The sequence below is a fragment of the Salipiger sp. ABF4_146 genome, assembly GCF_056161345.1.
The window spans coordinates 1-55,072 of record NZ_JBSWYX010000020.1; the positions used below are offsets into that span (position 1 = coordinate 1).

Sequence of the window (55,072 nt, forward strand, 5' to 3'; positions counted from 1 at the left end):
ACCCTGATTGCTTGGCCATGATCCCCTCCACCCGTTACGGACAGTGAATCACGATGATCATCAATCAGCCAGTGGTTTCCGGAGGTGTCCAGGTGGTGCGTATTTCTTAAGAGAAGAAGCGCAGGACGCGCCAAACGCCCCTCTTTCTTCTCTTTGGAAATACGCCGGGGAGCGCGAGGGGCAGCGCCCCTCGCCTCGGGTGCGTGGCCGCGCCTCAGCGCTCCTTGACGTAGGGCTCACCCCCGGCGCGCGGCGGGATCGCCTTGCCCACGAAGCCCGCGAGGATCACCACGGTCAGAATGTAGGGCAGCGCGTCCATCACCTGCACCGGGATCACGATGCCGCCGAGGTCGATGTTCTGGTAGCGCAGCGCCACCGCCTGCAGCAGCCCGAAGAGCAGGCAGGCATAGAGCGCGTACCACGGCCGCCACTTGGCGAAGATCAGCGCCGCCAGCGCGATATAGCCGCGCCCGGCGGTCATCTCGCGCACGAAGCCGGCTTGCAGGCCGGTGGCGAGATAGGCGCCCGCGAGACCGGTGAGCAGCCCGCAGATGGCGATCGCCGCATAGCGCAGCGCCACCACCGAGACACCGGCTGTGTCCACCGCCTCGGGCGCCTCGCCCACCGCCCGCAGGCGCAGGCCAAAGCGGGTCCGAAAGAGCACCCACCACGTCAGCGGCACCATCAGGAAGGCGACATAGACCAAGATCGAATGGCCCGAGATCAGCTCGTAGTAGAGCGGCCCGATGAAAGGCACGCCTTGCAGCGCCTCGGCGAAGGGCAGCGTGATGCTCTCGAACCGGCCACCGCCCATCAGCGACGGCGTGCGCCCACCCTGGCTGAACCAGTCCTGCGCGATCAGCACCGTCAGGCCCGAGGCGAGGAAGTTGATCGCCACGCCGGAGATCAGCTGATTGCCGCGGAAGGTGATCGACGCGAAGCCGTGGATGAAGGACATGAGCATCGAGGCCGCAATCCCCGCCAAAAGCCCCAGCCAGACCGAACCGGTGATCGCCGCGATGGCCGCCGAGAGGAAGGCCGAGGCGAGCATCTTGCCTTCAAGCCCGATGTCGACGATCCCCGAGCGTTCCGAAAACAGACCCGCGAGACAGGCAAGCAGCAGCGGGGTGGCAAGACGCACGGTGGAATCGAGCACCTGCAGAAGCGTCGCGTAATCCATCACGAGGACCTCCGGCGCATGGACATGAAGAGCTTTTCGAGCGGCAGGCGCACCATATTGTCGAGCGCCCCGGTGAACAGGATCACCAGCGCCTGAATAACGGTGATGAGCTCACGCGGGATGTTCGTCCAGAGCGCCAGTTCCGCCCCGCCCTGATAGAGAAAGCCGAAGAGCAGCGCCGCGAGGAACACGCCCACCGGATGCGACCGGCCCATCAGCGCCACGGCGATGCCGATGAAGCCCGCGCCCTCGGTGGCGTTGAGCACCAGCCGTTCGGCCTCGCCCATTGTGGTGTTGAGCGCCATCATCCCCGCCAGCCCGCCAGAAATCAGCATGGCGACCACGGTGATGCGCACCGGCGAGATACCGGCATAGCGCGCGGCGCTTTCGGACTGGCCGAAGGCACGGATCTCATAGCCCAGCTTGGTGCGCCACGTGAGGTACCAAAACGCGATGCAGGCGAGCACGGCGATGAAGAAGGTCACATTCGCCGGCGAGCCACGGAAGAGCGGGTTCTCCGCCGTGGCGAACATGTCTTGGAAGGTTGGCAGATGGGTGGCCGCGGGGAAGGTGCCGGTGGCCGGCTCCATGGCCCCGACCGGGCGCAGCAGGTTCACCAGCACGTAGTTCAGCAACGCCGCGGCGATGAAGTTGAACATGATCGTGGTGATCACGATGTGGCTGCCCCGCTTGGCCTGCAGCCACGCCGGAATGAACGCCCATGCCGCGCCGAAGGCCGCCGCCGCCAGCGTCGCCACCAGCAGCGCCACGGACCAGTGCGGGAAAGGAATATAGAGACACGCCAGCGCCACACCGAGCCCTCCGATCATCGCCTGCCCCTCGCCGCCGATGTTGAACATCTTGGCGTGGAACGCGATGGCGACACAGAGGCCGGTGAAGATGAAGTTCGTAGTGTAATAGAGCGTGTAACCCCAGCCGGAGCTGCGCATCAACGCGCCGTCGACCATCAGCTTGAAGGCCTCGATCGGGTTCTCGCCGATGGCGAGGATCACCCCGGCCGACAGGATCGCCGCCAGCAGGATCGAGATCAGGGGCACGAGCACCGCATCGGCCCAGGCGGGCATCTTATCCATTCGGGACCTCGTTCTTGGTCGCCACGGGCGCGCCCTGCGGGCGCTGCTGCCTCCGGCGGGCGTATTTGGGGAACAATGAAGCGCCGCGATCAGTCATGCTGCTTCGCCTCTCGCGCTTCTTTCTCGTGCAGCGAGGCGTCCACCGCGTCGATGACCCGGCCTTCGGGCTTTTCGGTGACCCCGGCCATCAGCAGGCCAAGCTCGGTCTGGTCGGTCTCGTTCGGCATCCGCTCGCCCATGATCTGCCCGTCGAACATCACCGCGATGCGGTCCGACAGCGAGAAGATCTCGTCAAGCTCCACCGAGACCAGAAGGATCGCCTTGCCCTTGTCGCGCAGGCGGACGATCTCTTGGTGGATGAACTCGATGGCGCCGATGTCGACGCCGCGGGTGGGCTGGCCGATCAGCAGCACCTCTGGGTCGCGCTCGATCTCGCGCGCCAGCACGATCTTCTGCTGGTTGCCGCCCGAGAAGTTCCGCGCCGCCAGTGCCGGATTTGGCGGGCGCACGTCGTAACGGGTCATCTTGTCCTGCGCCTCCTCGCGGATCAGCGCGTTGTTCATAAGCATGCCCGACTGGTAATGCGGATCGCGGTGGTAGCCGAAGACGGTGTTCTCCCACGCCGTGTAGGCCATGATCAGCCCTTCGTGCTGGCGATCCTCGGGGACGTGGCCGATGCCCGCAGCGCGGCGGGCACTGCCGTCAGCGCCGGCGCCCGAGAGTGGGAGCTTTTGGCCGTGCATGATCACCGTGCCGCTGCCCTCGGCGGAACCGCCCAGCACCGACAACAGCTCGGACTGGCCGTTGCCGGCGACCCCAGCGATGCCCAGCACCTCGCCCGCACGCAACTGCAGCGACACGCCCTTGAGCCGCTCGACCCCGGAGCTGTCGACATGGCGCAGGTTCTGTACGTCAAGCAGCACTTCGCCGGGCTGTGCCGGCACCTTGTCGACGCGCAGCAGAACCTTGCGCCCGACCATCAGCTCAGCCAGGTGTTCGGGGGAGGTCTCGGCGGTTTGCACTGTGGCAGTCATCTCGCCGCGGCGCATCACCGACACCGTGTCGGTGATCTCCATGATCTCGCGCAGCTTGTGGGTGATCAGGATGACGGTCTTTCCCTCGGCGCGCAGGTGGTCGAGGATGCGGAACAGGTGATCGGCCTCGGCCGGGGTCAGCACCCCGGTGGGCTCGTCGAGAATGAGGATATCCGCCTGACGATAGAGCGCCTTGAGGATTTCCACGCGCTGCTGGTGGCCGACCGAGAGGTTCTCGACCAACTCGTCAGGGTCGACTGAAAGCTCGTATTCCTCGGCCAACTGCTTCAGCACGCCCCGCGCCCGCGCCAGCGAGGGGCGCAGCATTGGGCCATCTTCGGCGCCTAGGATGACGTTTTCCAGAACCGTGAAGTTCTGCACCAGCTTGAAGTGCTGGAATACCATGCCGATGCCTGCCGAGATCGCGGCCTGACTGTCGGTGATGTCTTTCTTCTGGCCGTTCACACAGATCTCGCCCGCATCGGCCCGGTAAAAGCCGTAGAGGATCGACATCAGGGTGGATTTGCCGGCGCCATTCTCGCCGATGATGCCGTGGATCGTGCCGGGCATCACGCGGATCGAGATGTCCTTGTTGGCCTGAACGGGTCCGAAGGCCTTGGAGATGCCCTTCAGCTCGATGGCGGGGATGTCGTTCATGCAGAGCCTCACGGCATTGGAGAGTACGGCCCGGCCTCCTGTAAACGAGGAACCGGGCCACACGAAAGCAAAAAACCGGGACACGCCAGCAGGCGTGCCCCCGATCGTCAAGACCTGATCAGAAGTTCAGCGCCGGGCAGCTGTCATCCGCCGAGTAGTCGTGCACTTCGATCTCGCCGGCCACGATCTGCTCGCGCGCGGCATCCACCGCCGCTTTCATCTCTTCGGAGACCAGCTCGGCATTGTTTTCGTCCAGCGCATAGCCGACGCCGTTCTCGGCGAGGCCCAGCACCTTCACGCCGGTTTCCAGATCGGTGCCCTCGGTCATCGCCTCGGCCACGGCCACATCGACGCGCTTGAGCATCGAGGTCAGAACCTGACCCGGGTGCAGGTAGTTCTGGTTGCTGTCGACGCCGACCGAGAGGATGCCCTCGTCCGCCGCGGTCTGCAGCACGCCGATGCCGGTGCCGCCCGCGGCGGCGAAGATCACGTCAGCACCTTGGCTGATCTGCGCCTTGGTCAGTTCCGAGCCTTTCACCGGATCATTCCATGCGGCGGGCGTGGTGCCGGTCATGTTGGAGATCACGGTGATGTCATCGCTGACCGACTTGGCGCCCTGCGCGTAACCGCAGGCGAACTTGCGGATCAGCGGGATGTCCATGCCGCCGACAAAACCGACGGTGCCCGATTCCGACGCCATCGCCGCCAGCATGCCGACGAGATACGAGCCTTCGTGCTCGGAGAACAGGATCGACAGCACGTTCGGGTGGGTTTCGGGATCGACGAAACCGTCGATGGTGACGAACTTGGTGTCCGGATAGTCAGGCGCGACCGCGGCGATCGGCGAGGACATCGAGAAGCCAGTGGTCACCACCGGGTTGAACCCGGCCTCGGCAAAGCGGCGCAGGGCCTGCTCGCGCTGTGCCTCGGACTGCAGTTCGATATCCCGATAGGAGCCGCCGGTCTCTTCGGCCCACATCTCGGCGCCGTTGTAGGCGGCCTCGTTGAAGGATTTGTCGAACTTGCCGCCGAGGTCGTAGATCAGCGCCGGATCCGCCAGCGCGGCGCCTGCGGTCAGGGCCAGAGTCGCGGCGGTGCCGAGAATGGATTTCATGAGGGTCATAGGGTGCTCCCGGGTCTGGACGGGCGGGGTCTGTTTCGCGTGCCCCGCGCTTTGGACTGCACTGTGGCAGATCATGCCCGATAATGCGTTGCCCCAGCGGCGGGTCAACAGGTTTTTGCAAGTCCGCGCACAGGCTTGGCTGCCTGTCACCCCTGACCCCGGGTAAGCGCCCGGCTCATGAGCAGCGCGTCATCGCGGCCACCACCCGGACGCTGGTAATAGGCCTTGCGCCGACCGGTCACCTCATAGCCGCAGGCTTCGTAAAACCCCCGGGCCCCTAGATTTTCCGACGCCACTTCGAGGAAGACATGGGTCACGCCGCGGGCGGCCGCCTGCGCTTCGAAGTCGGCAAGAACAGCACGCCCCGCCCCTTTGCGCTGCTGCACCGGGTCCGTAGCGAGTGCGAGAATTTCGGCCTCGTCCAGCACCACACGGCCCAGCACAAACGCCCCCTGCCCGCAGACCAGCAGGCTCGAGGGCTGATCAAGCGTGCCGGCAAAGGCGGCCTCGCTCCATGGCTCCATATGGGTGTAGGCGCGGGCCGAGAGCGCGGCCAGTTCGGCGGCGGTCAGCGCCATGGTTCAGTCCAGCAGACGCGGCGCCGCGTCGCGCGACGGCGCGGCATCGGCGGCACGTATATAGAGCGGCGCGGGACGGCGGCCCGGCTCCTTCTGCGCTGCGACCCGGGCGATAAGGATCGCCAGTTCGCGGGGCTCGGGCGGCAGCACCGCCTCGGTGTCTTCGGCCAGCGCCAAAGCCGGGCTTTCCCAGTTGCGCTGCACGTAGATCTGGCCGCGCGGCGCGGGCACACCGGCCAGCACATCGGGCCGATCGTGGTGGATCGCCTCGAACGTGCTGACGCCAATGGCGGGTGCATCCAGCCCCAATGCCAGACCGCGCGCGGTCGAGACCGCAATGCGGATCCCGGTGAAGTTGCCCGGCCCGATGCCCACCGCGACAAGGTCAAGATCAGCCCAAGCGACGCCGCCTTCGGCGAGCACCTCTTCGAGCAGCGGCATCAGGCGTTCAGCCTGACCGCGGCCCATCTCTTCGGCCTTCGCGGCCAGCACCTCGTCGCCACGCAGCAAAGCGGCCGCGCAATGCGCGGCCGATGTGTCGAAGGAAAGGATCAGCTGATCTGGCATGGATCGGTCCGGATCGCTCAGACGGCGACCGGGCGCACCTCGGTCACTTCGGGGATGTAGTGACGCAGCAGGTTCTCGATGCCCATCTTCAGCGTCAGGGTCGACGACGGGCAGCCTGCGCAAGCGCCCTGCATGTGCAGGTAGACCACGCCACGATCGAAACCGTGGAACGTGATGTCGCCGCCGTCCTGCGCCACGGCCGGGCGCACGCGGCTGTCGAGCAGTTCTTTGATCTGGCCGACAATCTCGGCATCCTCGCCTTCAAAGGCCTTGTGCCCCGAAGCCTGCGCCTCGCCAGCCACGACCGGCTCGCCGGACTGGAAATGCTCCATGATCGCGCCCAGAACGGCGGGTTTCACATGGTCCCAATCGGCCGCCTCGTCCTTGGTGACGGTGACGAAGTCATTGCCAAAGAACACACCGGTGACGCCAGCGACGGAGAACAGCCGCTTGGCCAGTGGCGAGGTTTCGGCGCCCTCGGGCGTCGGGAAATCTGCGGTGCCTGCGTCCAGCACGGTCTGGCCCGGCAGGAACTTCAGCGTCGCGGGGTTCGGAGTGGATTCGGTCTGGATGAACATCTGCGATAGTCCTTTTTGCGGGCTGGCACCTATATGCGCCTCCGCTGGCGAGACGTCAAGTTTTGGAACCGTTCTAAATTCGTCCGCAAGTCTCATCCGCAAGCGCCCAAGCGCGGCAATGCGACACTTGGCAGCGGTGACGTCCAAACTGGCCCGATCCTCCAAGCCGCCGCGAGGCAGGACGGAGCCGGTGTGCACCGCACGTGCCGCCGACGGCGATACTGTCCGGCAGCAGATCAGCGGCGACAATCCCGACAGCGCCGGCCTTTTCCCGAACCGCCCGAACGCTGGCCGCCTTGATCTGGTGCCCACTGCGACAGCGCGCAACTCGGCAGCCGCCGCCGCATCGACCTCGATACTGCCCCCTATAGCAGTGGCGACGCGGTGTGTCTCGACCGGGTCACAGGCCGACAGTCGCCCTCAGGTGATCGCCTCAAGACGCTCTTTGGACATGTCGCCGGGCACGATGGTCAGCGGGATTGGCAGGCTGCCCGAACTGCGGGTCATCTGGTTGACCAGCGGCCCCGGCCCCTTTTTGTCGGCAGCGGCGCCAAGCACCAGCACCCCGATCGCCGGGTCTTCCTCGACCTGCGCCAGTATCTCGGTCACCGGATCGCCCTCGCGGATCATAAGTTCAGGGTCGACACCCTGCCGGTCGCGCATCCACTTGGCAAAGACTTCGAAATGCGCCTCGATCCGCTCGCGCGCCTCGGCGCGCATGATGTCGCCCACGCCGATCCAATGGTTGAATTCATCGGGCGGAATCACCGACAGGATCGACACGCCCCCCTTGGTCTTCGCCGCGCGCATCGCGGCGAAACGCATGGCATTGAGACATTCGCGGCTGTCATCCAGCACGACGAGGAACTTGCGCATTGGGCTCTCCTTCGCGGCGATCATGGCGCAGGGGAAAGGCGCAGGCAATGTCGATTTCTCATCGCTCCACCCGCGCCGCCAGCCCGCGCGCCGCGGGCCGCATCAGCCGCGCCCCAAGCCAGCCCCCCAGCGCCGAGAGCGCCTGCGCAAACGCCAGCCACACCAGCAGACCGGCGGCGATGGCCTGATCGGAAACCCGCACCAGCGCGCGGAAGGCGCGGGATTTGCCCAGCACGTCCATCATCCCGCGCGTCTCGCTGCCCGCCACATCCGACACCCGCGCCAGCCTTGCCGCGTCCTCCGCATTGTCCACGTGGCGCAGAAGCAGCACACCGTCGGTCATCGACGTGTTGCCGACCACCCGGCTCACATCCCCCGCCAGTGCCTCCGCCCGCGCCAGCCGGGCGGTATCGGCGGCGGTGTCGCTGCCGCTGGCAAGCCGCCGCAGCATTGCCGGATCAGCCAGCCGTGCCAGCTCATCAAGGAAAGACGGCGTCAGCGTGCGCAGCCGCCGCCCCATACGCAGCGCCGTGGCCCCCGCCTTGACCGAGGCAGAGGTGCCGCCGGTGACCACCAGCGCCCCGGTGGCTGCCAGCCCCACCGTTGCCAGCGTCACCTCCACTTCGTCCACGTCACTGCCGCTGAGCCAATCCCCGCCCGCCCGGCGCAGCGCGTTGAGATCGCCAAGCGGTGTCAACTCCAGCGGAATGCCGCAATAGGCCAGCATCTGCAGCGACGGGCAGTTGGCGATATCCGCGGCGCAGGTGCCGCAGGTGGCGACCTTGCCCCAGACGCTGTCCTTGGCCGCGCGCAACTCGTCGATTTGCCGCATCTGCGCCGCGCCCGGCTGCCGTCCGACACGCGCCGCCAAGGGCAACAGCATGTCGATCCGGTCGAGGTCCTGCGCCTCCAGCGCCGCGCCGACCTCTTGTTCGAGCCGCTCCGGACTCAGAGTGCGCGCCAGAGCAGCATCCAGCGCCTGCCGCGCCTCGGCGGTGCTGGCCTGCAGGAACGGCCGCGCGAAGGGGTTCACCGACAGCGTCCAGACCATCAGCACGAGGCTAGCCAGCAACGGCAGAGCGCGGATCCCCCGTGCGAGCCCGCGCCCGTTGCGGCGCGGCTTTGGCCGCGATCCCGAACGCGGCGCGTTCCCGGGCAAAGTGCGGCTGGGGCCGGTCTCTTCGGCATAGCGCCGCTCTGCCCGCAGCACCGGGCGCTGCGGCTGTTTGGGGCGTGTCGCGACGACCGGCGGTTCGCGACGCAAGGCTCAGCCTTCGCTGAGCGCCCAGTCCCAGTAAAGCTCGCGCACGCGGCGCGTCACGGGACCGATCTGGTAGCTGGTCTCTTCGAAGCCGGACACCGGGGTGACCTTCTGCAAGTTCCCCGACAGGAACACCTCGTCGGCGGCCTCGAAATCCTCGAAGCTCAGCACCGCCTCGTGCACGTATATGCCGTCGGCGCGCATGTTCTCGATATGTCGCGCGCGGGTGATGCCCGACAGGAACGTGCCATTGGCGATCGGGGTAAAGACCTCGCCGTCGCGAACCATGAAGGCGTTGGCCGTGGCGCTCTCGGCGACATTGCCCAGCGCATCGGCAACCAGCGCGTTGTCGAACCCGCGCGAGCGCGCCTCGACCAGCATGCGCGCGTTGTTGGGATAGAGGCACCCGGCCTTGGCGTTGCAGACCGAGCTTTCCAGCACCGGGCGGCGGAAGCGGGTGCGACCCAGACGCGCCGCGGCGGTCTCCGGCGCCATGGGGATCTCTTCGAGCGAGATGGCAAAGGCCGTGCCTTCGGCTCCCGGCACGATGGCCGTGGCGTCGCCCTGCGTCGCCCAGTACATTGGCCGGATGTAGATGGCGGCTTCCTTGGGATAGGCCGACAGCCCTTCCCAAACGATCTGCACCATGTCTTCGGTGCTGATCATCGGGGTCAGCATCAGCGCCTTGGCCGAGCGATTGACCCGCGCGCAATGGGCGTAGAGGTCGGGCGCGATGCCGTTCACATAGCGCGCGCCATCAAAGACGGAACTGCCGAGCCAAGCCGCGTGATCGGCGGCGCGCATGATCATCGCGTCTCCGTCATGCCAGGTGCCCTGGAAATAGGTGCGGATGTTCTTGCCCGTTGCCATCTTCGTGTCTCCTGCGAAAGTTGCGCGGACCCTAAGCCCGCTCCGCCGCCGCGTCCAGACCGCCCCGCCGCGCCCTCACGGAAGAGCGAGCGGCGCCCCGCCCCGGCCCTTTCATCTTTCCACAAATACTCGACACCACACGCCCCAAGGCGCACCAAGCCCCTTTCATTGTTCCGCATATACGCAGCCCCGCGCGACAGACGCCCCGGCGCCGGGGCGCGTCAGCCCAGCGTCACGTCAAGGAACATCATCAGGATCAAACCAAAGAGCAGCCCCGTGGTCGCCCTCTTCTGATGGCCGTTGCGGTGCGTTTCGGGGACAATCTCGTGGCTGATGATGTAGAGCATCGCCCCTGCCGCGAAGGTCAGGCCCCACGGCAGCAGAACCGAACTGACCGAAACCGCGACGACCCCCAGCAGCGCCCCCACCGGCTCCACCGCTCCGGTCAGCGCGGTGTAGAGCAGCGCCTTGCTACGCGAATAGCCCAAACCCACCAGCGCGACAGCCACGGCCAGCCCCTCAGGCATGTCCTGCAGCGAAATGCCAGTCATGACGGAAAAGCCATTGGTGCGATCAACACCATAGGCGACGCCGATCGACAGGCCTTCGGGGAAGTTGTGAATCGAGATCGCCAGCACGAACAGCCAGATCCGCGCGAAGGTCGCCTGATCCGCCCCGCCCTCGGGGCCGGTCTTGAAATGCTCGTGCGGGATGGCGTGGTTCAGCCACGCGACAAAGCCCGAGCCGAAGGCGATACCAAAGGCCGCGATGGCCGCAGCGATCCAGACCGAGCCGGTCTGTTCCTGCGCCACATCGATGCCGGGGATGATCAGCGAGAAATAAGAGGCCGAAAGCATCACCCCGGCGGCAAAGCCCAGCATCATGTCCGAGGTCGCCTGCGTCATCTTGCGCCCAATCAGCGCCGGGATCGCACCTGCGGTGGTGGCGATGGCCGCGATCATGCCGCCGCCAACGCCCCAGAAAATATCCTGCATGATGCCTCCGATCTGCGTTCGCGCGCACTAAACGTGCTCTGTGCGGCAGATACAAGCACACGTCATTGCGCAAAGATCCCGAAAGCGGTAAGGAAACCTGACCACATAGCGGAGGAAAGCGGCCCATGCCGGTGATCACAGAGATCGAGGACCTCAAACGCATCTATCGGCGCCGGGTGCCGAAGATGTTCTACGACTATTGCGAGTCGGGCAGCTGGACAGAGCAGACCTTCCGCGAGAACAGCTCCGACTTTGACGATCTCTATCTGCGCCAGCGCGTCGCCATCGACATGACCGGGCGCAGCACCGCGACGCAAATGATCGGGCAGGACGTGGCGATGCCGGTGGCGCTGGCCCCGGTGGGCATGACCGGGATGCAGAACGCCGACGGCGAGATCAAAGCCGCCCGAGCCGCCGAGAAATTCGGCGTGCCCTATTGCCTGTCGACCATGTCGATCTGTTCGATCGAGGATGTGGCGGAAAACACCTCCAAGCCGTTCTGGATGCAGGTCTACACGCTCAAGGACGACGACTACATGAAGCGGCTTTTCGACCGGGCCAAGGACGCCAAGTGTTCGGCGGCGGTGATCACGGTCGACCTGCAGATGCTGGGCCAGCGCCACAAGGACCTGAAGAACGGCCTCTCCGCCCCGCCCAAGCTGACCCCGAAGTCGATCGCCAACATGGCCACCAAGGTGCCGTGGGGGCTGGAGATGCTGCAGACCAAGCGGCGCTTCTTCGGCAATATTGTCGGCCATGCCAAGGGGGTGACCGACCCGTCTTCGCTGACAACATGGACGGCACAAAGCTTCGATCAGGCCCTCGACTGGGACCGCATCCGCGAATTCCGCAAGATGTGGGACGGCCCGCTCATCATCAAGGGCATCATCGACCCGCGCGACGCGCTCGAGGCCTGCAACGTCGGCGCCGATGCCATCGTGGTGTCGAACCACGGCGGACGGCAGCTTGACGGTGCGCTCAGCTCGATCCGCGCGCTGGCGCCGATCATGGACGCGGTCGGCGACAAGATCGAGGTGCATCTCGACAGCGGCGTGCGCTCGGGGCAGGACGTGCTCAAGGCCGTCGCCATGGGCGCCAAGGGCTGCTGGATCGGTCGCGCCTACATCTACGGGCTCGGCGCCATGGGCGAGGCGGGCGTGACCCGCGCGCTCGAGGTGATCCACAAAGAGTTCGACGTGTCGATGGCGCTTTGCGGGCGCACCGACGTCAACACCGTGGATCGCGATATCCTGATGATCCCCAAGGGATTCTCCGGCGACTGGGAGGTTTGAGCCGGGACCGGTGGTGGCGCGGCGCCCTTAGCGCCGCGCCATCAAGGGCAGCAGCACCAGCGGCACCGCCATGAGCAATAGCGCCACTGCGCCGAAAGAGGCGCGCAGGCCAAAGGCCTCGGACAGCCCGCCCATAAGCGGCGGCCCGAGGAAGAACCCCGAATAGCCGATCACCGTGGCGCGACTGATCGCCCACGCCCGCGCCTGCGGCGCCAGACGGCCGCCCAGCCAGGCATAGGCCATGGGCGCCAGCACCGAGACACCGAAGCCCAGCACTGCAAAGCCGGTCCAGCCGACCAAGGCGGTCGGGGCCAGCGCGGCGACCACCGCGCCAAAGGCCGCCAGCGTCGCGCCAGCGCCCAGCACGCCTGCGCCGTTGAGCCGGCCAATCATCCCCTGCCCTGCAAGGCGCCCCGCGCCCATGGTCAGGCCCAGTAGCGTCGGGGCCAGCGCGCCGCCCACGGCGCCCGCGCCAAGGTTGCGCTCAAGATGCAGCGCCGACCATGCCTCGGTGGCCTGTTCGGCCAGAAAGCCGAGGCAGATCACCACGCCCGCCAGTATGACGATCGCCCACGGCAGCGGACCGCGCTTTTCGCCCCCGGCTTCAGCGTTTTCATGGTCGACCGCCTGCGCCCCGCCGCGCGCCACCAGCGCCAAGGCAAAAGTCACCGCCGCCGCGCCAAAGAAGATGCCCCAGACCGGCACGCCCGCGCTTCGGGCGATCCCGGTCATCAGCGCGGCGCAGGCGTAGATCAGAGAATAGCTGCCGTGGGCGAGGTTCATCAGCGGCCTGCCCGACCGCGCCTCGAGGTGCGAAAGATGCGCGTTCATCGCCACGTCGACCATGCCCGCACCTGCCGCGCAGCACAGCATGATCGCGCCGAACTGCACGCCCGACGTGGCCAGTCCCGGCATCGCAAAGCCGCACCCCAGAAGCGCGACGAACACCGGCATCGCCCATCTGCGCAGACGATGCTCGGCCCAGGGCGCCAGCCACATCGCGGCGATCGCACCGCAGGTCGAGATCAGCATCGCCGTGGCAAAGCCGCCGTCGCCTAGCCCGGTCTGCGCCATCACCACCGGCACGCTGCCGGCGAACACGCCCCAACACACGCCGATCGCGGCAAAACCTGCCAGCGGCGCCCGTATCATGCGAAGATCGCTCAAAATATTCATCGTGCCTCCGTTCGCGCCAGCCGTCGCATGCCGCGGCGCCAAGGTCCAGACACCGGCGCGCAATGCGACCTGCGCGCCTATGCAGGCCGATTAGGCCTTGCCCGATGCGGGAATCCGGTCTAAGGGGCTGCGTTCATCGCGGGGTGACAGCCTTGGAGGCACCCCCTTTTACATATGGAGATACAAAATGGCTGGTGAGATTCCTGATCTCGAAGCCCTGGAACGGTCGGGGACGGGCAAGGGCGCCGCTCGGCAGGCCCGCCGCGACGGCATGGTTCCGGGGATTGTTTTTGGTGGCGAAGCAGACCCGCTTCCGATCCAGATCCCGTTCAACACGCTGCTCAAGCGCCTGAAAGCAGGCCGCTTCAAGTCGACCCTGTTCAACCTCAAGGTTGACGGCCACGACGACGTCCGCGTGATCTGCCGCGACGTTCAGCGCGATGTGGTGAAGGACCTTCCGACCCACTTCGACCTGATGCGCCTGCGCCGCACCTCGCGGATCAACCTCTTCATCCACGTTGATTTCATCAACGAAGAGGAAGCACCGGGCCTGAAGCGCGGCGGCGTTCTGACCATCGTGCGTCAGGAAGTCGAACTGAACGTTCTCGCCGGCGATATCCCGGACCACATCACCGTGGACCTGGCAGGCAAGCAGATCGGTGATGTCATCCACATCAACGACGTCGTGCTGCCGGAAGGCGCAAAGCCGACCATCGACCGTAACTTCGTGATCGCCAACCTCTCCGCACCGCGCGGTCTGGTTGAAGCCGAAGCCGAAGAAGGTGAAGAGGAAGCCGCAGCAGAGGAATAATCCTCGCGCAGCTTTGCTGAAAAGACGGCCCCGCCACTTGGCGGGGCCGTTTTCGTTTTGGCGGGCAGCGGCTTATTCCAGCACCTGCACCGCAGAGAAAATCTCAAGCTCCGGTCCGCCGCGATACATACCTTCGCGGCTCTTGGCGCCCTTATGCGCCATGCGGAAGGCCTCGCTCTTGGTCCAGGCGGTAAAGCTCTCCTCGTCCTCCCACACGGTGTGCGAGGCGTAGAGGATATGATCCTCGCGCTCCGGCCCCTTCAGCAGCGCGAAACTGCGGAACCCCGGCACGGACTTGAGCTGGCTGTCACGCTGCGCCCAGACCTCTTCGAACTCGGCCGCGCGCTCGGGCACGACCTTGAAGCGGTTCATCGTGAGATACATGGTTTCTCTTTCTTTGCTGTGCTATCGCCATCCCTGTCCTATCTAGGGGGCGAGGCAACCAATTCGGAGACGAGACGTGCAGATTTTCGTGGGCTTGGGCAATCCCGGCAGCAAATACGCGAAGACGCGGCACAATATCGGCTTCATGGCCGTCGAGCGGATCGCCGAAGAACACGGTTTTTCGCCATGGCGCGCGCGGTTTCAGGGCGAGGTTTCCGAAGGCCGGCTCGGCACCGAAAAGGTGCTTCTGCTGAAACCGCAAACCTTCATGAACCTCTCGGGCCAGTCGGTCGGCGAGGCGATGCGGTTCTTCAAGCTCGACGCGGATGACGTCACGGTGTTCCATGATGAACTTGACCTCGCGCCGGGCAAATGCCGGGTGAAGACCGGCGGCGGCCACGCCGGGCACAACGGGCTGCGCTCGATCCACCAGCACATCGGCGAGGCCTATCACCGTATCCGTCTCGGCATCGGCCACCCCGGCCGCAAGGAAGCGGTCGCGGGCTATGTGCTGCATGACTTCGCCAAGGCCGAAGAGGCTTGGCTGGATGACCTGATGCGCGGCATCTCGGATGGCGCCAAGGCGCTGGCGGAGGGCGACAAGCCCGGCTTCCAGAACGCGGTGGCGCTGCGCGTCGCCCCGCCGCGCTCGTCGAAAGGCACTGGCAAGCCCGCCGCGGAGGACGCCGCTGCAAAGGCGGCCCCTGCCGCAAAACCGCAAAAGGCCGCCGAGCCCGAAGCAAAAGATGACCGCAACCCGCTGCAGAAGCTCGCGGACAAGTTCCGCTGAGCCACCCCGCCCCTGCTCTGTTCACCTGCCTTGTTCGCATGCGGCGGTCTGCTAGGCTTGCCGGTATGAGTTCTCGGTAACGGAGGGACGAATATGCAGAAAGACAAGGCGGTCAACGTTCTGGGCGAACTGCTGCACCCTTGTTCGGTCGACCCGATGACCGGCTATTTCCGCGACGGTCATTGCAACACCTGCGAGGAAGATTCGGGCAGCCACACGGTCTGCGCGGTGATGACCGCCGAATTCCTGGCCTATTCGAAATACGTCGGCAACGACCTGTCGACACCGCGCCCCGGCCTGCGCTTTCCCGGCCTGAAGCCCGGCGATCAATGGTGCCTCTGCGCCTTGCGCTTTCTGCAGGCTCATGACGAAGGCTGCGCACCGAAAGTGCAGCTCGACTCCACGCACCAGCGCGCTCTGGAGGTGGTGTCTCTGGACATCCTCGAACAGCACAAGGCCGACTGATCGCATCAGCGACACCGCGCCGCACAGTTCGCACATCCCGCCTCCCCCGGCGCCGGCCCAAGGAGTGCGCGATGCACCAAGATGACCCCACCGGTGCCGAGTTGAGCCAGCCCTTACGGCTGCCCTGCGGCGCGCGGCTGAAGAACAGACTGATCAAGGCGGCGATGTCCGACAGCCTCGGTGACGGCGCAGGCAACGTCACCGCAACGCAAATCCGGCTCTATGAGCGGTGGGCGGAAGGCGGCACGGCTCTGAGCCTGATCGGAGAGGTGCAATCCAGCCCGCATTTCCCGGAAAAGCCCGGCAATCTCGTTCTCGTCCCCGAGGCGGATCTGGCCGGGCTGCGCCGCCTTGCGCAGCGCGGCACGGTGACGGACACCCACCTGTGGCCGCAACTCGGACATGCCGGTGCCCTTTCGCATGGCCCGATCAGCCAGCCCAAGGGGCCGTCGCCGCTGAACATCGAGGGTCTTCGGTGCGGCGGTATGACGCCGGATGACATCGCGCATCTGCCCGGCATCTATGCAAGGGCCGCCGCCATGGCCAAATCGTCGGGTTTCACCGGCGTGCAGATCCATGCGGGCCACGGGTTCCTGTTCAGCCAGTTCCTGTCGCCGCTGTTCAATCATCGCACCGATGGCTACGGCGGCGATATTGCCGGACGCTTCCGGATCATCGGCGAAACCCTCGACGCGGTTCGGCAGGCGGTGGGCGACAGTTTCCCTGTGGCCATCAAGATCAACGCGACGGACAAGCTGGTCGGCGGGCTCGGCGAAGCCGAGGCTCTGGACGTCGTGCGCCTGCTGGATCGCCTGCCGGTCGATCTGATCGATGTCAGCGGCGGCACCTATTTCCCGGGCGCGGCCTCCAGCTCGGATGGCACCGCGGCCTCCGGACCCTATTTCATCGAGTTCGCAAGGCGCGCCAAGGGCTGCACCGACATCCCGATCATGCTTACCGGAGGCGTTAGGACCAGAGCGCAGGCCGCCGAGGCGCTCCGCACGGGGGCCGCCGACGTGATCGGCCTCGCCCGCGCGATGGTTCTCGACCCATCGCTGCCGGCCTGCTGGTTGGCGGGAGACGGCGCCGACCCACAGTTCCCGAGGTTCGCCGACGCGCCGTCCGGCGGCGTCACCGCGTGGTATTCGATGCGGCTCACCGCCCTCGGAGAGGACACCGAGACCGCCTTCGACATGACCGCCGCAGAGGCGTTGCGGGTCTACGAGGTGCGGGACGCCGACCGCTGCGAAAGCTGGCGCGCGCGCTTCGCGTGATCCGTCCGCCCGATCCCGCCCGCCTTACCAGCAATGAAAATGGCCGCCCCCTAGGGACGGCCCTGCGCAATCGAAATTGCGCGGATCAGCTGATATCAACGCCAAGATGCTTGGCGACAGCGAAGATGTCCTTGTCGCCCCGACCGCACATGTTCATGACGATGATATGGTCCTTGGGCAGTTCGGGCGCGATCTTCATCACATGTGCAAGCGCATGGCTCGGCTCCAGCGCCGGAATGATCCCCTCGGCCGAGCAGGACAGCTGGAACGCCTCCAGCGCTTCCTTGTCGGTGATCGCCACGTATTCGGCCCGGCCGGTGTCGTGCAGCCATGCATGCTCCGGCCCGATGCCCGGATAATCCAGACCCGCCGAGATCGAGAAGCCCTCGAGAATCTGCCCATCGTCGTCCTGCAGCAGATACGTCCGATTGCCGTGCAGCACACCCGGACGCCCGCCGGTGAGCGAGGCGCAATGCTCCATCTTCTCGTCGACGCCCTTGCCGCCGGCCTCAACGCCGATGATCTTCACATCCTTGTCGTCGAGGAACGGGTAGAACAGGCCCATGGCGTTCGACCCGCCGCCGATGGCGGCGATGATCGTGTCGGGCAGACGGCCTTCGGCCTCCATGATCTGCTCTTTGGTTTCCTTGCCGATGATCGACTGGAAATCGCGGACCATCGCCGGGTACGGGTGCGGCCCCGCCACCGTGCCGATGCAGTAGAAGGTGTCGCGCACGTTGGTCACCCAGTCGCGCAGGGCATCGTTCATCGCGTCCTTTAGCGTGCCGCGGCCCGAGGTGACGGGCACCACTTCGGCGCCCAGCAGGCGCATGCGGAAGACGTTGGGCTGCTGGCGCTCGACATCGTGCGCGCCCATGTAGACCACGCACTTCAGGCCGAACTTGGCGCAGACCGTCGCCGTCGCCACGCCGTGCTGGCCGGCGCCGGTTTCGGCGATGATGCGGGTCTTGCCCATACGCTTGGCGAGGATGATCTGGCCCAGCACGTTGTTGATCTTATGTGCGCCGGTGTGGTTCAGCTCGTCGCGCTTGAAATACACCTTGGCGCCGCCAAGCTGCTCGGACAGGCGCTCGGCATGATAAAGCGGCGAGGGGCGACCGACGTAGTGCTTCCACAGAAAGTCCATCTCGTCCCAGAAGCTCTGGTCGGTCTTGGCACGCTCATACTGCTCCTCAAGCTCAAGGATGAGCGGCATGAGCGTCTCGGACACGAAACGCCCGCCGTAGATGCCGAAGCGGCCCTTCTCGTCGGGGCCTGTCATGAAGGAATTGACAAGATCTTCCATAGCGCGTCTCCCGCTGAATTTCCCCCTTCTCTAAAGCATGCCCCAAGGCAAAGGCCAGAGCAGACGCGCCGCAGGTGAAATTTCCCGAAGATTCCCGGCGCACGCCCCCGCCCCGGTCGCTTCTTCTCTTTCCAAATACGCACGGCGCAACGGCGCAACCAGCGCAACACCGACCGCATCCGCAGTCCCTCGCCAAAACGAAAAGACCCGCCGCGGTTTCCCGCGACCGGCCCCGGATACACATCGCGAAGGTCTCAGCCCTTGGCCGCGACACCGTAGATTTGCGCGATGCGCTCGACGGCGGCTTCGGGCGCCAGCTCTTCGCTCTCGCCGGTGCGGCGCGAGGTCAGTTCGACCACGCCGTTCTTCAGCCCGCGCGGGCCGACGGTGATGCGCCACGGCAACCCGATCAGGTCCATGGTGGCGAACTTGGCACCGGCGCGCTCGGAGCGGTCATCGTAGAGCGGCTCCAGCCCCAGCGCGGTCAGCGATTTATAGAGCGCTTCGCAGGCGCCGTCGGCTTCCTCGTCGCCCTGCTTGAGGTTGACGATGCCGCAGTGGAACGGCGTCACACCTTCGGGCCAGATGATGCCTTTGTCGTCATGGCTCGCTTCGATGATCGCGCCCAGCAGGCGCGACACGCCGATGCCGTGGCTGCCCATGTGCACCGGCACTTGGTTGCCGTCCTTGTCGGCCACCGTGGCGCCCATCGGCTCGGAGTATTTGGTGCCGAAGTAGAAGATCTGTCCGACCTCAATGCCGCGTGCGGTGCGGCGGCGCTCTTCGGGAACCTCGGCGAAGACGGCCTCATCGTGGGTCTCGTCGGTGCGGGCGTAGCGCGATGTGAACTCTTCGAGCACGGCCTGACACTGTTCAACCGAATCGTAATCGATCTCGCGGTCGCCGAACTTCAGTTCGGTGATCTGGCTGTCGTAGAACACCTCCGACTCGCCCGTTTCGGCCAGCACCAGGAACTCGTGGGTGTCATCGCCGCCGATCGGGCCGCTGTCAGCGCGCATGGGAATGGCCTGCAGGCCCATGCGCTCGTAGGTGCGCAGGTAGCTGACGAGGTGCCGGTTGTAGGCGTGCAGCGCGTCTTCCTTGGTCAGATCGAAATTGTAGCCGTCTTTCATATAGAACTCACGGCCCCGCATCACGCCAAACCGCGGGCGTATCTCGTCGCGGAACTTCCACTGGATCTGGTAGAGCGTCAGCGGCAGGTCCTTGTAGCTGCCAACGTGGCTGCGGAAGATGTCGGTGATCAGTTCTTCGGCGGTGGGCGTGAACAGCATGTCGCGGTCGTGCCGGTCGCGGATGCGCAGCATCTCGGGGCCGTAGGCGTCGTAGCGGCCCGACTCCTGCCACAGGTCGGACGACTGGATCGTCGGCATCAGCATCGGAATATGGCCCGCGCGCTTTTGCTCCTCGTGGATGATGTCCTCGATCTTGCGCAGCACCTTGAAGCCCAGCGGCAGCCACGAATAGATGCCGGCGCTCGATTGCTTGATCATGCCGGCGCGCAGCATGTAGCGGTGCGAGACGATCTGCGCCTCGGAGGGCGTTTCTTTCAGAACGGGCAGGAAATAACGGCTCAGACGCATGCGGGCCTCCCGGAGATTGGCGTTTCGCCCGGGTTAGGCGAAGGGCGCGCCAAGGGCAAGAGGTCTGCGCATGCGCGGGCTTGCCGCTAGAGCGGGGCGGAATGCGCGGGATCGGTGAGCATCAGGAAAAGCGGCAAAAACAGAAACACCCAGACAAACAGAAAACGCAGCATCGCCGCTCCTTAGAAAACAGAAATGAAAATAGTCGTAAAAATCCGATGACACGCAGCCTGCACCGGATTGCGTGAACAGACCAGCGCGAAGTTCCGCCCCGCCCCCATACACTTGAAAAGGCGCAGCAGAGCGGCGATGAAGGGCGCACGGCAGAGAAAAGGATTCCCATGGCGCTCCCCGTACGTGATCAGATGAAGTACTGGGGCGTCGCGGCCATCATCTTTGCCGTCGTGCTGTGGTATCTGGGCAATGTCCTGCTGCCGTTCATTCTTGGCGGCGCCATCGCCTATTTCCTCGACCCGTTGGCCGATCGGCTCGAACGAATGGGCCTCAGCCGTGCCATGGCGACCATGGTGATCACCCTAGCCGCGATCCTGATCTTCGTCATTCTCGCGCTTGCGGTGATCCCGACGCTGGTGCGGCAGGCGGGCGACCTGATCGAGACCGCGCCGCAACTGTTCCGCGACCTGCGCGATTTTCTGGGCACGCATTTTCCGTCTCTGGTGGTCGAGGGCAGCCCGATGCGCGAGGCGTTGGCCTCGATCGGCCAGACCGTGCAGGAGCGCGGCGCCGAGTTGCTGAACACCGCGCTTAGCTCGGCCATGTCGGTGATCAACATTCTGATGCTCTTCGTCATCGTGCCGGTGGTCGCGGTCTACCTGCTGCTCGACTGGGACCGCATGGTGGCCCGCATCGACGAACTTTTGCCGCGCGACCACGCGCCGACGGTCCGCAAGATCGCCAGCCAGATCGACGCCACGCTCGCCGGATTCGTCCGCGGCATGGGCTCGGTCTGTCTGATCCTTGGTTGCTACTATGCCGTCTCGCTGGCGCTGGTGGGGCTGAACTTCGGGCTTGTCGTCGGGGTGATCGCCGGGTTGCTGACTTTCATCCCCTATGTCGGAGCGATCATTGGCGGCGCGCTGGCGATCGGCCTCGCGCTGTTCCAGTTCTGGGGCGAATGGTACTGGATCGCCGCGGTCGCGGGCATCTTCTTCCTCGGCCAGTTCCTTGAAGGCAATTTCCTGACGCCGAAACTGGTGGGCAGTTCGATCGGGCTGCACCCGGTGTGGCTGATCCTCGCACTGTCGGTCTTTGGCACGCTCTTCGGCTTTGTCGGCATGCTGGTCGCGGTGCCGCTGGCCGCCGCGCTGGGAGTGATCATGCGCTTCGTGATCGACCAGTACAAGGACAGCCGCCTGTATCGCGGCCTCGAGCAGGACCGCGACGCCCCATGACCCTGCCGCAGCAGTTGCCGCTGCCCCTGCCGGTCCGCGCCGCGCTGGGGCGCGAGGATTATTTCGTCTCGGGGTCCAATGCGCTCGCGGTGACGCTGCTCGACGGCTGGCACACCTGGCCCGCAGGCAAGCTGATCCTCGTCGGACCAGCGGGGGCGGGCAAGACCCACCTCGCCCACGTCTGGGCGGCCGAATGCGGCGCGACGATCCTGCCCGCTGCGGTACTGCCGCACGTCGATATTCCCGATCTCGCCGAGGGCCCGGTCTGCATCGAAGACGTGCCGCAGATCGCCGGAGACCGGCCCGCCGAGGAAGCGCTGTTCCACCTGCACAACCTTGCGCTGTCGCAACACCAGCCGCTGCTCTTGACCGCGCAGAGCGCGCCGAAACATTGGCACCTGTCGCTGCCCGACCTGCGCTCGCGGATGGAGGGCACGCAGACCGCCACCCTGCCCGAGCCCGACGACGCGCTGCTGGCCGCCGTGCTGGCCAAACTGCTGGCCGACCGCCACTGCGTTCCCGCGCCCGACGTGATACCCTATCTGCTGCGCCACATGCGCCGCAGCTTCGGCATGGCCCAGAAAGTGGCGGCGGCGCTGGACGCAGGGGCCCTTGGCCGGCCCAAGGGCATCACCCGCACGTTGGCGCGCGAAATCCTGCTAGCCGCCGATCCTCGCGCCTGAGAACCGGGGCCGCCGCAGCGCAGCGCTTGCGAAGCCCCCCGCCCTCAGGCATCCTTCCGCTTTCATCAAGTTGTTGCAATTCGTGACGCATATGCCCCCCATGACCATAGCCGATTTCCTCACCGCCCCGATCTCCCAGCCGCAGGAGTTCCCCGAGACCGACCTCTCGGGCCCCGGCCGCTATTTCAACCGCGAGCTCAGCTGGCTCGGCTTCAACTGGCGCGTGCTGGAAGAGGCGGAGAACACCAAGGTTCCGCTGCTGGAACGGCTGCGCTTCCTGTCGATCTCGGCCACCAACCTCGACGAGTTCTACACCGTGCGCGTCGCGGGCCTGCGCGAGCTGGCGCATGCCGGCAACACCACCCCCGCCGCCGACGGGCTGAGCCCGGCCGAGCAGCTGGTGCTGATCGACGAGGATGCGCGACGGCTGATGGCGCATCAGCAGCGGGTTCTGGGCGAGCTTGAAAAAGAGCTCGACGCGGCGGGCATCGACATCGTGCCCCGCGACGCGCTGCAGCCCGAGGATCTGGAGCATCTCAACACCCAGTTTCTCGAGCAGGTGTTTCCGGTGCTCTCGCCGCTGGCGATCGACCCGGCGCACCCGTTCCCCTTCATCGCCAATATGGGGTACTGCCTTGCGCTCGAACTGGAGCGCAAGCGCGACCGCCGCACCCGGCAGGCGCTGCTGCCGATCCCGCATCAGATCGACCGCTTCATCGCCCTGCCCGCCCCCGAGGGGCACAACCGCTTCATTTACCTCGAAGACGTGCTGCTGCTGCACATCGAAAGCCTGTTCCCCGGCTACCGGGTGAAGGACCACTTCGGCTTCCGCGTGCTGCGCGACAGCGACATCGAGGTCGAGGAAGAGGCCGAGGATCTGGTGCGCGAGTTCGAAGTTGCACTGAAACGCCGCCGCCGCGGCGAGGTTGTCCGCCTGACCGTCAGCGCCGGCGCGCCGAAGCAGCTGCGCAGCATCGTCATGCGCGAGCTTTTCGTGCAGGAAGACGATGTGATCGAGCTCGACGGGATGATCGGCATGGCCGACCTCAAGGAACTGGTGCTCGACTCCCGTCCCGATCTGCTGTGGCCCAGCTTCACCCCGCGCGTGCCAGAGCGGGTGCAGGACCACGAAGGCAACATGTTCGAAGCGATCAAGCAAAAGGACATGCTGCTGCACCACCCCTACGAGACCTTCGACATGGTGGTGCGCTTTCTGCATCAGGCCGCGATGGACCCGGACGTGGTGGCGATCAAGCAGACGCTTTATCGCACCTCGCGCAACTCGCCGATTGTCGAGGCGCTCTGCGAAGCGGCCGAGGACGGCAAGTCGGTCACCGCGCTGGTCGAGCTGAAGGCGCGCTTCGACGAGGCCGCCAACATCCGCCAGTCGCGGCGGCTGGAACGCTCGGGCGCGCATGTGGTTTACGGCTTCCTCGACTGGAAGACCCACGCCAAGATCTCTTCGGTGGTGCGCCGCGAGGGCGACAAGCTGGTCACCTACACCCACTGGGGTACCGGCAACTATCACCCGATCACCGCGAAGATTTACACCGACCTGTCGTTCTTCACCTGCGACGCCGAGCTTGGCCGCGATGCCTCGAAGATCTTCAACTACCTGTCGGGCTACGCCATGCCCGAGGGGCTGGAAAACCTCGTCATCTCGCCGCACACGCTGAAGCCGCGGATGCTCGATCTGATCGAGGCGGAGGCCGAGCACGCCCGTCAGGGCCGCCCGGCGCAGATCTGGCTGAAGATGAACTCGCTGATCGAGCCGGACATGATCGACGCGCTCTACGCCGCCAGCCAAGCCGGGGTGAAGATCGACTGCGTGATCCGTGGCATCTGCGGCCTGCGCCCCGGCATCAAGGGCCTGTCCGACAACATCCGGGTGAAAAGCATCGTCGGGCGTTTCCTAGAACACTCGCGCATCGCCTGTTTCGGCAATGGCCACGGGCTGCCGCACAGCAAGGCGCGGGTGCTGATCTCTTCGGCGGACTGGATGGGGCGCAACCTCAACCGCCGGATCGAGACCGGGGTGGAGATCCACAACCCCACGGTGAAGGCGCAGATCGTCAGTCAGATCATGGCGGCAAACCTTGCTGACACGGCGCAAAGCTGGGTGATGGAGCCCTCCGGCAAGTTCACCCGCCACGCGGTGCCCGAAGGCGAGTTCTCGTTCAATTGCCACCGCTTCTTCATGGAGAACCCCTCGCTCTCGGGCCGCGGCTCGGCCGGCGCGAAGGATGTGCCAAAGCTGACCCACGCCGGCGACTGACGGCCTGCGTGGTCGTCGGGCGTATTTGTTGAACAATGAAGGAGTGGGCCGCCCTGGTCCCTTCTTCTCTTTAAAAATACGCACAAAACAGACCACAAGGGGCTGCCAGGCCGGTACTTTCGGGGCGATCGCGGCCGCCAACGTTAACCCCCTTTTGCGCCTCGGCCTCCCCGTGCTAGATGGAAGCGCGAGAGCAATGCCGGAGGAGCAGATGGACGGTAAGGGCGACTCCAGCCAAAACGACGCGGGCCTTTTCGGCCAGCCGCTCTTTGACGATCCCCGCGCCCGGCGCCTGTCGCGGGTCGGCGTGGTCGACATCGGGTCGAACTCGGTGCGTCTCGTGGTCTTTGACGGCGCGGCCCGCAGCCCTGCCTATTTCTACAACGAAAAGATCATGTGCGGGCTGGGCGCAGGCATGTCGGAAACCGGGCGGCTCAACCCCGAAGGCAAGTCCCGCGCGCTGGCCGCGCTGCAACGATTTCAGACGCTGGCCCACGGCATGGAGCTTCCGCCGCTCACCGCCGTTGCCACCGCCGCCATGCGCGATGCCGAGGACGGCCCGGCCTTTCGCGCCGAGATCGAACAGGCGACCGGCCTCAAGATTTGGGTGATCGACGGCGATGAGGAAGCCCGGCTCTCGGCGCAGGGCGTGTTGCTGGGCTGGCCCGGCGCCGACGGTCTGGTCAGCGACATCGGCGGCTCGTCCATGGAGCTCGCCGAGGTCCGCGGCGGGCATATCGGCAAGCGCGCCACGTCGGCGCTGGGTCCGCTGAAGTTCAAGGACCTCAAGGGCGGCAAGAAGGCGCGCGAGAAGTATATCTCCAAGGCGATCGGCGAGCTGGCCGAGCGCATGAGCCCGGCGCCCGCCCCATTGTTTCTGGTCGGCGGCTCGTGGCGGGCGATCGCCCGGATCGACATGGAGCGCCTTGGCTATCCGCTACATGTGCTGCACGAGTACCGGATGACCGTCGACAGCGCGCGCGAGACGCTGAAATTCATCGAAAGCGCCGATCTCGACGCGCTGCGCAGTGCCTGCGGCATCTCGTCGGCACGGATGAGCCTTGTGCCCTATGCCGCCGAAGTGCTTGAAGAGCTTCTGAAGGTCTTCAAACCCACCGGCATCGCCATCTCCAGCTACGGCATCCGCGAGGGGCTGCTTTACGAGCAGATGCCGCAGATGCTGCGCGACCGCGATCCGCTGATCGAAGCCTGCCGGTTTTCCGAGGCAAAGGACGCGCGCCTGCCGGGCTTTGGCAAGAAACTCTACCGCTTCGTGCTGCCGCTCTTTCCAGATGCCAGCGAGGCCGATCTGCGCATCGTCAAGGCCGCCTGCCTGCTGCACGACGTAAGCTGGCGCGCGCACCCCGATTATCGCGCCGAGACCTGCTTCGACAACGCCACACGCGCCAACCTTGGCGGGCTCGATCACCCCGAGCGGGTGTTTCTCGGCCTCGCGCTGCTGCACCGCTACCGCAACAAGCGCGAAGGCACCCGGTTCGAGGATTTCTATACGCTGCTCGACAAGCAGCGCACGCAGCGCGCCGAGATCCTTGGCAAGGCGATGCGCTTTGGCTCGATGCTATGGATGTCAGACGTCACCCGCGAAGACGGGGCGCAGTTCCACTGGGACCCCGAGGAGCGGCGGCTGCGCCTGTGCCTGACCACCGAGGCCTCGCCGCTTTACGGCGAGGTGGCAGAGGCGCGTCTGAACTCTCTGGCGAAATCGTTGTCGGCCAAGTCGGTGCGGCTTGAGATCGACGGCGAAGAGACCCGCGACCTGCTCTGACGCGGCGCGTCCGCCCCCGCCCGCCTCAGAGTTCGATATCGCCGCCGGGGCCGGGTTCGGGCAGATCCGGCGCATCTTCTGGCATGTCGCCCGGCGCGTCCTCGGGATCGAGCTTCTCGCGGCGGCGGATCAGTATGTCCCCATTGGGCAGCATTTCGGGCGCCTCGTAGAGCGTCCAATCCTCTACCTTGTCCGACAGCTCGGCCACGGCCGGGCCCATCTCGTCGACAAAGCTCTGCAGCGCTGGCCCCATGCGTTCGGCCAGCCGCCTGAGATCCTGCACCGTGGGATCGATCTCGTCACGCAGGCCGCGCAGGAACATGTCGGCGCCGCGCTCCATCAGGCTGCGGCCCTCATCGGGCGCGTCATCGCTGAACAGCGGTTCGGTCTCGGGCTGCGCCTCGTCCTGCGCCAGCACTTGGGTTGCGAGAGGCACCAAAGAGGCACCGGCGAGGCAGGCCGCGAGGGCGAGGGGAAACAAGCGTCTCATGATCGGCAATATAGGGCGGCAGACCGAGTCGCGGTAGAGAAACTCCGTCCTGCCAGTCAGATGGCCAGATCCAGCGTGACCGGGAAGTGATCCGAAGCGGTCAGCAAAGCGCTGCACAGGTCCGGTGCTGCCCAGCAGCGTGCATCCTCGAACGGGTGCCAAATCCGCCATTCCTGCGCCACCTCGCGCAGATCGCTGGAGACCATGATGTAATCGAGAAGCGCCTGCAGATAGCGCTTCTCGGGCTCGATGTAGAACCGTGCGGTGGTCGGCTGCGGCGTCAGCCGCCCGCGCAGCGCCTCGCTGGCGTGCGGGTCGTACAGCGCGCCCTCGCCTTCTCCGAGGATGACCTCGACGGAACTCTTGCCGAAGACATGCTCGTATTCATCAATGCCGGGACCGTCGTTGAGATCGCCCAGCACGATCACGCTCTGGCCCCCTGCCAGCAGCCGATCCACCCGGCGGCGCAGCCAGATCGCCTGCGCCAGTTGCTTGCGGCGGTTCGACAGACCCGCGCGCCGGATCGCCGCTTCGCCCTGCACCCCGTGCGGGGCCTTGGATTTCAGATGCGTGCCGATCAGGCGCAGGCTGCGCCCGCCGGGCAGCAGCAGATCGACCTCGAGCGGCGGCTTGGAAAACACCACGTCAGCCGGGCCCGATCCATCGCCGAGATCGACGCGCAACTCGGTGTCAAAGCGCGGCGCATCGGTGCTTTCGCCCGGCACGTGGCGCGCGGTCAGCACATCGGGATCGTAAAGCAGCGCAATCTCTTGCTGGGTGTCGTTGACGAAGCCCACCAGCACCTCGCGCGTGCGCAGATCGAACGCTTCGGCGAAACTGTGCAGCGCGCGCCGCGTGTCGCGCCGGATGCCGGTGTCGGGCGCTTCGATGATCATCACCGCATCAGCGTCCATCGCGGTGAACACCATGCCAAGCGCCTCGGCCTGCTGCGCGCGGGTGATGTCCCGCCGCCCAGACCAATGATCGTCGACCAAAAGCTCTCCGCGCTTGCTGAACAGATCGTCAAACCACTCCACATTGTAGGTGGCCAGCCGCATCGGCTCAGACCTGTTCGCGGGCCGAGATCTCTTCCCACGCGTGGTTGATGTCGATCAGGCGTTTCTCCGACAGTTTGATCGCCTCTTCGGGCAGGCCACGGGCGCACATCACGTCGGGATGGCTTTCGCGCACCAGCTTGCGCCATTGCTTGCGGATGTCGGCCATCGGCGTGTCCGGGCTAACCCCCAGCACGCTGAACGGATCGGGGGCGCAATCGGGCACAAAGCGCGCCCGTAGGGCGCGGAAGGCATGGTCCGGAATGCCGAAGATTTCGGCCACCCGTTCGAGAAACGCGTTCTCGGCGGTGTGATAGTCGCCATCGGCCAGCGCGATATAGAACAGCCCCTCCATCAGATCGGAAAGCTGCTGCGCGTTGTCCTCGAACATGCGGCGGATGCGGCGGGCGTATTCCTCGTAGCCCGCGACGTCCTGCCGGGCGAGGTTGAACACCCGGGCCGCGGCGGCCTCATCCTCGGGGGCGATGGTAAAGACCTCGCGGAAGGCGGCCACCTCGTTGCGCGTGACCTGCCCATCGGCCTTGGCCATCTTCGCCGAAAGCGCGATGACGGCGATGGTAAAGGCAACGCTGCGCTCTGGCGGCTGGCGCAGCTTTTCGAAGACAGCAGTCAGCCCCTCGCCCTTGGCAAGGGCGGCGAGGGCTTCGGAGATGCGCGACCAGATCGACATTGCACCACTCTACGCGGCAACGCGGCAACTGTCAGTGCGACAATGAGAAGTCAGGGGAATTTTCTGCTGCCGCTCCGCAAACTGTGACCGGGCGCGAGCGGTTTCAGGGAGATTGATGTCAGAGAAATTTCTGCATCAGCACAAGATCCATCCAGCGCCCGAACTTGAACCCCACCTCGGGCAGCCGCGCTGTCTCTTGAAACCCGAGCGCCGCGTGGAAGGCGATACCGGCGGCGTTCTCTCCCGACACCCCGGCAAAGAGCGAATGCACGCCCTGATCGCGCGCCACCGCCATCAGGTCGGCCATCAGTGCGCGCCCGACGCCGCGCCCGCGCGCTTCGGGCCCGAGGATCACCGTGTGCTCTTTGGTGTGCGCGTAGCCCGGTCCGCCGCGGAACGGAAAGAAGGTGGCAAAGCCCAGCACCTTCCCGTTTGCCTCGGCCACGCGAAAGGCCGGACCGCGCGCCGCGATATCGGCCTGCAGGCCTTCTGAGGTTTTGCGCAGGGTGGTGAAGGTGGCGGCGCTGTGGTCGATGACCGGGTTCCAGATCGCCGCGATGGTGGCCGCGTCCTCGGCCCTCGCCGCGCGCAGGATCATTGCAGCACTCGCGCTCCGGAGGCGGTGGCAAAACTGCCGCGCAAAGCGGGCTTGGCTTCGACGCTGAACTCGGCCAGCGGCACGTTCAAATGCGGTGACAGCAGCGCCTGCAAGTCTTCGGCCTGCGGATGCGCCACGGTCAGCCGATCCAGCCGGATGCCTGCGCCCGCAAGCGACACGCCCGGCGGCACCGGGCTGACCCATTCGATGAGCGCCGGAAACACGCCGTCGTAGGGCAGCAGCCCGTCGCGCGGCACAGAGATTTTCCAGCTGAGCGCGCCGCGGGTGACGGCGACGGCCTCGCCCGCCATCGGCAGCGCCGCCAGCGCCGCGTCGAGGTTTGGCACCCGGCACACCCATTTGTCGAGCCGCGCCGGGCCCGCGAACCCGTCGAGCCCGAACCAGCGCGGACGCCCGGGAGCCGGGGCTGACGGGTCGATGGCGATGGCTTCGAGGTAGAGATCGTTTTCCAGCCCGAGCAGGAAATTATGGGTGCCGAAATCGGGATGCGCCCCGCCCGGAGACAGTGGCAGCCCCAGTGCGCTTTCGGCATGGCTCACCGCCTCCGCCAGCGTCTCCCCAAGAACAGCCACGTGATCAAGCTCGAGCATCGTCCCTCCGGTCATGTTGCAACTGGACCACGTTAGCGGTGCAAGAGGGGGGTGCAATCGCGAAATGACCAAGTGGACGCAAGAAAATGTGCAGCGCCGCTGGCCCGGCGCGGCTTTGGCGCATATTCTGCGCAGCAAAGGCGACGGGCATCGGAACCGGCCGCCGCGAGGCAAGGAGCACCCCCATGACAATCCGCACCCTGACCGTCCTGCTGATCGCCACCCTCGGCCTTGCCGCCTGCGGCGTGCCCTTCGTGCCGCTGATTTAAACCAGCGGCACCAGAGGCGGGGGCTTACTCGGCAGCACGCGGCGTCCCGATGAGGCCAAGGATCTCCTTGGCTGCGGTGGGGATATTGGTGCCCGGCCCGAAGATCGCCTTGACCCCTGCGTTGTAGAGGAACTCGTAATCCTGATGCGGGATCACCCCGCCACAGATCACAATGATGTCCTCTGCGCCCTGATCCTTCAGCGCCTGCACAAGCTGCGGCGCAAGCGTTTTGTGGCCCGCCGCCTGAGACGAGATACCGACGATGTGCACGTCGTTGTCGATGGCGTCCTGAGCTGCCTCGGCGGGGGTCTGGAACAACGGACCCACATCCACATCAAAACCGATGTCGGCAAAGGCCGTGGCGATCACCTTGGCGCCGCGGTCGTGGCCGTCCTGCCCCATTTTCACGACCAGCATGCGCGGACGGCGACCTTCGGATTCGGCGAAACTTTCAACGTCCTTCTGGATCTGGGCAAAGCCCTCATCGCCCTCATAGGCCGCGCCGTAGACACCAGCGAGGGTCTTCACCTCGGCGCGATGGCGCCCGAATTCCTTTTCCATGGCCATGGAAATCTCTCCGACAGAGGCCCGCGCACGGGCGGCTTCGACCGCGGCTTCCAGCAGGTTGCCGCCCTCTTTCGCACGGCGGGTAAGCTCGGCCAGCGCCGCATCGCAAGCCGCCTGATCGCGGCTCGCCCGCACCTTCTCCAAGCGCGCGATCTGGCTCTCGCGCACCTTGGCGTTGTCGATGTCGAGAATGTCGATCGGGTCTTCGTGGTCCTTGCGGTACTTGTTGACCCCGACGATCACCTCGTCGCCGCGGTCGATCTGCGCCTGACGGCGCGCCGCGGTCTCCTCGATGCGCAGCTTGGGCATGCCCGAGGCGACGGCCTTGGTCATACCGCCCATCTCCTCGACCTCCTCGATCAGCGCCCAGGCCTTCTCGATGAGCTCGTTGGTCAGACTCTCCACGTAGTAGGAGCCCGCCAGCGGATCGACCACATTGGTCACGCCGGTCTCTTCCTGCAGGATAAGCTGGGTGTTGCGCGCGATCCGGGCCGAAAACTCGGTGGGCAGCGCGATCGCCTCGTCAAGCGCGTTGGTGTGCAGCGACTGGGTGCCGCCAAGCACCGCGCTCATCGCCTCGTAGGCGGTGCGGATGACGTTGTTGTAGGGGTCCTGCTCCTGCAGGCTCACACCCGAGGTCTGGCAGTGGGTGCGCAGCATCTTCGAGCGGTCCGACTTGGCGCCGAACTCGGTCATGATGCGGTGCCAGAGCGTGCGCGCGGCGCGCAGCTTGGCCGCCTCCATGAAGAAGTTCATGCCGATGGCAAAGAAGAACGACAGCCGCCCGGCGAACTTGTCCACGTCCATGCCCGCCTCGATCGCCGCGCGCACATATTCGCGCCCGTCGGCCAGCGTGTAGGCCAGCTCCTGCACGAGGTTCGCCCCGGCCTCCTGCATGTGGTAGCCGGAGATCGAGATCGAGTTGAACTTCGGCATCTCGTTCGAGGTGTACTCGATGATGTCCGAGATGATCCGCATCGAAGGCTCGGGCGGGTAGATATAGGTGTTGCGGACCATGAACTCCTTGAGAATGTCGTTCTGGATGGTCCCCGAAAGTACGGCGCGATCGTGTCCCTGCTCTTCGCCCACAACGATGAAATTGGCGAGGATCGGGATCACCGCGCCGTTCATCGTCATCGACACGGAAATCTGGTCGAGCGGAATGCCATCGAAGAGGATCTTCATGTCCTCGACGCTGTCGATGGCGACGCCCGCCTTGCCGACGTCGCCGACCACCCGTTCGTGATCGCTGTCATAGCCGCGGTGGGTGGCCAGATCGAAGGCCACCGAAACGCCCTGCTGCCCTGCCGCCAATGCCTTGCGGTAAAAGGCGTTGGATTCCTCGGCGGTCGAGAAGCCGGCGTATTGCCGGATCGTCCATGGGCGGCCTGCGTACATAGTCGCCTTCACCCCGCGGGTGAACGGGCCGAACCCCGGCAGCGTGCCCATATGCGGCAGATCCGCCGTGTCCTCGGCCGTGTAAAGCGGCCGCACATCAATCCCTTCGAGCGTGTGCCACGTCAGCCCGTCCAGCGGGCGCCCGCGCAGCTCCTTCTCCGCAAGTGCGCGCCAGTCTTCCGTCTTGGCAGTCATCCTCTCGTCCTCTCTCCTTGCGGCCCGCAAGCCGGGCGGTCCCGGCGTGCGCGGCATCCTCCGTTCGTAATCAACCTGTCCTGCCGCGACGCCATCCGGCACTGGCAGCATCTAAATTTTTCGTCACCCGGCGCGGCAGCCCCTGTGCAGCCGCCCGGCCATTGCCTATATCTTGGGGCATGAACCGCCGTATCGCCCTCACCCTGCTTGGATTTCTGACCTTCACCGCAGGTTTCGGGGCGGCCCAAAGTGCCGAGACCCCGGACGTGGCAGAACCGATCCGCCCGGCGGGCGACTCCACGCTGGACGAGTTCCTCTGGCTCAAGCGCCCGCTTCTGGTCTTTGCCGACAACCCCAGCGACCCGCGATACGTGCAGCAGATGCAGCTGATCACCGAACGGCTTGATGCGCTGACAGACCGTGACGTGGTGGTGATCACCGACACAGATCCCGGTGGACGCAGTCCGATCCGCCGTGCGATGCGCCCGCGCGGCTTTATGATCATGCTGCTGGCGAAGGATGGAACCGTGATCCTGCGCAAACCAAGCCCTTGGGATGTCAGAGAAATCAGTCGATCTATCGATAAGCAGCCGCTGCGCCAGCAAGAGGTGCGCGATCGGCGCGATGCCTTGCGGCGGTAGCCGCCAGAGCGTATATTCAGGGCACGCACACAGCGCAGAGCAGGAGACAGCGTCATGGAAAAGGATCCGAACATCCCGTTCACTCCGATCCCGCTGACCGGCCGGACCGGGCCGCGTCCGGGCTATTGACACGCTCGATCACCCGATCGGCTGCCTCGGCGCCGCCATCGGCATAGGCGCGGATCAGTTCCAGCGCATATTGCCCCAAGACGAAGGCCTGCCGTCGCATCTGCGCGTAATCCTCGTACATCGCCACGCGCCGGTCCTGCGGTAGCTTCTCGCGGAAATACGGCCCCCGCATATCCTCTGCCATGATCGACAAGGCCTTGACCTGACCGTAGTAGGCGACCACCGCGTCTATGGTCTGGCGCGGCAGCACCTCGATGCTTTCGACCAGCGCATCGAAAACATGGTCGTGGCGCTCATGCGGGATGAAGGGCACAAAACCTGCCTCGGTGCGCATCCGCTCGGCTGTCGCGACCATGTAGGCGTCTGACTGACCCTCATCCCAGATGGCACGCAGCGTGTTGCCGATCTCGGCGTAAAGCGCCTTGTGATAGTCGCGCAGCTTCTCGGCCTTGTCGCGCGAGCGACCTATCTCGGCAAACATCGCGGTGGTCAGCCAACCCATGGCGATCACCAAGCCCGCGATCAGCGCCTGCCACAGCCGGTCCTCGAGATCGACGGCCTGCGCCAGCAGCACCAGCGGCACGCCCAGAAGCAGCACAATGGGCAGCGCGATGCGGAAAAGGAATTGCAGCAGGATGCGGCGCGAGGTCTCTGCCCCGCGCCCCATGTAAAGCGCCGCCCACAGCAGGCCGATCGCGGCGAGCGCGCCAACGATCCAAGCACCTGCGGAGATGGGCTGCGCGTCGGTCATCGTGTCATTCGAACTCCATGATCACGTCATCCACCGCCAGACTGTCGCCCGGCCCGGCATTGACCTTCTTCACGGTGCCCCGGCGCTCGGCGCGAAGAATGTTCTCCATCTTCATGGCCTCGACGGTGCACAGCGCCTGCCCTTCCTGCACCTCATCGCCTTCGGCCACATTGACCTTCACGATCAGGCCCGGCATCGGGCACAGCAGCATCTTCGACGTGTCGGGCGGCAGCTTCTCGGGCATCAGCCGCGCAAGCTCGGCCTGCCGCGGGGTGCGCACGTTGACCTTGAGATCGGCACCGCGGCTGCGGATGTGGAAGCCGCCGGGGATTTTCCCGACCTTCAGCACCAGCGGCTTGCCGTCGACCTGCATATGCGCAAGCGGATGGCCCGGCGTCCAGTCGCCCGACACCCGGACTTTCGCGCCATCGGCAAACTCGACCGAGGTGCCTTCCTTGTCGGCGGCCAGCACCAGATCAAAGCTTTCGCCCTGCAGCGTGACGTTCCAGTGATCGCCAACCTTGCGCTCGTGGTTGTCGAGCGTGCCCGAGATGCGCGTGCGGCGGATCTCGGCGACGCGGTTCATTGCAGCGGCGGCGGCGGCCACGTCGCGCAGCGCACCTTCGGCCAGCGTCACCCCTTCGAAGCCGTTGGGATATTCCTCGGCGATGAAGGCGGTCGTGATGTTGCCCGACATAAAGCGCGGGTGATCCATCACGGCGGCGAGGAACGGCAGGTTGTGCCCGATGCCTTCGACCTCAAAGCTGTCGAGCGCGTTGCGCATTACCTCGATGGCCTGCTCACGGGTCGGCGCCCAGGTGCACAGCTTGGCGATCATCGGGTCGTAGTACATCGAGATCTCGCCGCCCTCGTAGACGCCGGTGTCGTTGCGCACGATGCCGCCATGCAACTCGCCCTCGGCCGGCGGGCGATAGCGGGTCAGACGGCCGATCGACGGCAGGAAGCCGCGATAAGGGTCTTCGGCGTAGAGGCGGTTCTCGATCGCCCAGCCGTGGATTTTCACGTCGTCCTGCGTGATGGTCAGCGCCTCGCCATTGGCGACGCGGATCATCTGCTCCACGAGGTCGACGCCGGTGATCAGCTCGGTGACCGGGTGCTCCACCTGCAGGCGGGTGTTCATCTCGAGGAAGTAGAAGTTCTTCTCGCCATCGACGATGAATTCCACCGTCCCGGCGCTGGTGTAGCCCACCGCCTTGGCCAGCGCGACGGCCTGCTCGCCCATCGCCTTGCGGGTTTCTGGATCGAGGAACGGGCTCGGCGCCTCTTCGACGACCTTTTGGTTGCGGCGCTGGATCGAGCATTCGCGCTCGTTGAGGTAGATGCCGTTGCCATGCGCGTCGCAAAGCACCTGAATTTCGATGTGTCGCGGCTGCGTGACGAACTTCTCGATGAAGATACGGTCATCGCCGAAGGAACTGGCCGCCTCGTTCTTCGACGACTCGAAACCCTCGCGCGCCTCTTCATCAGTCCATGCGATCCGCATGCCCTTGCCGCCGCCACCGGCGGAAGCCTTGATCATCACCGGGTAGCCGATATCGCCCGAGATCTTCACCGCCTCTTCGGCATCCTCGATCAGCCCCATGTAGCCGGGCACGGTCGAGACCCCGGCCTCCTGCGCGATCTTCTTGGAGGTGATCTTGTCGCCCATCGCCTCGATCGCCCCTTTCGGCGGGCCGACGAAGGCAACGCCAGCGGCTTCAAGCGCCTCGGCAAACTTTGGGTTCTCCGACAGGAAGCCATAGCCCGGGTGCACCGCCTGCGCGCCGGTGTCCTTGATCGCCCCCATGATCTTGTCGATCACGATATACGACTGGTTGGCTTGCGGCGGGCCGATGTGCACCGCCTCATCCGCCATTTCCACGTGCAGCGCGTGCTTGTCGGCATCCGAATAGACCGCCACGGTCTTGATGCCCATCTTACGCGCGGTCTTGATGACCCGGCAGGCGATCTCACCGCGGTTGGCGATCAGGATCTTGTCGAACATGTCTCTCCCTTTCGTTGCGTTTCTTGGCCGCAGGTCAGGGGCGCGGCTGAAGTATTGTCGGGGGTGTTTGCGGGGATGGTGGCTGGCGAATGCACAGCAAAAAGGCCACCGGAGCGGGCTGCTCCGGTGGCCTTGAAAAGCGTATGGGTCAGCGCGCGGCGGAAACCGCCGCGCAGCCGCGCCCGATCAGTTGCAGTACTGCGGGGTGACGTCGTCGCAGACCACGCCGGCGGTTGCGCCAACAGCCGCACCGACGGTGCCGTCACCGCCCGCCGCGCGGTCGACGAGGTAGCCCGCGCCAGCGCCGATGCCGGCGCGCGGAAGGTCCGAGTTCTCACAGGCTGCGACACCAAAAACCCCGAGGACTGCGACAATGCGGATAACGTTTTGCATGTGGGAAACTCCCTGTGTTCCGTAAGTTGAAGTCGCTCCTCAACGCCACGGAAATGGTGAAAGTTCCATACATCTTTCGCTTTCTCACCGGCATGGGCGCCGCACCGCCGATCCGCCCTTACAGCGCTGCGCAAGCCTGCCGATCGGCGCGCGTGTTGACGCGACGACAGGCTGGTATTCCGGCGTGTCGCCGCCGCGGAACCAAATGGTTCGGACGCGTCGCCATGGGCTGAATGAAAAGAAGCGGGCGCGCGGTCAGGGGATTTGCCGCAGCGCCCGCGAGGGGAAGGGTAACGGTGAGCAACGAACGCGGCGAAACGCTGCGTCATTGCCCGCAACAAACTCAGGCTGCACGACTCGCTGGCCGCGTCCAAGCGATATCCAAACGGAATACCCAGACCGGCCTGTTTCCGCGCATCGCGCGAAAAGGAAAGCGAGTTCACGCCCATTCGTTGCCCTCTTCGAAGGCTTCGGGGAACGACGCGCGCCCGGCCACCGGATCGATGATCAGCATCGCCTCGTAGCTCTCGGGATCGAAGGGGTCGTCGTAGGGCAGAACCTCGCGGCCAAAGAGCCACGACAGCCGGCCTGCATCAAGGTTGCCACGCTCGAACGGCTGGTCGCCGAAATGCGCCCAGAGCGACGCCATGAAGCCAAGGTCGGCGCGTTTGTCGGCCGCCCTGCGATCGCGATAGCGCTCGCGCCGCACGATGGCGGTGATCCCCTTGGGATTGGCTCTGCGGATGGTGAATTGAAAGTCCGTGCCGGGAAGCCGGCTCGGAAAGCCACGGTGCTTCAGCATACCGGGCCCTCCATTGTAAGGGCCCGCGGTATGGGGCGATGGCAGTCGGCCCTGCGGGGCCGGAGAGGCGGGACGGACCCGAAGGCCCGTCCCGTCGGCAAGTTACTTGTACTTGCCGGTGTAGACGGGCTCCGCGGTAACGGGCTCGGGATCCACGACCACGTACTCTTCTTCCTGCTGGCCGCCGCAAGCGGAAAGGGTGGCAACGAAGCCGAGCATGGCAAGCAGTTGGATGCTCTTGGACATCTTGATCTCCTGTCAGATTCTTCAGGGCGGACAGACCGCATCGGCCCTGCCAACCCTCGTTCCGGTGTTACGATTGCTCGCGTGCAATCATTCCCCAACATAGCGCAAGTTACGAAAAAGAAATACGTAACTCGTTCCGGGGGCAAAATTTCTCCGCCCAGGGCCGCAAAATAAGAGGAAAATGAGCGGATTTCCGCGCGTTTGGGGGTCATCATCAGAGGGACTCCCACACGCAGATGCCGTCTTTGGGGCTATAGGCTTCGAAATATTGGGGGATTCCGGGTGCCGCGCTACCAAATGCGACCGGCGCAGCCATAAGCGAGATCACGATCACCGAAGGCAGCTTGTCGCGCCCGCTGACGCGCGGCAGCGCGAAACTGTCGCACAAATGCTGCATGTCAGGCGACACAGCCGCGAAGTCCAGCGGCTTGTCACCGCCGATACCCGGCGCGACGAAGCGAAAACGCTCGGTCGCCGACGCAGTATCCGAGAGCGAGTCGTAGAAGGTGACGGGCATGCCCGAGGGCACGGCCACGGCGCTTGGTGCTTGCGCCGCGGTCAGGCTCGGCGTGATGGCCGCAGCCAGTGTCAGAATGCCAGTCCCGATCACCCTCGTCACAAGGATCTCCCCGTTTCTCATCTTGCGTGGACAGGTGAACAGCCGGTCAGGCCGCCCAGTTCACCCAGCGCGCCCGGTTGGCGCGGTCTTCCAGAACCTCGGCGATCCGCGCCTCGACCGCCTTGCGGGGCAGCGCGCCGGCCACCTCGCCGCCGGCCTCGACGCTGACACCGCCCGCGCAGGGGCGCACCCGTACCACCGGCGCAAAGCCACGCAGGTCGCGCAGCGCCCGCCACATGTCTTGCCGCACCTGATGTGCCAGCCGCTCGAGCCGACCGACGGGCGGCAGCAGCGTCTCGACCCTCAGGTCAAAGCGCGCCGGGTTGCGCCGGGCGAGCGTTAAAGTGTCGCCCTCACGCTCCATATGCCATCCCTTCACCTGCATCAGCGCCTCCGGCTCAGAGCGGAATGTTGTCGTGCTTCTTCCACGGATTGCTGAGCTGCTTGTTTCTCAGCATCGCGAAGGCACGGCTCACCCGGCGCCGGGTCGAGCGCGGCTGGATCACCTCGTCGATGAACCCGCGTTCCGCCGCCACAAAGGGGTTGGCGAACCGATCCTCATAGTCCGCAGTGTGCTTGGCGATCTTCTCGGCATCGCCAAGATCGGCGCGGTGAATGATCTCGGTCGCGCCCTTGGCGCCCATCACCGCGATCTCGGCGGTCGGCCATGCGTAGTTCACATCACCGCGCAGGTGCTTGGAGCTCATCACGTCATAAGCGCCGCCATAGGCCTTGCGGGTGATCACCGTGACCTTGGGCACCGTCGCCTCGCCATAGGCGAAGAGCAGCTTCGCGCCGTGCTTGATGACGCCGCCGTATTCCTGGCTGGTGCCCGGCAGGAAGCCCGGCACGTCGACGAAGGTCAGCAGCGGGATCTCGAAGCAGTCGCAGAAGCGCACGAACCGCGCCGCCTTCTTCGAGCTGTCGATGTCGAGACACCCGGCCAGCACCATCGGCTGGTTGGCGACCACGCCCACCGTCTGCCCCTCCAGACGGATGAAGCCGGTGATGATGTTCTTGGCGTGCTCTTCCTGAATTTCGTAGAAATCTCCCTCGTCCGCGACCTTGGTGATCAGCTCCTTCATGTCGTAGGGCTGGTTCGCGTTTTCCGGGATGATCGTGTCGAGCGAGCTTTCCACCCGCTCCACATCATCGAAAAACGGCCGCACCGGCGGCTTCTCGCGGTTATTGAGCGGCAGGAAATCGACAAGGCGGCGCACTTCGGCCAGCGCCTCCACATCGTTTTCGAAAGCACCGTCGGCGACCGAGGACTTGCGGGTGTGGGTGGTCGCGCCGCCCAGTTCTTCGGCAGTGACCACCTCGTTGGTCACCGTCTTTACCACATCGGGGCCGGTGACGAACATGTAGGAGGTGTCTTTCACCATGAAGATGAAGTCGGTCATCGCGGGTGAATAGACCGCGCCGCCAGCGCAGGGCCCCATGATGACCGAGATCTGCGGGATCACGCCCGAGGCCATGATGTTGCGCTGGAAGATCTCGGCATAGCCGGCAAGGCTGTCGACGCCTTCCTGAATGCGCGCGCCGCCCGAGTCGTTGAGCCCGATCACCGGCGCGCCGTTCTGCATCGCCATATCCATGATCTTGCAGATCTTCATAGCGTGGGTGGCCGAAACCGAGCCGCCCAGAACGGTAAAGTCCTGACTGAAGAGGTAGACCATGCGGCCGTTGATCGTGCCCCAGCCGGTGATCACCCCGTCGCCGCTGGGACGGTTCTTCTCCATGCCGAAGTCGGTGCAGCGATGCGCGACGAACATGTCGTATTCTTCGAAACTGCCCTCGTCGAGCAGCAGCTCGATACGCTCGCGCGCGGTCAGCTTGCCTTTGGCGTGTTGCGTATCGATCCGCTTTTGTCCGCCGCCAAGCCGCGCATCAGCGCGGCGCGTCTCCAGCTCGTGAAGAATGTCTTTCATGTCCAATCCTCTCCGTGTTGCCCGGACCATACAGTGGAGGGCCTTGCACTCAAGTCAAATTCGGCAAATTTGCAAACCTTGAAAAGATACCGTGAAGCAAATAGCAAAACAGCAAATACCGCATTAGCGCGATGATACACGTGGACTTTAAGCGCCCCCCGGCATACCCAAAATCCATGAACACCAAACCGCGCGTCCGTTTTCTCGACGCCTCGACCCCGCCACATCTTGTCACGCTTGTCCTGCTGGCCGGGCTTTCCGCGCTGGCGATGAACGTGTTTCTGCCGTCACTGCCGCAGATGACGGCATATTTCGAAACGGAATACAGGCTGATGCAGCTTTCCGTGGCGATCTACCTCGCGGTCAACGCCGCACTGCAGGTGGTGATCGGGCCGATTTCCGACAAGCTCGGGCGGCGGCCGGTGATCCTCTGGGGCGTCGGCCTGTTCATGCTGGCCACGCTGGGCTGCATCTTCGCGCCCAATGTCACGCTCTTTTTGCTATTTCGGATGTGTCAGGCAGTGATCGTCACCGCCATGGTCCTGAGCCGCGCAGTGGTGCGCGACATGGTCAGCCAAGAAGAAGCCGCCTCGATGATCGCCTATGTGACCATGGGCGTTGCGGTGGTGCCGATGGTCGGCCCGGTGATCGGCGGCGCGCTTGGCGAGTTGATGGGCTGGAAGGCGATCTTCTGGATGCTCTTCTTGCTTGGCGGCGCCGTGCTGTGGCTGAGCTGGCGCGATCTGGGCGAGACCTCCACCGCCTCTGGCCTGTCTCTGGCCCAGCAATTCCGCGAGTACCCCGAACTGCTCACCTCACCGCGCTTCTGGGGCTACGCGCTGGCCTGCGCGTTTTCTTCGGGCGCGTTCTTTTCCTACCTCGGTGGCGCGCCATTCGTGGGCTCCGAAGTCTTCGGCCTGACCCCGGCCTCGCTGGGGCTGCACTTTGGCGCACCGGCGGTCGGCTACTTCCTCGGCAACTGGATCTCGGGAAAATACTCCGCCCGCATCGGCATCAACAAGATGATCCTCTGGGGCTCGCTAATCCTGTCGGCTGGGCTGACGGCCGCGCTGATCACCTTTGCCCTGACCGGCGGCTCGGCGCTGATTTTCTTCGGCTTCATGTGCTTTGTCGGCCTTGGCAACGGCATGACAATCCCCAATGCCACAGCGGGCACGCTGTCGGTGCGCCCGCATCTGGCGGGCACCGCCTCGGGGCTGGGCGGTGCGATCATGATCGGCGGCGGCGCGGCGCTTTCGGCTCTGGCGGGTGCGCTGCTGCAACCGGGCACGGGCGCATGGCCTCTGCTGTGGCTGATGCTGGCCACCTCGATCGCCTCGGTGATCTCGATCCTTCTGGTGTTCCGGCGCGAAAGACGGCTGGCAGGGCTGGACGCCGCCTGACGAGTTTGCAAAATTGCTTCCACTGGGGAGCAAAGGCGCAAACATGGCAACACGGAAACTCTACGCGGGAGCAAAGCTGCGCGACCTGCGCGGGCGGCTTGGTCTGACGCAAAAGGAGTTCGCCGCCAAGCTTGGCATTTCGCTGCCCTACCTGAACCAGATGGAGAACAACAACCGCCCGGTGTCGACCACGGTGGTGCTGGCGCTGGCGCAGGAATTCGGCTTCGACGTGACCGAACTGGGCCAAGGCGATTCCGAGCGGCTGATCTCGGATATGCGCGAGGCGCTGGCAGACCCGATCTTTGGCGAGCATACGCCGCCACTGGCCGACCTGCGGCTGACCGCGTCCAATGCCCCTGCCCTCGCCCGCGCCTTTCTGGAACTGCACCGCGCCTACCGGCAAACGCATGAACGGCTCGCCTCGCTGGACGAGGCGCTGGGGCGCGAAGGCACACAGATGCAGCCCTCGCCCTGGGAAGAAGTGCGCGACTTCTTCCACTACTGCGACAACTATATCGACGCCGTCGACCGCGCCGCCGAGCATTACGCACATGGCCTCGGCCAAGGCGGTGCCGACCTACGCGGCGCGGTGATCGCCCACCTGCGCGACCGCGGCATCACCGTCGAGTTCCACCAGTCCGCGCCGCTGCGCAACTACGACGCCGAGCGGCGGGTGCTGACCATGTCGTCGCTGGCCCAGCCGGAAACCCTGACCTTCCAGATGCTGATACAGGTGGCGCTGCTGCGGCAGGAAAAGCTGCTTGAGGCAACGCTCGATCTGGCGCGCTTTCAGTCCGAAAACGCGCGCAGCATCGCCAAGCTCGGGCTTGCCAACTACTTCGCCGGCGCGGTGATGATGCCCTACACCCGCTTGCTGGAGGCCGCGCAGGAAACCCGCCATGATCTCGAACTTCTGGCGGCACGCTTCGGCGCCTCGGTCGAGCAGGTGGCGCACCGGCTTTCGACGCTGCAGCGCCCCGGCGCCAAGGGCATCCCGTTCTTCTTTGCCCGCGTCGATCAGGCTGGCACGATCACCAAGCGCCATTCGGCCACCCGGCTGCAATTCGCCCGCTTTGGCGGTGCCTGCCCGCTTTGGAACGTACATCAGGCGTTTGAGACGCCGAACCAGTTCCTGCGGCAATTGGCCGAAACCCCCGACGGCGTGCGCTATGTGCTGCTGGCCCGCGATGTGACCAAACCCGCCGGCCGCTTCGGCGCGCCGGTGCGACGTTTCGCGATCGCGCTGGGATGCGAGGTGAAACACGCCGGCGCGCTGGTCTATGCCGATGGCATGGACCTCAGCCGCGACCGGGCGTTCGAGCCGATCGGCATCTCGTGCCGGATTTGTGAGCGCACCGACTGCCACCAACGCTCGGTGCCGCCGCTGGAAAAGAAAATGACGATCAACCCCGAGCGCCGCGGCATCCTGCCCTACACGCTGGAATAGCGCTCAGCCTTCCTGCAGGCGCAGCGCGCGCTTGGTGGCAAACACCTCTTGCCGCTCGACCCACTGATATTTCGTGTCCTCGACAACCGGTCCCCAGTAAAGCTCTCCGCCAAAGCGCCACGGGTCGAGCACGATGCCCTCTTTCATCGTGCCGCCCTTCTGGCTGACGATGACCGAGCTGTGCTCGATACGGAACGCCTTCATGGCGTTGGCGATGCCACGGTGCAGATCGAGCGTCTGGAAGTCCTCCTCCTCGAGCCGAGCCTGCAGATCGTCGGCCCACTGGTAGCACAGGCCGCGCGGACGCGTGCCGTTGTTGACCTTGATGTTGTGGATATAGGCCGGGTCGGTGACGTTCCACGCCACCGCCAACTCGCGTGGGTAGTCGATAGAGATACGCGCCATGCGCTGCGCTTCTTCGGGATCGACGCTCGGGCCAAGCTCCGTGATCGCCTGAGCCAGTGCGGCATATTCCGATGCCGGCGGCGCGGGCACATGCGGGTCACGGGTGCCCGCGCAGGCCGAGAGAAGCGTGGCGGCCAGCAGCAGCGGCAGCAGATGGAGACGGGAAAGGAACTGGGGCACGGCTCGAGAGGTATTGTTTCTGGGAAATGGAACTGAGACTGACCTAGCGCGCGGGAGGAGATCTGTCGAGCATGGAGCGCGCCAAAGCGCCAGCCCGCCCCTTGCAAGTAAGCCCCGCACTTCGGAGGTGTGTCCTTTTCGAGCACGCACCTTCGGCGCCACGGGCAGGTGCTCGCCCGACAGCTTCGCCTTGATTCCACGCGACCAGCCGCTGCACACCCTCGCTGCGCCTTGCGGGGCGATGCGCAGGGCGGTAAAGGCAACGAGACTTTGACGGACATTCATGGACAGGGGGAACCCATGTCGATCGACATTCAGACGGCGGCACGTGTCGCCAAGCTGGCACGCATCCGCGTGGAAGACGACGCGCTTCCGGCGCTGGCACAGGAATTCAGCAATATCCTCGAGTTCATCGAGCAGCTGAACGAGGTGGACGTGGAGGGGGTCGAGCCGATGGTCTCGGTGACTCCGATGCGCCTCAAGCGCCGCGCCGACGGCGTGACCGATGGCAATATGCAGGACAAGGTCCTGGCGAACGCCCCCGATGCCCGCGAAGGGTTCTTTGCTGTGCCGAAGGTGGTGGAATGACCGATCTGAACAAGCTCAAGCTGGCGGAAGCGCGCGACGCGCTGCGCAAGGGCGACGTGACCTCGGTTGAACTGACCGAAGCCTGCCTTAAGGTGATCGAAGGCGCCGACGCGCTTGGCGCCTTCGTGCACAAGACCCCCGAGATCGCGCTGGAGCAGGCCAAGGCCGCCGACGCCCGCATCAAGGCGGGTGACGCGCCCGCCATGTGCGGCCTGCCGATCGGCGTGAAGGATCTCTTCTGCACCAAGGGCGTGCCGTCGCAGGCGGCCTCGTCGATCCTTGAAGGGTTTACCCCCGAGTATGAATCGACCGTCACCAGCCAGTTGTTCGACGCCGGCGCAGTCATGCTGGGCAAGCTGAACATGGACGAGTTCGCCATGGGCAGCTCGAACGAAAACACCTGCTATGGTGCCGCGGTGAACCCGTGGAAGCGGACCGGCGATGACACGCAGCTGACGCCCGGCGGTTCGTCGGGCGGCTCGGCCTCGGCGGTTGCCGCCGACCTTTGCCTTGCGGCCACCGGCACCGACACCGGCGGCTCGATCCGTCAGCCCGCGGCCTTCACCGGCATCACTGGCATCAAGCCGACCTATGGGCGCTGCTCGCGCTGGGGCATCGTCGCCTACGCCAGCTCGCTCGATCAGGCCGGCCCGATGACCAAGGACGTGCGCGACGCGGCGATCATGCTGCAGGCGATGTGCGGCCACGATCCCAAGGATTCGACCTCGGCCGACCTTCCCGTGCCCGATTTCGAGGCCATGCTGACCGGCGACATCCGCGGCAAGACCATCGGCATTCCCAAAGAATACCGCGTCGACGGCATGCCCGAGGAGATCTCAAAGCTTTGGGACGAGGGCGCGAAGATGCTCGAGGATGCGGGCGCGAAGGTCGTCGAGATCTCGCTGCCGCACACCAAATACGCGCTGCCGGCCTACTATGTGATCGCCCCGGCCGAAGCCTCGTCGAACCTCGCCCGCTATGATGGGGTGCGCTATGGCCACCGCGCCAAGCTCAGCCAGGGCGAAGGCATCAACGACATGTACGAGAAGACCCGCGCCGAGGGCTTCGGCCTTGAGGTGCAGCGCCGCATCATGGTCGGCACCTACGTGCTGTCGGCGGGCTTCTACGACGCCTACTACAACCGCGCTCGCAAGGTTCGCACCCTGATCAAGAAGGACTTCGAAGACGTCTTCGCCGCCGGGGTCGACGCGATCCTCGCGCCAGCGACGCCGTCCTCTGCCTTCGGTATCGGAGAAATGAAGACCGCAGACCCGGTGCAGATGTATCTCAACGATGTGTTCACCGTTACACTGAACCTTGCCGGGCTTCCGGGCGTTTCGGTGCCGACGGGACTTGATTCGAAGGGGCTGCCGCTGGGGCTGCAGCTGATCGGACGCCCGTGGGAAGAGGGTGACCTGCTGAACACCGCCTATGCGCTGGAGCAGGCCGCCGGGTTCGCGTCGAAGCCCGCCCAGTGGTGGTAACGACGCCGGAATAAAGGACGAGGGCAGAGTGATGACTCGCATTTTCTTCGGTGGCGCGGCTCTGCTCGCGCTGACCGCCTGCACCACCCCGATCCCCGACAGCGGCTCGGGTGTCGGGTTCGACGACTACGGCAGTTATCAGGCGGAACGCGCGCAGCGCGATGCGGCGCTCGAAGGCAGCGCGCCGGTAGAGTCTTCGACTCTGCCGCCAGCCGGCCGCGACAGCAGCGATCCGGCCGTGGCCGCGGCCACTTCGGTGCTCGACGGCCCCGCCGGGACCGAGAACGCGCCGCTGCCCACCGCGGCCGCAACCCCGGCACCGCAGTCGGTGACCGATTCTGCCGGCCTTTCGGAAGAAAACAGTTTTGACGCGGTGTCCGCCGAGCGCTCGATCGAAGATGACGCGACGCTGATCCAGCAGAACCGTGCGCAATACGAGGTTGTCGCCCCGACCGACCTGCCGCCGCGCCCGGATTCGGACGCGCCGAACATCGTCGCCTACGCGCTACAGACCACCAACCCCGTGGGCACGCCGCTCTACAGCCGCTCGAGCTTCTCGTCCGAGGCCAAAGCGCAGCGCAACTGCGCCAGATACGAGACCACGGACCGCGCGCAGGAAGCGTTCCTTGCCGACGGCGGCCCCGAGCGGGATCGCAATGGCATCGACCCCGATGGCGACGGTTTTGCCTGCAGTTGGGATCCCGCGCCGTTCCGGGCCGTCCGCGGCTACTGACCGGCAGGTGCAGCCGATCTGGCACCCCTCCGACAATTTCGGGCCGCGCCGACTTGGGGCGCGGCCCGACATCGTAGTGCTGCACTACACCGCGATGAAAAGCGCCGAAGCGGCGCGCGATTGGCTGTGCAATGCCGAAGCGGGCGTGTCGGCGCACTACGTGCTGGGCTATGACGGCACCTGCTGGCAACTGGTGACCGAAGAGATGCGCGCATGGCACGCCGGTCTGGGCGCATGGGGCTCGGTCGCAGAGGTCAACTCCCGCTCGATCGGCATCGAGATCGCCAACACCGGCGACGAACCCTTCCCCGAGCCGCAAATGACTGCGCTGGAGGTGCTGCTCTCTGGCATACTCGAGCGCTGGCACATCCCGCCGCAAAGGGTGATTGGCCATGCCTGCATGGCGCCGGGACGCAAGATCGACCCCGGCCCGCTGTTTGACTGGGCGCGTCTGGTAGACAAGGGGCTGGCCGTCAGTGCCCCGCCGACCACGCCGGGGGACGCGCCAGACCAGTTCCGCCGCGATGCGCATCGCTTCGGCTATCGCACCGAGCCGGAACAGCTCGATGCCCTGCTGAAATCCTTCCGGGACCGCTTTCGCCCCGGAGCGACGGGCCCGCTAGACGAGGACGATCGCGCCCTGATGGCCGGGCTCGCTGCCCGCTGGCCAGCCGCCTGAGCGCCGCCGCCACCTTTGGAAAAAGCCGAGGAGCCGCCCCTGCGGCGGACTGGGAGCCGGCGCGCGGCAGGGGCGGGTGCGCCGTCGGGCCTTGAAGCCGTGGGCGCCGTGCCGAACGGACCGCGCGCCATTGCGCTGACCGGGCCAGAACCGGGATGCCGGGAACCGCGGCACTCGGTTAGCGACGAAACGACACAGACCCAGTGTAGCCGCTGGCGCGCGCTGCCACAGGTCAGGAATTCCACACCTCATAGCGCCCGCCAAGACGGCCTCGCGCCGAAGTGAGGCGCGCAGGGGGGTGCGACAATTAATTTTGATCTGGATCAAAGGAGATGATTGCCCGAGACTTGGTCGCATCCTAAAAGGAAGGTCAGACTAAGGGCGTGGAGGAGTTTAGTGCGCGCCCTTGCGAGGGACGTACGTATACAGGAGGCACGCAATGGCAGATGCAGCCATTCACGGCCACGAGCACGAGGACGACCGCGGGTTCTTTACCCGTTGGTTCATGTCGACGAACCACAAGGATATCGGGATTCTCTACCTGATTACCGCTGCGTTCGTTGGCCTGATCTCCGTGGCCTTCACCGTTTACATGCGCTTGGAGCTGATGAGCCCCGGCGTGCAGTACATGTGCATGGAAGGTGCGCGCCTGTTCCCGACATCAGTCGAGAACTGTACGCCCAACGGGCACCTGTGGAACGTGATGATCACCGGCCACGGCATCTTGATGATGTTCTTCGTGGTGATTCCCGCACTGTTCGGCGGCTTCGGCAACTACTTCATGCCACTGCAGATCGGCGCGCCGGACATGGCCTTCCCGCGGATGAACAACCTCAGCTACTGGCTCTATGTCGCCGGCTCGACGCTGGCGGTCTGCTCGGTCTTCGCGCCGGGCGGCAATGGTCAGCTTGGCTCGGGCATCGGCTGGGTGCTTTATCCACCGCTGTCGACCAACGAAGCGGGCATGTCGACCGACCTCGCGATCTTCGCGGTGCACGTCTCGGGGGCGTCGTCGATCCTCGGCGCGATCAACATGATCACCACCTTCCTGAACATGCGCGCCCCGGGCATGACGCTCTTCAAGGTGCCGCTGTTCTCGTGGTCGATCTTCGTCACCTCGTGGCTGATTCTGCTGTCGCTGCCCGTTCTGGCCGGCGCGATCACCATGCTGCTGACCGACCGCAACTTCGGCACGACCTTCTTTGATCCCGCCGGCGGCGGCGATCCGGTGCTCTACCAGCACATCCTGTGGTTCTTCGGCCACCCGGAAGTGTACATCGTGATCCTGCCCGGCTTCGGCATCATCAGCCATGTGATCGCGACCTTCTCGCGCAAGCCGGTGTTCGGCTATCTGCCGATGGTCTGGGCGATCATCGCGATCGGCGCGCTCGGCTTCGTCGTCTGGGCGCACCACATGTACACCGTGGGCATGTCGCTGACCCAGCAGAGCTACTTCATGCTGGCCACGATGGTCATCGCGGTGCCGACGGGCGTGAAAGTGTTCAGTTGGATCGCCACGATGTGGGGCGGCTCGATCGAGTTCAAGACGCCGATGCTCTGGGCGATCGGCTTCCTGATCCTCTTCACCGTCGGCGGCGTGACCGGCGTGGTGCTGAGCCAGGCTGGCGTCGACCGCGCCTACCACGACACCTACTATGTGGTCGCGCACTTCCACTACGTGATGTCGCTGGGCGCCGTGTTCGCGATCTTCGCGGGGATCTACTTCTACTTCCCCAAGATGACCGGCAAGATGTACCCTGAGTGGGCGGGCAAGCTGCACTTCTACGTCATGTTCGTTGGCGCGAACCTGACCTTCTTCCCGCAGCACTTCCTTGGCCGTCAGGGCATGCCGCGCCGCTACATCGACTACCCCGAGGCGTTTGCCCTTTGGAACCACGTGTCGAGCTGGGGTGCGATCATCTCCTTCGCCTCGTTCCTGTTCTTCTTCTGGATCATGTGGCACTCGCTGCGCAAAGGCGCCGTCTGCACCCAGAACAACCCGTGGAACGAATACGCCGACACGCTGGAGTGGACCTTGCCGTCGCCGCCGCCCGAGCACACGTTCGAGCAGCTGCCGAAGCGCGAGGACTGGGACAAGCATCCCGCCCACTGAGCGGCTGACGCCCTGAGAGAGTGATACTCTGAAAGATTGACAAGCGCCGGCCCCGGGGGAACCCTCGGGGCCGGTTCTCTTTTGCGGGGCCGCGAGATGAAGGATGCCGCCATGCCCCTGTCCGGCTCTCTGTCAGGCCCCCTGCCCGACCGCTACGCCGTCATTGCCGACATCCACGGCAATTCCGATGCCCTGAGCGCGGTTCTGAGCCACATCGATGCCATGGGCATCGAGACGGTGCTCAATCTGGGCGACGTTTTCAGCGGCCCGCTGGCAGCCGGCGAGACTTGGGAGATCCTGCGCGATCGCCCGATGCCCACCGTCCGCGGCAATCACGACCGCTACCTGATCAGCCAAAGCCCCGCAGACATGGGCGCGTCGGACCGTGCGGCCTATGACGAGTTGCCGCCTGATGCGCTGGACTGGCTGCGGAGCCTGCCACAGACCTTGCACCTCGACGACATTCTGCTGTGCCACGCCACTCCGTCTGTGGATGACAGGTACTGGCTGCACGATGTCGACGCCCAGGGCACCGTGCGCCCGGCAGGGGCAGCTCGGGTGGCAGAGCATCTGAACGGCGTGGCGCAAAGCCTTCTGCTCTGCGCCCACACCCATCTGCCCCGCACTGTCAGCTGGCAACGGCAGATGATCGTGAACCCCGGCAGTGTCGGCTGCCCAGCCTATACCGACAGCCATCCGGTGCCGCATGTGGTGGAGACCGGCACGCCCCACGCCTGCTTCGCGGTGCTAGCGCGCAGCGGCGGCACGTGGCGGGCAAGCCAGCATAATGTGCCCTACGACCCGGCCCGCATGGCGGCGCTGGCCCGCGCGCGCGGTCGCAGCGAATGGGCCGAGGCACTGGCCACCGGCTGGATCGCGCGGTAGGCGGCAAATCCCTTTCGAAAGGCGGCGGCGCGGTGATACATTCCAGCCATGCCATACACTTGGACGATCGAAACCGGAGAGGACGGCGCGGAGGAAGCAGAGCTGCGGCTCTGGCCGCATCAGTCGCTGTCGGCCAAGGGCTTTGTCACATTCATCGGCATCTTCTTCTTCATGGCACTGATCCCCTTCTACGGTCTGCTCGGCACCTTCCTGCTTTGGGGGTTGCTGCCCTTCATGCTCGCGGCGCTCTGGGGCATCTGGTACGCCTTGCGCCGCAACGAGAGGGATCGGCGGATCCTCGAAGTGCTGACACTCTCGAAGGGCAACACCCACCTGACGCGCCAGAACCCACGCGGGCCGGCGCAGGATTGGCACAGCAACACCTATTGGGTCAGCGCACAGATGCACGAGACCGGCGGGCCGGTGCCCTATTACGTGACCCTCAAGGGCGCGGGGCGTGAGGTTGAGATCGGCGCCTTTCTGAGCGAAGAGGAGCGAAAGGCGCTCTTTCTCGAGCTCTCCGACCGGCTGCGGCTCTTGGCGCGGCCCTGACCGCGCGAAAGGTACTCATGGCCCAGGTCCCTGCCACCCCGAAGTTGAAGCGCCGCGCGCTGCGCCTTGCGGCGGCGCTGTCGCCGGCGCTGGCGGCGCGCCTGTCACCCGTGGCCTCTGAGCAGGCCGGGCTGGCGCTGCGCACCGCACTGCGCGGGCGCGCCGCTGCACGCGCCGAAGAGGTGATCTTTCTGATCCCACTGGTCGGCCCTGCGCATGTCGGCGATTGGCAGGCGGTCGCGGCGCGGCTGGCGCAAACGCTGGAGAGCTTCCGGCGCCAAAGCGGCCCATGGCGCGCGGTGATCTGCTGCCAAGAGCGTCCGCCCCTGCCCGAAGACGATCGCATCAGTTGGCTGCCCTTCGACGACCCCACGCCGGGCAACGACAAATGGCGCAAGCTCGCCGCGCTCTGCGATCATCTCGATACGCTCGGCACAAGCCCGGCGTATGTCATGAGTTTCGACGCCGACGATCTGCTGCGCGACGGCGTGGTGGCCGAGATGCTGGCACAGCAGGCACCGGGGTATCTGGTGCAAGAGGGGTACGTGATGGACCACGCCACCGGCGATGTGGCACTGGCCGGGCCGCCAACGGCGGCGCAGCCGCTGCGCAAACCGTTCTGGAAGTTGTGCGGATCGTGCATGGCGCTGCATCACGACCCCTCCGTGCCGCAGAGTTCCGCCTTCCTGCGCGCGATGACGCAGCACGAGCATCGCATGTTCCCCTATCTTGCCGCACTGGCCGGGCAGGCTCCGCAGCCGCTCGGGCGGCCCTCGGTGCTCTACGTGCTCAATCACGGGGAAAACTTCGGCGCGCGCCGTGGCCGCGTCGGGTTCAAGACCCGTTTCGTCCAGCGCTTTCGGATCACCGACCCGGAGGAACTGGCAAAGGTGGCGGAAGAGTTTCCCGCCCCCTGACATGTTCCGCGCGCCTCTACTGAACGAGCGGCGCGACCTCCTTCAAAGGTATCTGCCTCAGCCCGCTGCGGCGAGCCGGTCTTTGACCATCGGACCGACGGCGCCGAAATCCATGCGGCCCTGATAACGCGTCTTGAGCACGCCCATCACCCGGCCCATGTCGCGGATCGAGCTTGCGCCGACCTCGGAGACCGCCGCCGACACCGCCTGCGTCACCTCGTCCTCGGACATCGGCTTGGGCAGAAACTCTTCGATCACCGGGATTTCGGCCAGTTCCGACTCCGCGAGGTCCAAACGCCCGCCCTCTTCGTAGGTGCGCGCACTCTCGCGGCGCTGCTTGACCATCTTGGCGAGGATCGACAGCAGCTCGGCATCCTCGACCCCATCCTCGTTGCCTTCGGCACGGGCGGCAATGTCACGGTCTTTCACCGCGGCAGAGATCAGCCGCAGCGTCGAGAGGCGCTCGCTGTCCTTGTCTTTCATCGCCTGCTTGGTCGCAGCCTTGATGCGTTCACGCAATTCCATAGGAACGGATATCCCCTGACGTTTCCAAACCCTGACACTACAGAATGCCATTCGCACGTGCAATCCCGCCCTATACCAATGCAACTTATTGATTTTGCTTGATTTCTGAGAAAAAATCAGCGCTTGACGCTTGCCGCGGCTTCCCTTAGGCATGGCGCGATTTGCTTCCCGCCCGCATCGTTATAGGAGTCGTGCCATGTCGCTCGCTACCCCCCAGAAGCCTACCGCATGCCTCGCGCTCGCCGATGGGACGCTGTTTTACGGACAGGGGTTCGGCGCCACCGGACAGGCGCAGGCCGAGCTTTGCTTCAACACGTCCATGTCCGGCTATCAGGAGATCATGACTGATCCCTCCTACGCCGGCCAGATCGTCACCTTCACCTTCCCGCACATCGGCAACGTCGGCGTGAACCCCGAAGATGACGAAACCAACGATCCCGTCGCCGCGGGCATGGTGGTGAAATGGATGCCGACGCAGTCGTCCAACTACCGCGCCGTGCAGGAACTTTCGGATTGGCTGGCCGCGCGTGGCCGCATCGCCATCGGCGGCATCGACACCCGCCGCCTGACCCGGGCGATCCGCCAGCAGGGCGCGCCGCACGTGGCGCTGGCCCACAACCCCGAAGGTGAGTTCGACGTTGAAGCGCTGGTCGCCTCGGCCCGTGCCTTCCCCGGCCTGACCGGCCTCGATCTCGCCAAGGACGTGACCTGCGCGCAAAGCTACCGCTGGGACGAAATGCGGTGGGCGTGGCCCGAGGGCTACCAGCCGCAGACCAACCCGCGTAAGAAAGTGGTCGCCATCGACTACGGCGCAAAGCGCAACATCCTGCGCTGCCTCGCCTCGGCGGGCTGCGAAGTGACCGTGCTGCCCGCCAGCGCCACCAAGGAAGAGGTGCTGGCCCACAACCCCGACGGCGTGTTCCTGTCGAACGGCCCCGGCGACCCCGCGGCCACCGGCGCTTATGCGGTGCCGATGATCAAGGGCATCCTCGATGAGACGGATCTGCCGATCTTCGGCATTTGCCTCGGCCACCAGATGCTGGCGCTGGCGCTTGGCGGCAAGACCATCAAGATGAACCACGGCCACCACGGTGCCAACCACCCGGTGAAGGAGATCGATACCGGCAAGGTCGAGATCACGTCGATGAACCACGGCTTCGCGGTAGACGGTCAGACGCTGCCGGCGGGCGTGGTCGAGAGCCACGTGAGCCTGTTCGACGGATCGAACTGCGGCATTCGCATGACCGACCGTCCGGTGTTCTCGGTGCAGCACCACCCCGAGGCCAGCCCGGGCCCGCAGGACAGCTTCTATCTGTTCGAACGGTTCGTGAACAGCATGTGATCGTCTGGGGAACATCGCGAATACTGTTTCCCCAAGCGTCACAATTTAACGCTGAGTTTACCGAGATGCCCTGACCCTTCCCATGCCGGGAAGGTCAGGAGCATACCATGTCTAAGCCGCCTCCGACGTCCGAAAATACGCACCGCAGCGCCACGCCGCGCGACCGTGCCCGCCCGCTCTGCGCGGCTCTTCTCGAAGACGGCGCGCTTGACGCGCCACAGGCGCTGGCAGCGCTCGCCCGTGCCAGACACAGCGGCACCGACCTATCCCGACAGTTGATCAGCGAAGGGCAGGTGCCGCCCGAACGGATTCGCGATACGCTTGCCCGCTGCCATGGCGCCGCAGCGCTTTCGCGCGCAGCAACGCCGCCCGCGCCAGAACTTGCCGGGCTTCTGCCTCCGCATCTGTGCCTGCGCCACGGCGCGCTGCCGTGGCTCTGGCGCGGCGACAGGCTGGTTGTCGGGGTCACCCGCCCCGAAAGCCTTGACCGCCTGCGACCCATGCTGGCCGGGCGCTGCGCCGAGATCGAAACCGCCTTCGTCACCGAGCGCGACATCTTCGAAGAGATCGCCGCACGCTATGGCGCCGCCTTTGCCGAGGCGGCCGAGACGACGCTGCCCGCCTCGCTCAGTTGTCGCGATCTCAATCGGCTTTCGCCTGCGCGCCTTGCGCTTCTCGCCACCGCTGCACTGGCCGGGCTTGGGTTTCTGCTGCTCGCGCCGCAGGCCTTCTTCCTTGGCGCACTGGGACTTGCTTCGGCCACGCTGTTGCTTGGCTTACTGGCCAAGGTTGCAGCACTCTTTGCCGGGCTGCCACCCCCGCCCGACCGCCCGCGCGGCACCGGCGGCCCGACGCCACCGGTTAGCCTGCTGGTGCCGTTGCACCGCGAGGAAGATATCGCCCACAAACTGATCGAGCGGCTCGACCGCCTCGACTACCCGCGCGCCCAGCTTGAAGCGCTGCTGGTGCTCGAGGCCGAAGACATGCAGACCCGAAAAGCGCTGCAGGGTGCTCGCCTGCCGCCTTGGATGCGGGTGATCGAAGTGCCCGGTGGCAGCATCACCACCAAGCCCCGCGCCCTGAACTATGCGCTCAACTTCGCGCGCGGCACTCTGATTGGCATCTATGATGCCGAGGACAGCCCCGCGCCCGGGCAGTTGCGGATGATGGCGGCACATTTCGGACGAGCACCGCCCGGGCTGGGATGTGTGCAGGGCATCCTCGATTTCTACAACCCGCAGGCAAACTGGATGTCCCGCTGTTTTGCCATCGAGTACGCCGCGTGGTTCCGCGTACTTCTGCCCGGCTTCGCCCGGCTTGGCTTTGCAATCCCGCTCGGCGGGACAACCGTGTTCTTCCGCCGCGAGGCGCTGGAGCGGGTTGGCGGCTGGGACGCGCATAATGTCACCGAAGACGCCGATCTTGGCATCCGACTGGCGCGGTTCGGCTATCGCACAGACCTGCTGCCGCTGGTCACCCGCGAAGAGGCAACCTGTCATGTCTGGCCTTGGATCCGGCAGCGATCGCGCTGGCTGAAGGGCTATATCGTCACCTGGCTGGTGCACATGCGCCACCCCCGCCGCACCGTGCAGCAACTGGGCGCGTGGCGGATGCTGGGGCTGCAATTGGTCCTGCTTACCGGGATCGTGCAGTTCGCCCTTGCACCGCTGTTCTGGTCGTTCTGGCCGATCCTGCTCGGCTGGCCGCACCCGCTGGCCGGGCCGGACAACGTTGTTCTGCTCGACGCCGTCGTCAGGCTGCTGCTGCTGGGCGAAGGTGTGACCTTGCTTCTGGGGCTGGCGGGCGTGGCGCGCAGCCCGCATCCGGGCCTCATGCCTTGGGTGCCGACGCTGTTTCTGTATTTCCCGCTCGGCACCATCGCCATCTACAAGGCACTGTGGGAACTCGTTTCGCGCCCGTTCTTTTGGGACAAGACAACCCATGGCAGATCAGACCCGGACCATCCCGAGGCGGATCTGCCAGAAGACCCGGGCTGAGCGCGCTACGCTGTCTTTCGGCTGTCGAGCTTCAGGCGCGTGACAAATGCCGCAGAGATATGCTCGCGCAGCGCTTGGTCAGCCGCGTCTTCGTCGCGCCGGGCGATGGCGTCGACGATCGCCGCGTGCTCTGCCAGCGCGTCGGTCCCCCGCCCCTCGGCGGCCAGCGAGGTCGTCGCCATCAGCGCCATGGAACGGTGCACGAGGTCAAGCTGCTGCACCAGATAGCGGTTGTGCGAGGCCAGCTGGATCATCCGGTGGAAGCGCCGGTTGGCCCGCGCCAGCGCCGCCGGATCATCGAGCAGCGCGCGATCGTCTTCGATCATATCGCGCAGCACCTTCACTTCTTCTTCGGTGGCGTGA

55 protein-coding genes (1 of these 55 cut by a window edge) are annotated in these 55,072 nt (G+C 65.4%); 23 read left to right on the forward strand and 32 right to left on the reverse strand.

What is annotated here, in order from left to right; genetic code table 11:
• Nucleotides 1–214: 214 nt before the first annotated feature.
• The 11 genes from ACXAJT_RS21735 to ACXAJT_RS21785 all read right to left on the reverse strand — a co-directional run bounded on the left by ACXAJT_RS21735 (nt 215) and on the right by ACXAJT_RS21785 (nt 10,813).
• The gene (locus ACXAJT_RS21735; RefSeq protein WP_475238968.1) at nt 215–1,180 is read right to left on the reverse strand and encodes an ABC transporter permease; all 966 of its coding nucleotides are present in this window, start codon (nt 1,178–1,180) and stop codon (nt 215–217) included.
• Nucleotides 1,180–2,274: an ABC transporter permease gene (locus ACXAJT_RS21740; protein ID WP_475238971.1), complete on the reverse strand. Its 1,095-nt coding sequence runs from the start codon at nt 2,272–2,274 to the stop codon at nt 1,180–1,182. The genes ACXAJT_RS21735 and ACXAJT_RS21740 overlap by 1 nt, the downstream gene beginning before the upstream one ends.
• An 89-nt stretch (nt 2,275–2,363) precedes the next feature.
• Nucleotides 2,364–3,965, reverse strand: a complete 1,602-nt coding sequence (locus ACXAJT_RS21745) for an ABC transporter ATP-binding protein (RefSeq protein ID WP_475238973.1) — start codon at nt 3,963–3,965, stop codon at nt 2,364–2,366.
• Between the two features lie 118 nt (nt 3,966–4,083).
• Entirely contained in the window at nt 4,084–5,088 is a 1,005-nt protein-coding gene (locus tag ACXAJT_RS21750; protein ID WP_475238976.1) for a BMP family lipoprotein, read from the reverse strand.
• Between the two features lie 146 nt (nt 5,089–5,234).
• Nucleotides 5,235–5,666 (reverse strand): GNAT family N-acetyltransferase, encoded by a 432-nt coding sequence (locus ACXAJT_RS21755; RefSeq protein WP_475238978.1) that lies wholly within the window; start codon nt 5,664–5,666, stop codon nt 5,235–5,237.
• A 3-nt stretch (nt 5,667–5,669) separates the two neighbouring features.
• Entirely contained in the window at nt 5,670–6,233 is a 564-nt protein-coding gene (tsaB, locus tag ACXAJT_RS21760; RefSeq protein WP_475238980.1) for a tRNA (adenosine(37)-N6)-threonylcarbamoyltransferase complex dimerization subunit type 1 TsaB, read from the reverse strand.
• Nucleotides 6,234–6,250: 17 nt separating this feature from the next.
• Nucleotides 6,251–6,811, reverse strand: a complete 561-nt coding sequence (locus ACXAJT_RS21765; protein WP_475238982.1) for a NifU family protein — start codon at nt 6,809–6,811, stop codon at nt 6,251–6,253.
• A 420-nt stretch (nt 6,812–7,231) separates the two neighbouring features.
• Nucleotides 7,232–7,687 carry a universal stress protein gene (locus ACXAJT_RS21770; protein ID WP_475238984.1) on the reverse strand — a complete coding sequence of 152 codons (456 nt, stop codon included), beginning with the start codon at nt 7,685–7,687 and terminating at the stop codon, nt 7,232–7,234.
• Between the two features lie 58 nt (nt 7,688–7,745).
• Entirely contained in the window at nt 7,746–8,951 is a 1,206-nt protein-coding gene (locus ACXAJT_RS21775; RefSeq protein WP_475238986.1) for a hypothetical protein, read from the reverse strand.
• Nucleotides 8,952–8,954: 3 nt separating this feature from the next.
• The gene (locus tag ACXAJT_RS21780) at nt 8,955–9,818 is read right to left on the reverse strand and encodes a branched-chain amino acid aminotransferase (RefSeq protein WP_475238988.1); all 864 of its coding nucleotides are present in this window, start codon (nt 9,816–9,818) and stop codon (nt 8,955–8,957) included.
• A gap of 221 nt (nt 9,819–10,039) precedes the next feature.
• On the reverse strand, nt 10,040–10,813 hold the full coding sequence (locus ACXAJT_RS21785) for a ZIP family metal transporter (RefSeq protein ID WP_475238990.1): 774 nt from the start codon (nt 10,811–10,813) through the stop codon (nt 10,040–10,042).
• 125 nt (nt 10,814–10,938) lie between these two features.
• Between ACXAJT_RS21785 and ACXAJT_RS21790 the strand changes: the two genes are divergently transcribed.
• Nucleotides 10,939–12,105, forward strand: coding sequence for an alpha-hydroxy acid oxidase (locus tag ACXAJT_RS21790; protein WP_475238996.1), 1,167 nt, complete (start codon nt 10,939–10,941; stop codon nt 12,103–12,105).
• 27 nt (nt 12,106–12,132) lie between these two features.
• Here the strand turns inward: ACXAJT_RS21790 and ACXAJT_RS21795 are convergent, their stop codons facing one another.
• A complete protein-coding gene (locus ACXAJT_RS21795) occupies nt 12,133–13,281 on the reverse strand; it encodes an MFS transporter (protein WP_475238999.1) in 1,149 nt (382 codons plus the stop codon).
• A 187-nt stretch (nt 13,282–13,468) separates the two neighbouring features.
• On the opposite strand from ACXAJT_RS21795, the gene ACXAJT_RS21800 reads away from it, so the two are divergent.
• The gene (locus ACXAJT_RS21800) at nt 13,469–14,092 is read left to right on the forward strand and encodes a 50S ribosomal protein L25/general stress protein Ctc (RefSeq protein ID WP_475239002.1); all 624 of its coding nucleotides are present in this window, start codon (nt 13,469–13,471) and stop codon (nt 14,090–14,092) included.
• A gap of 72 nt (nt 14,093–14,164) precedes the next feature.
• Here the strand turns inward: ACXAJT_RS21800 and hmuQ are convergent, their stop codons facing one another.
• Entirely contained in the window at nt 14,165–14,476 is a 312-nt protein-coding gene (gene hmuQ, locus ACXAJT_RS21805) for a heme-degrading protein HmuQ (protein WP_475239005.1), read from the reverse strand.
• A gap of 76 nt (nt 14,477–14,552) precedes the next feature.
• Here hmuQ and pth point away from each other — a divergent pair, with 76 nt between their 5' ends.
• From pth to ACXAJT_RS21820, 3 genes are all read left to right on the forward strand, one after another.
• Nucleotides 14,553–15,266, forward strand: coding sequence for an aminoacyl-tRNA hydrolase (gene pth / locus ACXAJT_RS21810; protein WP_475239007.1), 714 nt, complete (start codon nt 14,553–14,555; stop codon nt 15,264–15,266).
• A 93-nt stretch (nt 15,267–15,359) separates the two neighbouring features.
• Entirely contained in the window at nt 15,360–15,731 is a 372-nt protein-coding gene (locus ACXAJT_RS21815) for a DUF2237 family protein (protein ID WP_475239009.1), read from the forward strand.
• 71 nt (nt 15,732–15,802) lie between these two features.
• Nucleotides 15,803–17,005, forward strand: a complete 1,203-nt coding sequence (locus ACXAJT_RS21820; protein ID WP_475239011.1) for an oxidoreductase — start codon at nt 15,803–15,805, stop codon at nt 17,003–17,005.
• An 85-nt stretch (nt 17,006–17,090) separates the two neighbouring features.
• Here ACXAJT_RS21820 and trpB read toward each other — a convergent pair whose 3' ends face one another.
• Together trpB and proS are read right to left on the reverse strand one after the other, a co-directional pair.
• Nucleotides 17,091–18,311: a tryptophan synthase subunit beta gene (gene trpB / locus ACXAJT_RS21825; protein WP_475239015.1), complete on the reverse strand. Its 1,221-nt coding sequence runs from the start codon at nt 18,309–18,311 to the stop codon at nt 17,091–17,093.
• Between the two features lie 254 nt (nt 18,312–18,565).
• On the reverse strand, nt 18,566–19,912 hold the full coding sequence (proS, locus tag ACXAJT_RS21830) for a proline--tRNA ligase (RefSeq protein ID WP_475239019.1): 1,347 nt from the start codon (nt 19,910–19,912) through the stop codon (nt 18,566–18,568).
• A 341-nt stretch (nt 19,913–20,253) separates the two neighbouring features.
• Between proS and ACXAJT_RS21835 the strand changes: the two genes are divergently transcribed.
• From ACXAJT_RS21835 to ACXAJT_RS21850, 4 genes are all read left to right on the forward strand, one after another.
• Nucleotides 20,254–21,324, forward strand: a complete 1,071-nt coding sequence (locus ACXAJT_RS21835) for an AI-2E family transporter (protein WP_475239022.1) — start codon at nt 20,254–20,256, stop codon at nt 21,322–21,324.
• Nucleotides 21,321–22,007, forward strand: coding sequence for a P-loop NTPase family protein (locus ACXAJT_RS21840; RefSeq protein WP_475239025.1), 687 nt, complete (start codon nt 21,321–21,323; stop codon nt 22,005–22,007). The genes ACXAJT_RS21835 and ACXAJT_RS21840 overlap by 4 nt, the downstream gene beginning before the upstream one ends.
• 100 nt (nt 22,008–22,107) lie before the next feature.
• Nucleotides 22,108–24,282, forward strand: a complete 2,175-nt coding sequence (locus ACXAJT_RS21845) for an RNA degradosome polyphosphate kinase (RefSeq protein ID WP_475239027.1) — start codon at nt 22,108–22,110, stop codon at nt 24,280–24,282.
• A 211-nt stretch (nt 24,283–24,493) separates the two neighbouring features.
• Nucleotides 24,494–26,068: a Ppx/GppA family phosphatase gene (locus ACXAJT_RS21850; protein WP_475239029.1), complete on the forward strand. Its 1,575-nt coding sequence runs from the start codon at nt 24,494–24,496 to the stop codon at nt 26,066–26,068.
• 25 nt (nt 26,069–26,093) lie between these two features.
• Here ACXAJT_RS21850 and ACXAJT_RS21855 read toward each other — a convergent pair whose 3' ends face one another.
• The 5 genes from ACXAJT_RS21855 to ACXAJT_RS21875 all read right to left on the reverse strand — a co-directional run bounded on the left by ACXAJT_RS21855 (nt 26,094) and on the right by ACXAJT_RS21875 (nt 29,513).
• Nucleotides 26,094–26,504, reverse strand: coding sequence for a hypothetical protein (locus ACXAJT_RS21855; RefSeq protein WP_475239031.1), 411 nt, complete (start codon nt 26,502–26,504; stop codon nt 26,094–26,096).
• 110 nt (nt 26,505–26,614) lie between these two features.
• Entirely contained in the window at nt 26,615–27,616 is a 1,002-nt protein-coding gene (locus tag ACXAJT_RS21860) for an endonuclease/exonuclease/phosphatase family protein (protein WP_475239034.1), read from the reverse strand.
• A gap of 4 nt (nt 27,617–27,620) precedes the next feature.
• On the reverse strand, nt 27,621–28,304 hold the full coding sequence (locus ACXAJT_RS21865; protein ID WP_475239037.1) for a TerB family tellurite resistance protein: 684 nt from the start codon (nt 28,302–28,304) through the stop codon (nt 27,621–27,623).
• A 118-nt stretch (nt 28,305–28,422) separates the two neighbouring features.
• On the reverse strand, nt 28,423–28,902 hold the full coding sequence (locus tag ACXAJT_RS21870; RefSeq protein WP_475239041.1) for an N-acetyltransferase family protein: 480 nt from the start codon (nt 28,900–28,902) through the stop codon (nt 28,423–28,425).
• On the reverse strand, nt 28,899–29,513 hold the full coding sequence (locus ACXAJT_RS21875) for a VOC family protein (protein WP_475239044.1): 615 nt from the start codon (nt 29,511–29,513) through the stop codon (nt 28,899–28,901). Before ACXAJT_RS21875 ends, ACXAJT_RS21870 begins: the two co-directional genes overlap by 4 nt.
• Nucleotides 29,514–29,599: 86 nt before the next feature.
• Here ACXAJT_RS21875 and ACXAJT_RS21880 point away from each other — a divergent pair, with 86 nt between their 5' ends.
• The gene (locus ACXAJT_RS21880; protein WP_475239047.1) at nt 29,600–29,782 is read left to right on the forward strand and encodes a hypothetical protein; all 183 of its coding nucleotides are present in this window, start codon (nt 29,600–29,602) and stop codon (nt 29,780–29,782) included.
• Nucleotides 29,783–29,806: 24 nt separating this feature from the next.
• On the opposite strand, the gene scpA is transcribed toward ACXAJT_RS21880, so the two are convergent.
• Entirely contained in the window at nt 29,807–31,942 is a 2,136-nt protein-coding gene (scpA, locus tag ACXAJT_RS21885) for a methylmalonyl-CoA mutase (RefSeq protein WP_475239049.1), read from the reverse strand.
• 179 nt (nt 31,943–32,121) lie between these two features.
• Here scpA and ACXAJT_RS21890 point away from each other — a divergent pair, with 179 nt between their 5' ends.
• Nucleotides 32,122–32,583: a DUF4174 domain-containing protein gene (locus tag ACXAJT_RS21890; protein ID WP_475239051.1), complete on the forward strand. Its 462-nt coding sequence runs from the start codon at nt 32,122–32,124 to the stop codon at nt 32,581–32,583.
• A gap of 79 nt (nt 32,584–32,662) precedes the next feature.
• Here ACXAJT_RS21890 and ACXAJT_RS21895 read toward each other — a convergent pair whose 3' ends face one another.
• The 8 genes from ACXAJT_RS21895 to ACXAJT_RS21930 all read right to left on the reverse strand — a co-directional run bounded on the left by ACXAJT_RS21895 (nt 32,663) and on the right by ACXAJT_RS21930 (nt 39,459).
• Complete coding sequence (locus tag ACXAJT_RS21895) at nt 32,663–33,463, reverse strand: hypothetical protein (protein WP_475239054.1); 801 nt, start codon at nt 33,461–33,463, stop codon at nt 32,663–32,665.
• A gap of 4 nt (nt 33,464–33,467) precedes the next feature.
• Nucleotides 33,468–35,468, reverse strand: coding sequence for an acetyl-CoA carboxylase biotin carboxylase subunit (locus tag ACXAJT_RS21900; protein ID WP_475239057.1), 2,001 nt, complete (start codon nt 35,466–35,468; stop codon nt 33,468–33,470).
• A gap of 186 nt (nt 35,469–35,654) precedes the next feature.
• A complete protein-coding gene (locus ACXAJT_RS21905; RefSeq protein WP_475239060.1) occupies nt 35,655–35,861 on the reverse strand; it encodes a hypothetical protein in 207 nt (68 codons plus the stop codon).
• A gap of 439 nt (nt 35,862–36,300) precedes the next feature.
• Complete coding sequence (locus tag ACXAJT_RS21910) at nt 36,301–36,663, reverse strand: hypothetical protein (RefSeq protein ID WP_475239062.1); 363 nt, start codon at nt 36,661–36,663, stop codon at nt 36,301–36,303.
• A gap of 102 nt (nt 36,664–36,765) precedes the next feature.
• Entirely contained in the window at nt 36,766–36,909 is a 144-nt protein-coding gene (locus ACXAJT_RS21915; protein ID WP_176806568.1) for a hypothetical protein, read from the reverse strand.
• A 214-nt stretch (nt 36,910–37,123) separates the two neighbouring features.
• A complete protein-coding gene (locus tag ACXAJT_RS21920; protein ID WP_475239064.1) occupies nt 37,124–37,528 on the reverse strand; it encodes a DUF6497 family protein in 405 nt (134 codons plus the stop codon).
• 46 nt (nt 37,529–37,574) lie between these two features.
• Entirely contained in the window at nt 37,575–37,913 is a 339-nt protein-coding gene (locus tag ACXAJT_RS21925; RefSeq protein ID WP_475239067.1) for a hypothetical protein, read from the reverse strand.
• 13 nt (nt 37,914–37,926) lie between these two features.
• Entirely contained in the window at nt 37,927–39,459 is a 1,533-nt protein-coding gene (locus ACXAJT_RS21930; RefSeq protein WP_475239070.1) for an acyl-CoA carboxylase subunit beta, read from the reverse strand.
• A 176-nt stretch (nt 39,460–39,635) separates the two neighbouring features.
• On the opposite strand from ACXAJT_RS21930, the gene ACXAJT_RS21935 reads away from it, so the two are divergent.
• Both ACXAJT_RS21935 and ACXAJT_RS21940 read left to right on the forward strand, forming a co-directional pair.
• Entirely contained in the window at nt 39,636–40,862 is a 1,227-nt protein-coding gene (locus tag ACXAJT_RS21935; protein WP_475239073.1) for a multidrug effflux MFS transporter, read from the forward strand.
• Nucleotides 40,863–40,905: 43 nt separating this feature from the next.
• Nucleotides 40,906–42,309 carry a helix-turn-helix domain-containing protein gene (locus ACXAJT_RS21940; RefSeq protein ID WP_475239076.1) on the forward strand — a complete coding sequence of 468 codons (1,404 nt, stop codon included), beginning with the start codon at nt 40,906–40,908 and terminating at the stop codon, nt 42,307–42,309.
• A gap of 3 nt (nt 42,310–42,312) precedes the next feature.
• On the opposite strand, the gene ACXAJT_RS21945 is transcribed toward ACXAJT_RS21940, so the two are convergent.
• Nucleotides 42,313–42,894 (reverse strand): hypothetical protein, encoded by a 582-nt coding sequence (locus tag ACXAJT_RS21945; RefSeq protein ID WP_475239078.1) that lies wholly within the window; start codon nt 42,892–42,894, stop codon nt 42,313–42,315.
• A 300-nt stretch (nt 42,895–43,194) separates the two neighbouring features.
• On the opposite strand from ACXAJT_RS21945, the gene gatC reads away from it, so the two are divergent.
• From gatC to ACXAJT_RS21985, 8 genes are all read left to right on the forward strand, one after another.
• The gene (gatC, locus tag ACXAJT_RS21950) at nt 43,195–43,482 is read left to right on the forward strand and encodes an Asp-tRNA(Asn)/Glu-tRNA(Gln) amidotransferase subunit GatC (RefSeq protein ID WP_475239081.1); all 288 of its coding nucleotides are present in this window, start codon (nt 43,195–43,197) and stop codon (nt 43,480–43,482) included.
• Entirely contained in the window at nt 43,479–44,966 is a 1,488-nt protein-coding gene (gatA, locus tag ACXAJT_RS21955; RefSeq protein WP_475239084.1) for an Asp-tRNA(Asn)/Glu-tRNA(Gln) amidotransferase subunit GatA, read from the forward strand. The genes gatC and gatA overlap by 4 nt, the downstream gene beginning before the upstream one ends.
• 31 nt (nt 44,967–44,997) lie before the next feature.
• Nucleotides 44,998–45,699 carry a hypothetical protein gene (locus tag ACXAJT_RS21960; RefSeq protein ID WP_475239087.1) on the forward strand — a complete coding sequence of 234 codons (702 nt, stop codon included), beginning with the start codon at nt 44,998–45,000 and terminating at the stop codon, nt 45,697–45,699.
• Between the two features lie 7 nt (nt 45,700–45,706).
• Nucleotides 45,707–46,378 (forward strand): N-acetylmuramoyl-L-alanine amidase, encoded by a 672-nt coding sequence (locus ACXAJT_RS21965; protein WP_475239089.1) that lies wholly within the window; start codon nt 45,707–45,709, stop codon nt 46,376–46,378.
• A 439-nt stretch (nt 46,379–46,817) separates the two neighbouring features.
• Nucleotides 46,818–48,491: a cytochrome c oxidase subunit I gene (ctaD, locus tag ACXAJT_RS21970; protein ID WP_475239091.1), complete on the forward strand. Its 1,674-nt coding sequence runs from the start codon at nt 46,818–46,820 to the stop codon at nt 48,489–48,491.
• Between the two features lie 111 nt (nt 48,492–48,602).
• On the forward strand, nt 48,603–49,376 hold the full coding sequence (locus ACXAJT_RS21975) for a metallophosphoesterase family protein (RefSeq protein ID WP_475239094.1): 774 nt from the start codon (nt 48,603–48,605) through the stop codon (nt 49,374–49,376).
• A gap of 48 nt (nt 49,377–49,424) precedes the next feature.
• Nucleotides 49,425–49,928 carry a DUF2244 domain-containing protein gene (locus ACXAJT_RS21980; RefSeq protein WP_475239097.1) on the forward strand — a complete coding sequence of 168 codons (504 nt, stop codon included), beginning with the start codon at nt 49,425–49,427 and terminating at the stop codon, nt 49,926–49,928.
• Nucleotides 49,929–49,945: 17 nt separating this feature from the next.
• The gene (locus tag ACXAJT_RS21985) at nt 49,946–50,845 is read left to right on the forward strand and encodes a hypothetical protein (protein ID WP_475239099.1); all 900 of its coding nucleotides are present in this window, start codon (nt 49,946–49,948) and stop codon (nt 50,843–50,845) included.
• Nucleotides 50,846–50,902: 57 nt separating this feature from the next.
• Here ACXAJT_RS21985 and ACXAJT_RS21990 read toward each other — a convergent pair whose 3' ends face one another.
• A complete protein-coding gene (locus tag ACXAJT_RS21990; protein WP_475239101.1) occupies nt 50,903–51,370 on the reverse strand; it encodes a GatB/YqeY domain-containing protein in 468 nt (155 codons plus the stop codon).
• Between the two features lie 196 nt (nt 51,371–51,566).
• Here ACXAJT_RS21990 and carA point away from each other — a divergent pair, with 196 nt between their 5' ends.
• Together carA and ACXAJT_RS22000 are read left to right on the forward strand one after the other, a co-directional pair.
• Entirely contained in the window at nt 51,567–52,712 is a 1,146-nt protein-coding gene (gene carA, locus ACXAJT_RS21995; protein ID WP_475239103.1) for a glutamine-hydrolyzing carbamoyl-phosphate synthase small subunit, read from the forward strand.
• Between the two features lie 107 nt (nt 52,713–52,819).
• On the forward strand, nt 52,820–54,709 hold the full coding sequence (locus tag ACXAJT_RS22000; RefSeq protein WP_475239105.1) for a glycosyltransferase family 2 protein: 1,890 nt from the start codon (nt 52,820–52,822) through the stop codon (nt 54,707–54,709).
• 5 nt (nt 54,710–54,714) lie between these two features.
• On the opposite strand, the gene ACXAJT_RS22005 is transcribed toward ACXAJT_RS22000, so the two are convergent.
• Nucleotides 54,715–55,072: the 3' portion of a GntR family transcriptional regulator gene (locus ACXAJT_RS22005; RefSeq protein ID WP_475239108.1), read on the reverse strand. 287 nt of this gene lie beyond the right edge of the window; the window shows 358 of its 645 coding nt (coding positions 288–645); its start codon lies beyond the right edge, outside the window; it ends in the stop codon at nt 54,715–54,717.

What these genes read in the sequence shown, in the direction of transcription:
- ACXAJT_RS21905 (WP_475239060.1), bottom strand. Translation starts at nt 35,861, where the DNA reads ATGCAAAACGTTATCCGCATTGTCGCAGTCCTCGGGGTTTTTGGTGTC.
- ACXAJT_RS21745 (WP_475238973.1), bottom strand. Translation starts at nt 3,965, where the DNA reads ATGAACGACATCCCCGCCATCGAGCTGAAGGGCATCTCCAAGGCCTTC.
- ACXAJT_RS21910 (WP_475239062.1), bottom strand. Translation starts at nt 36,663, where the DNA reads ATGCTGAAGCACCGTGGCTTTCCGAGCCGGCTTCCCGGCACGGACTTT.
- ACXAJT_RS21835 (WP_475239022.1), top strand. Translation starts at nt 20,254, where the DNA reads ATGGCGCTCCCCGTACGTGATCAGATGAAGTACTGGGGCGTCGCGGCC.
- ACXAJT_RS21750 (WP_475238976.1), bottom strand. Translation starts at nt 5,088, where the DNA reads ATGACCCTCATGAAATCCATTCTCGGCACCGCCGCGACTCTGGCCCTG.
- ACXAJT_RS21770 (WP_475238984.1), bottom strand. Translation starts at nt 7,687, where the DNA reads ATGCGCAAGTTCCTCGTCGTGCTGGATGACAGCCGCGAATGTCTCAAT.
- ACXAJT_RS21850 (WP_475239029.1), top strand. Translation starts at nt 24,494, where the DNA reads ATGGACGGTAAGGGCGACTCCAGCCAAAACGACGCGGGCCTTTTCGGC.
- tsaB (WP_475238980.1), bottom strand. Translation starts at nt 6,233, where the DNA reads ATGCCAGATCAGCTGATCCTTTCCTTCGACACATCGGCCGCGCATTGC.
- ACXAJT_RS21865 (WP_475239037.1), bottom strand. Translation starts at nt 28,304, where the DNA reads ATGTCGATCTGGTCGCGCATCTCCGAAGCCCTCGCCGCCCTTGCCAAG.
- ACXAJT_RS21895 (WP_475239054.1), bottom strand. Translation starts at nt 33,463, where the DNA reads ATGACCGACGCGCAGCCCATCTCCGCAGGTGCTTGGATCGTTGGCGCG.
- ACXAJT_RS21735 (WP_475238968.1), bottom strand. Translation starts at nt 1,180, where the DNA reads ATGGATTACGCGACGCTTCTGCAGGTGCTCGATTCCACCGTGCGTCTT.
- ACXAJT_RS21935 (WP_475239073.1), top strand. Translation starts at nt 39,636, where the DNA reads ATGAACACCAAACCGCGCGTCCGTTTTCTCGACGCCTCGACCCCGCCA.
- ACXAJT_RS21785 (WP_475238990.1), bottom strand. Translation starts at nt 10,813, where the DNA reads ATGCAGGATATTTTCTGGGGCGTTGGCGGCGGCATGATCGCGGCCATC.
- ACXAJT_RS21870 (WP_475239041.1), bottom strand. Translation starts at nt 28,902, where the DNA reads ATGATCCTGCGCGCGGCGAGGGCCGAGGACGCGGCCACCATCGCGGCG.
- ACXAJT_RS22000 (WP_475239105.1), top strand. Translation starts at nt 52,820, where the DNA reads ATGTCTAAGCCGCCTCCGACGTCCGAAAATACGCACCGCAGCGCCACG.
- ACXAJT_RS21845 (WP_475239027.1), top strand. Translation starts at nt 22,108, where the DNA reads ATGACCATAGCCGATTTCCTCACCGCCCCGATCTCCCAGCCGCAGGAG.
- ACXAJT_RS21900 (WP_475239057.1), bottom strand. Translation starts at nt 35,468, where the DNA reads ATGTTCGACAAGATCCTGATCGCCAACCGCGGTGAGATCGCCTGCCGG.
- ACXAJT_RS21860 (WP_475239034.1), bottom strand. Translation starts at nt 27,616, where the DNA reads ATGCGGCTGGCCACCTACAATGTGGAGTGGTTTGACGATCTGTTCAGC.
- ACXAJT_RS21940 (WP_475239076.1), top strand. Translation starts at nt 40,906, where the DNA reads ATGGCAACACGGAAACTCTACGCGGGAGCAAAGCTGCGCGACCTGCGC.
- ACXAJT_RS21740 (WP_475238971.1), bottom strand. Translation starts at nt 2,274, where the DNA reads ATGGATAAGATGCCCGCCTGGGCCGATGCGGTGCTCGTGCCCCTGATC.
- ACXAJT_RS21820 (WP_475239011.1), top strand. Translation starts at nt 15,803, where the DNA reads ATGCACCAAGATGACCCCACCGGTGCCGAGTTGAGCCAGCCCTTACGG.
- proS (WP_475239019.1), bottom strand. Translation starts at nt 19,912, where the DNA reads ATGCGTCTGAGCCGTTATTTCCTGCCCGTTCTGAAAGAAACGCCCTCC.
- ACXAJT_RS21975 (WP_475239094.1), top strand. Translation starts at nt 48,603, where the DNA reads ATGCCCCTGTCCGGCTCTCTGTCAGGCCCCCTGCCCGACCGCTACGCC.
- trpB (WP_475239015.1), bottom strand. Translation starts at nt 18,311, where the DNA reads ATGGAAGATCTTGTCAATTCCTTCATGACAGGCCCCGACGAGAAGGGC.
- ACXAJT_RS21930 (WP_475239070.1), bottom strand. Translation starts at nt 39,459, where the DNA reads ATGAAAGACATTCTTCACGAGCTGGAGACGCGCCGCGCTGATGCGCGG.
- ACXAJT_RS21790 (WP_475238996.1), top strand. Translation starts at nt 10,939, where the DNA reads ATGCCGGTGATCACAGAGATCGAGGACCTCAAACGCATCTATCGGCGC.
- ACXAJT_RS21990 (WP_475239101.1), bottom strand. Translation starts at nt 51,370, where the DNA reads ATGGAATTGCGTGAACGCATCAAGGCTGCGACCAAGCAGGCGATGAAA.
- gatC (WP_475239081.1), top strand. Translation starts at nt 43,195, where the DNA reads ATGTCGATCGACATTCAGACGGCGGCACGTGTCGCCAAGCTGGCACGC.
- ACXAJT_RS21815 (WP_475239009.1), top strand. Translation starts at nt 15,360, where the DNA reads ATGCAGAAAGACAAGGCGGTCAACGTTCTGGGCGAACTGCTGCACCCT.
- scpA (WP_475239049.1), bottom strand. Translation starts at nt 31,942, where the DNA reads ATGACTGCCAAGACGGAAGACTGGCGCGCACTTGCGGAGAAGGAGCTG.
- ACXAJT_RS21985 (WP_475239099.1), top strand. Translation starts at nt 49,946, where the DNA reads ATGGCCCAGGTCCCTGCCACCCCGAAGTTGAAGCGCCGCGCGCTGCGC.
- ACXAJT_RS21840 (WP_475239025.1), top strand. Translation starts at nt 21,321, where the DNA reads ATGACCCTGCCGCAGCAGTTGCCGCTGCCCCTGCCGGTCCGCGCCGCG.
- ACXAJT_RS21980 (WP_475239097.1), top strand. Translation starts at nt 49,425, where the DNA reads ATGCCATACACTTGGACGATCGAAACCGGAGAGGACGGCGCGGAGGAA.
- carA (WP_475239103.1), top strand. Translation starts at nt 51,567, where the DNA reads ATGTCGCTCGCTACCCCCCAGAAGCCTACCGCATGCCTCGCGCTCGCC.
- ACXAJT_RS21960 (WP_475239087.1), top strand. Translation starts at nt 44,998, where the DNA reads ATGACTCGCATTTTCTTCGGTGGCGCGGCTCTGCTCGCGCTGACCGCC.
- ACXAJT_RS21915 (WP_176806568.1), bottom strand. Translation starts at nt 36,909, where the DNA reads ATGTCCAAGAGCATCCAACTGCTTGCCATGCTCGGCTTCGTTGCCACC.
- hmuQ (WP_475239005.1), bottom strand. Translation starts at nt 14,476, where the DNA reads ATGTATCTCACGATGAACCGCTTCAAGGTCGTGCCCGAGCGCGCGGCC.
- ACXAJT_RS21755 (WP_475238978.1), bottom strand. Translation starts at nt 5,666, where the DNA reads ATGGCGCTGACCGCCGCCGAACTGGCCGCGCTCTCGGCCCGCGCCTAC.
- ACXAJT_RS21800 (WP_475239002.1), top strand. Translation starts at nt 13,469, where the DNA reads ATGGCTGGTGAGATTCCTGATCTCGAAGCCCTGGAACGGTCGGGGACG.
- ACXAJT_RS21765 (WP_475238982.1), bottom strand. Translation starts at nt 6,811, where the DNA reads ATGTTCATCCAGACCGAATCCACTCCGAACCCCGCGACGCTGAAGTTC.
- ACXAJT_RS21875 (WP_475239044.1), bottom strand. Translation starts at nt 29,513, where the DNA reads ATGCTCGAGCTTGATCACGTGGCTGTTCTTGGGGAGACGCTGGCGGAG.
- ACXAJT_RS21890 (WP_475239051.1), top strand. Translation starts at nt 32,122, where the DNA reads ATGAACCGCCGTATCGCCCTCACCCTGCTTGGATTTCTGACCTTCACC.
- gatA (WP_475239084.1), top strand. Translation starts at nt 43,479, where the DNA reads ATGACCGATCTGAACAAGCTCAAGCTGGCGGAAGCGCGCGACGCGCTG.
- ctaD (WP_475239091.1), top strand. Translation starts at nt 46,818, where the DNA reads ATGGCAGATGCAGCCATTCACGGCCACGAGCACGAGGACGACCGCGGG.
- ACXAJT_RS21925 (WP_475239067.1), bottom strand. Translation starts at nt 37,913, where the DNA reads ATGCAGGTGAAGGGATGGCATATGGAGCGTGAGGGCGACACTTTAACG.
- ACXAJT_RS21880 (WP_475239047.1), top strand. Translation starts at nt 29,600, where the DNA reads ATGTGCAGCGCCGCTGGCCCGGCGCGGCTTTGGCGCATATTCTGCGCA.
- ACXAJT_RS21780 (WP_475238988.1), bottom strand. Translation starts at nt 9,818, where the DNA reads ATGGCAACGGGCAAGAACATCCGCACCTATTTCCAGGGCACCTGGCAT.
- ACXAJT_RS21795 (WP_475238999.1), bottom strand. Translation starts at nt 13,281, where the DNA reads ATGAATATTTTGAGCGATCTTCGCATGATACGGGCGCCGCTGGCAGGT.